The sequence below is a fragment of the Photorhabdus africana genome (assembly GCF_035181445.1).
Lineage (GTDB): Bacteria > Pseudomonadota > Gammaproteobacteria > Enterobacterales > Enterobacteriaceae > Photorhabdus > Photorhabdus laumondii.
Genome location: NZ_JAXBVE010000036.1, coordinates 1 through 44925 on the forward strand (window position 1 = coordinate 1; position 44925 = coordinate 44925).

A 44925-nucleotide genomic window follows, 5' to 3' on the forward strand; every position below is an offset into this window, starting at 1 on the left:
TTTTTTATTGGAAATCGTCGCGGGCTTAATTGCTTATACATTCCAACCTAAAAAACCGAGCCTGAATTTACGGGATTGTGATATCGCTATTTTTAAACGAAGCTGAGGTTAATATAACAATTCTAATCAACCCGAACCCGCTTCTATAGCATACATCTCCAGCAAATAAGCCTTATTCGGCATAAAAATAGATCAACAAGTTCAGTTTGCCAGCAAACAGACCATTTTTGTTATTTTCTGCTTTGACAAAGCAAAAGCATATCGTTAATATGCACCCCGTTGTGAAGGAGTTCCTCCATAGTTCAGTCGGTAGAACGGCGGACTGTTAATCCGTATGTCACTGGTTCAAGTCCAGTTGGAGGAGCCAAATTATGAAAATCCCGCTTAATGCGGGATTTTTGCTATTCTGACTTCTCTACTTAATTCTCCCAACTATTTACTCACAACATCAGCACGGTAGTTCTATTCAACTTACGTTAATGGAATAAAATTCCAGCAAATCTCAAGTAATTAGCATAAAAATATAACAACAAGTGCATTTTGCCAGCAAACAAACTTTTTTTGTTGTTTTCTACTTTGACAAAGCCGAAGCATATCACTAACATACGCCCCGTTGTGAAGGAGTTCCTCCATAGTTCAGTCGGTAGAACGGCGGACTGTTAATCCGTATGTCACTGGTTCAAGTCCAGTTGGAGGAGCCAACTTCATTTCTTTTTTACCCTCATATTTTATTTTTTCCTTTGTGATAAGAAAATCCACCTCTGACTACCCTAACCTAGTTGATTTGGCTGAGTTTTTTTCTAAAAATTATATTCATTAATAGCTATTCAACCATTTTAGCTTTATCATCCATTCCCGGCCTGGATATGCTGAACTCAGCATCTTCGTTCCCATCATATATACTGGAGCCGGTTTCTCATGACCACTGAATCATACACAATAAAAATCCGCCGCCCTGATGACTGGCACATCCATTTTCGTGATGGTGAAATGCTAAAAACTGTCGTTCCCTACACCAGTCATTACTTTGGCCGAGCTATCGTCATGCCTAATCTGCTTACGCCGATTACAGAAGTGGTCAGTGCCAAGGCTTATAGAGACAGAATACTGGCAGCTATTCCCGAAGGAGATAATTTCCAGCCTCTTATGACCTGCTATCTTACTGACACGACTGAAAGCTCTCAGATAGAAATTGGTTATAAAGAAGGCATTTTTACCGCTTGTAAGCTCTACCCTGCCAATGCCACAACCAATTCAAGTCACGGCGTCTCTGATATAAAGAATATTTATCCACTATTAGCCGTGATGGAAAAACTGGGGATGCCTCTGCTCGTCCACGGTGAAGTGACTGCTTCTCATATTGATATTTTTGATCGAGAAGCCCGCTTTATTGAACAAGTCATGGAGCCACTACGTAATCAATTCCCAGCACTGAAAGTTGTGTTTGAACACATAACTACCAAAGAAGCTGCACAATATGTGCTGGAAGGTAATAACAATCTGGCAGCAACATTAACTCCACAGCATCTCATGTTCAATCGCAACCATATGCTGGTTGGTGGGATTCGGCCACACCTATACTGTCTGCCTGTGCTGAAACGCAATGTGCATCAAGAGGCTTTACGGGCAGCCGTCGCCAGTGGCTGTGATCGCTTCTTTCTAGGAACAGACTCAGCACCACATGCACAACACAAGAAAGAATCCTCCTGCGGTTGTGCCGGCGTCTTTAACGCACCATCAGCGTTACCTGCTTATGCAACAGTGTTTGAGGAGATGAATGCATTACCGCATTTTGAAGCTTTTTGTTCATTTAATGGCCCTAAATTTTACGGGCTACCTGTCAATGAAGGCTTTATCGAACTAACTCGCAAACCTTCTACCGTAATTGAACACATTGATTGCAATAATGAAAAACTTATTCCATTTTTGGCTGGCGAAGATGCTCGCTGGGATGTGAAAGTAGCAGACTGATATAACATGGGGATGGTCATCATCCCCATTAATTTACATAGTTATACCCTATGGATTTCAAGATGGATCGCGACGGCAAGGGAGAAAATCCCCGGGGGCATAGCGAACTATGTGGCCGGGGTGAGCGAATGCAGCCAACAAAGAGGCAGCTTGAAAGATAACGGGTATATCAATACACCAACAAACTGCTTCATAATTCCTAACAAAAAACCTTCTTACTTTCATTAAAAAGCATATACTAACTAATGACTCATTCAAGAATGAGGTAGTTTGCTCTTAGTCAATGATATTAATAAATAATGCAGTGATCTGATTAGGAGGTTTTATGGGCAGTAAAGATGAAGTTATTCAAACGCATCCTGTTGTAGGTTGGGATGTCAGTACCGTCGATACATATGATGCAGTGATGCTACGCCTTCACTATTTGTCCTCCCAAGATCAAACACCAGAACATGTTATGGTAGATCGAACCTTATGGTTGACAACTGACATTGCAAAGCAGTTGATATACATCCTCCAGGCAGGAATTGAAAAGATCGAATCTTCAGAATACAGCGATCTAAACCATACAAAGCATTAATAATCTTAAACCCGGACACCCGTATAAATGGGTGTCCGGTTAGGAGACCCATCGATTCATCTCAAAGATTTTGTCTGGAATACCATATCACTATATAATAATTTCGGATTAAGCTAACTTAACCATCAAATTTGCCGAGTTGACTACTGATAGATGGGGCGTTTATTGTGAGTTTGGCCAAACAGGAACAGGGATGTGCAATAATGAAAATCTTAATTGTTGAAGAGTGCTATTTTACCCGTTCAGGTATCAGAGAGTTTTTAAAGAAAAATGATAATGTCGAACATCTTGAAATTGTTGACTCACCTTCAATTAATGAGGCTATAGACATCGTAACTCATTTTGCTCCTGATATCGTTTTAGCTAATTTGACACATTATTGTCATCATGCCAGTTACTGCTCCGATTTACAGAAATTTATTACTCTTATAGATAACACGCGTATATATATATACCTTAATAGCGCCTATCCTTATTGTGACCATTATATTACATTGAAGGATAGTTCTTTTATTCTGTCAAAGAGAAATCTTACCTATCTGCTTAATAAGATTAGCAAAACTACATTACAAGAAATTCAGAGACATAAAACAACAGTTGACCAATGTTGTTCTATGTTCAGTCCTCAAGAGCACAAAGTTATCGATTACTGGATGCAAGAAATCCCTAATTACCAGATATCAAAAAAGTTAAAAATCAGTAGTAGCACAGTCTATTCCCATAAAAGACACATTACTGAAAAAATAAATGTACGCAATAGAATTGAACTCTGCTTTATTTACAATGTATTTAAATATCTCTATTAACTAAATCAAATAAACTGGCACATTGATCTCTGTGCCAGCGATTAATCATGTTATTCAACAGACTGTAGTGAAGTACTGTTCAACCCATCCTGTAGACGATGTCGGGATTTATTAAATATTTTTGCTCCATTTTCACGACCGGCACGGCGAGTACGCTGCTCGGTTTCCGGTAACCTGACTTCTTCTCTGCATATTTCACTACAACAGCCTTCAAATTTAGTTGCACACTCTGGACACTGAATAAATAGCAAGTGGCAACCTTCATTTTTACAATTAGTATGACTGTCGCAAGACACGCCACATTGATGGCAATGAGCAATCACATCATCTGAAATACGCTCTCCCATCCGCTCATCAAAGACAAAATTTTTACCCATAAAACGTACCGGTAATCCCTGTTCTCTCGCTTTACGGGCATATTCGATAATACCGCCCTCTACGTGATAGACGTTTTTAAAACCATTGTGCAACATATAGGCACTGGCTTTTTCACAGCGAATACCACCGGTGCAATACATTACAATATTTTTATCCTTATTATCCTGCAACATTTCCGCAGCCATTGGCAACTGTTCACGGAATGTATCAGAAGGAATTTCAATTGCATTTTCAAAATGCCCGACTTCATATTCATAGTGATTGCGCATATCAACAAATAGCGTATCAGGATCATCCAGCATCTGGTTGACCTGCTCAGCTTTAAGGTACGCGCCGGTTTTTGATGGATCAAAAGTTTCATCTTCAATCCCATCAGCCACTACGCGGTCACGTACTTTCATACGCAAAACCCAGAAAGATTTCCCATCATCATCAAGCGCAATATTCAGCCTCAAATTATCCAATGCAGGATCAACGCTATACAACAAAGCTTTAAATGCTTCTAAATTATCAGTTGGTAAACTTATCTGAGCATTGATCCCTTCTTTCGCAATATAAACCCGGCCAAATACTGAGAGGTCGGTAAATTGTTGATACAAGCTGTTACGAAAAGCCAGAGGATCTAAGATATTAAAATATTTGTAAAAAGAGATGGTAATACGAGGTTGGGTCTCCGCCAACATACGTGCTTTCAGCTCTTTATTAGAAATGCGGTTGTGTAACACTGACATGGTGTACTTTCCTGAATTTCAAGTCATAAAATAGGGATGTATAAGTGATAGCCTCCGCTATCAAACGTAATATACCTGATATCTTTCAAGTTGCCTCTTTGTTGGCTGCACTCGCTCACCCCGGTCACACAGTTACCTATGCTCCCGGGGATTCACTCCCTTGCCATCGCGATCCATCTTGAAATCTATAGGGTATATGATAACGAAAATGATTTTCAACGAGTAGTCATTTGTAACTCTCTATCAAGGCTGGAACCAATCATCAGCGCTTTCCCAGGTCTCTTGTAGAATCTCTTCAACGGCTTTCCTGTCATCGGGAGTGCCACCACGAACAGATAGCCCATCATGACTTGCCAACTTCACATTGGTTTTAATATCAGGCCAGCGACGTTTAAGACGGTTATCCAGTTCTACAGCAAGCGCAGGGATAGCACCTTTTGGCAGTTTTTTAGATTTATCGATCGTGACTTCTACATGCATAATTTTCCCCTCCACAAACAATACTGTTCATATAAACAGTAATATTATCTACATGAATTGTAAATAGCACTGTAAAACTATTTTAATTTTTATTTATCAATAAATTATGAGCTATCATTCTTTACCAATGACAAAAGCTAAGTGCACCAAAATCGAGATCATAAACATTTCATGCTTGAAAACTTCGATATCCCGTCAAAAAGTGTCACAATAAGGAAATTGTTTTGTCCATCTTACTTGGAACTATAAAAACCTGAGAATCCATGATACAAGCACCTTCTTTTCAACGTTCACTACTGCATCCTCGTTATTGGCCTACTTGGTTTGGTATCAGTCTGCTTTACTTACTGGTTCTACTCCCCTACCCCATTATTTACTGGATAGGCATTCGTCTGGGCAGATTTTCTATGCGCTTTCTGAAAAAACGTGCCAAAGTTGCCGAAAGAAATCTTGAGCTATGTTTTCCTGATATGCCACAAGAAGAGCGCAACGCGCTATTAATAAAAAACTTCGAATCCGTCGGAATGGGAATATTTGAAACGGGTATGGCCTGGTTTTGGCCTGACTGGCGGATAGAACGCTGGTTTAAAGTAACTGGGCGAGAAAACATTCAGAAAATTCAAACTACTGGGCAAGGAATTATTGTTATTGGTATCCATTTCCTGACACTGGAACTCGGTGCCCGCATTCTCGGTTTGCTCAATCCTGGCATTGGCGTCTACCGACCAAATGATAATCCAGTTATGGATTGGCTACAAACATGGGGACGACTGCGCTCCAACAAATATATGTTGGATAGAAAAGATGTCAAAGGCATGATCGGCTGTCTGAAAAATGGCGAAGTTGTCTGGTACGCCCCCGATCATGATTACGGCCCACGAAAAAGCGTATTTGCACCACTATTTGCTGTAGAACACGCTGCAACCACTACAGGCACGTCGATACTTGTACGCCTCGCTGATCCGGCAATGATCCCATTTACTCCCCGTCGTCTGCCTGATGGAAAAGGCTATGAACTGATTATTCAACCGGCAGTAGCAGGATTTCCAAAAGATGATGAAGTGAAAGCGGCTGCTTTCATGAACAGAGTTGTCGAACAGGAAATTTTACAGGCGCCTGATCAATATATGTGGTTACATCGTCGCTTTAAAACCCGGCCTAAGGGTATGCCTTCTCTCTACGGACAAGCTGATAAAGTCCATTAAATTTATTCATGGCTGTTTCTTTATCCAGGAAACAGCCATAATCACTTTCGTATGCAACCCAATAATTGACTATCTTATTTCAATGCTGATGCCATATTTTTTAATCTAATTTATTTCCAAGGCGGATTCGACTAATAAATACTAAGTTGACAATCAGGTTACTTTACTTTTTTTATCTTTCACTATCACCGTTAATATCTAGCCTTTGAAAAGATGTTTTATACATTATAGTTATTACTTAATTTATTATTTTAAAATATTTTTCCCATAAAAAGACATCGAATATAAATAGAAGTAAGTCAATAGGTCTTATCTCATTGTAACCAATCAATGATGAGAAATGAGATTGATGTCGGATTTTGCTCCGAAAAATGGAATATAAAGTAAGAGATATCTTACTTGTTAATAAAATTGACCGAAAAATATGTTAAAAATATATTAACAAAACAGGACATCATTTAATAAAAACGGGGCTTTTTTGTTTGCTCTAAACCTAAATTTGAAAGAGCTTGTTAAAAGCTTTATTTGTCACACACACACTGCACTCTTAGAGTGTAGTCTTATAGGAAAACTTAGATGCAATCCTCCATTAACAATACGAAAACCAGAACTTTCTTTGGGCATCCTTATCCATTAAGTTCTTTGTTCTTCACAGAAATGTGGGAACGTTTCTCTTACTACGGCATTCGTCCACTGCTGATCTTATTCATGGCTGCAACCATCTATGATGGTGGTATGGGTATTCCTCGTGAACAGGCCGCTGCCATTGTCGGTATCTTTGCAGGTAGTGTTTATCTGACCGCACTACCCGGTGGTTGGCTGGCGGACAACTGGTTAGGTCAACGTCAAGCAGTCTGGTATGGCTCAATCATTATTGCACTAGGGCACTTGTCTATCGCTCTTTCCGCTTTCTTCAGTCATCACCTGTTTTTTATCGGTTTACTACTGATCGTATTAGGAACAGGGCTATTTAAAACCTGTATCACCGTGATGGTCGGCACACTGTATAAAAAAGATGATCCACGCCGTGATGGTGGTTTTTCCCTATTCTACATGGGAATTAATCTCGGCTCCTTTATCTCTCCATTAATCACCGGCTTATTAATTCAAGACTATGGCTGGCATTGGGGTTTTGGTATTGGTGGGCTAGGCATGCTAGTTGCTCTACTGATATTCCGCTTCTATGCGGTTCCCCTGATGCGCCGTTATGACAAAGAAGGTGGGCTGGATTCAAACTGGGATCGCCCTACAGTCAAACGTAAAAATGTCGGCAAATGGGTTTTTACCGCTATTCTCGCTATGATGGCAACCATTGTCCTACTTACCCTCGGTATCATTCCATTTAATCCAGTGGCTGTAGCCAGCACGATGGTTTATGTCATCTCATCCTGTGTAACACTTTACTTTATCTATCTATTCCTGTTTGCTGGTTTGAGTGGTAGTGACCGTTCCCGCCTGCTAGTTTGTTTTATTCTGTTAGTATCTGCTGCCTTCTTTTGGTCTGCATTCGAGCAAAAACCAACCTCATTTAACCTGTTTGCCAATGATTATACTAACCGTTTAGTGATGGGATTTGAGATCCCAACAGTATGGTTCCAATCAATCAACGCACTATTCATTGTCCTACTGGCCCCCGTATTCAGCTGGCTCTGGCCTGCGTTGGCCAAAAGTAATATTAACCCAAGCAGTATCAGTAAATTCATTATTGGTATTCTGTTCGGTGCCGGTGGTTTTGGTCTGATGATCCTGGCGGCCCAGAATGTATTAGCAACAGGTGAAACTGTTTCTCCACTCTGGCTGGTCGCAAGTATTCTGTTGCTGACACTCGGTGAGCTGTGCCTTAGCCCCATTGGTCTCGCGACGATGACGCTACTGGCCCCATCGCGAATGCGTGGTCAGGTCATGGGCTTGTGGTTTTGTGCAAGTGCCTTGGGTAATCTAGCTGCCGGTTTGATTGGCGGACATGTGCGCGCTGACCAACTGGACAACCTACCTGATCTGTTCTCCCGTGTATCTCTGGCTCTGATTATTTGTGCAGTGGTATTGATGGTGTTAATTGTCCCTATTCGCCGCCTGCTCAATAGTGCTGATAAATCAGAAGCGAAAGCTCAATAATATTTATACCCGTTATCTTTCAAGTTGCCTCTTTGTTGGCTGCACTCACTCACCCCGGTCACATAGTTCTCTATGCTCCCGGGGATTAGCTCCCTTGCCGTCTCGATGCATCTTGAAATCCATAGGGTATATAGGCAGGCTTGCTAGCTTTAGGATTCACTTCACTGTCGAACTGCTTTAAGTCACGGTTATTCCCGATCAAAAAAGTTACTTCTGGTCATACCGTTATTCTCTTTAATACGCGCAGTACGCTCAAGATCCTGACGGATTTTCTCATTGACACGATCATTAAACTCTCGGCTCTTCCGATTAAGTTCATCTTCTTTCATCTGTCTTGCCAGTTCCCGCTTCTCCACCGCATTATTATCCGTAATGAGTTTATCCACATCCCAATGCTTAGATTGAAGATTTTCCCGTTTCTTCAAATAGTCCGCAGATGGCTTATTATCAGCAGGAATATCACTTTTGTAGTCAAAATTTGAGGCAAATGCCTGGAAAGAAATTGCAGATAAAATGACAAAAATGTAACGCGATCCTTTACTCATCATATTGATCCCTTTTCAAAACCATAACTCAGAATAATTATTAAATAATTATCACCAATAAGAATCAACAACATTTATGTCTAACAAACCAGTTTCAATATCAGGTTTACACTCTATTTAAATTATGTGCTTTCTACTGACCTGATAAAGCATTACCCGCCGGGATTCGCGGGTCAATAGTCATTAGAGGTTCATCGGGAATATACACAATTAAATCGTATTTCCTTGCCGATAAGCCAGAGAAACCGCCAAAGATTGCACTAAACACAAAGTAGCAGACTGAGAACGGAATGCCTCCACCTGTGCTTCTTTAACCACAAAACAAACATCACTAAAGCTGGCAAGCGGGCTAATCTGGCTATCTGTAATCACAATCTGTTTTGCCCCGGCTTTTGCCGCCCGTTCACTGACCATCAGCGTCTCTTCTGCATAAGGGGTAAAACTGATTGAAACAACAACATCTTCTTCCCCAATTAAATTAATCTGTTCCCTGAACATTCCCCCCAAACCATCCACGAGTAAAGGACGACATTCCAGATGATTCAATGCATAAGAAAGATAAACCGCCACACTAAAAGAACGACGCAGCCCAATAATGTAAATATTCTTAGCTTGAGCCAATAACTCTACCGCGTTCCTTAAATCTTCAGGGGCTGTTCTGGCAGCTAACTGTTGCATAGCCTGCACATTTGAACGAGCAAATTCCTGCAAAATATGCTGAGGGTCTTCAGGCGGTTCCTGTTCGCCATCCAGTTCTCTAAATAATCTGGCCCGGTCTGTATAACTGGCGGTTTCTTCCACCATATGCATACGAAATAGCTGTTTCATTTCATTAAAACCACTGAAACCAAATGCATTCGCGAAACGAATTAATGTTGATGGAGGAACATCAGCTTCTCTGGCAATCACAGCAACAGTATCAAAAGCGACACTATTCGTATTATCCAGCACATATCGAGCTACTTGTTGCAGGCGTTTACTCAATCCACTATAGCGTGAACGGACTTGTTCTTGAAATTCATTCAGATTCGATGCGACAGACATAAATCCCCCATAAAATTTATCGCCAGCAATTGTAATCGTTTTACCGTATAAGCTGAATCATATTTCATTTTTATAGTTAAAAATGAAACACATAATCCATTCATTGTAATGATTTATTATGACTAATATATTGATTAACACCTAATTAGTCACCTAATTATCGGTCATTCATAAAAACTTTACTCCGATCACACTAATTGCCTTTTGTTCCAAATCATATTGAAAATAAAACATATATTTCATATATCTATTATCAACGTTTCCGATTCAGTACTAACATCAAATCCGCAAAAGAGGCTCAGAATGGAACAGGTACAGAATTATGTTAATGGGCAGCTTATTCCCAGTCATAGCACCCGTTTTTCGCCGGTTTTCAATCCAGCAACGGGAAAACAGATACGTCAGGTAGCACTAAGCACAGACCATGAAGTTGAACAAGCAATTGAAGCCGCTCATCAGGCTTACAGGGAATGGTCTAAAGTTTCACCACTGAAACGTGCTCGTGTTATGTTCCAGTTCAAAACATTACTGGAAGCTAATATAGATAAACTGGCACGATTGATTTCAGAAGAACACGGAAAAATCTATTCAGATGCCATTGGTGAATTAACTCGCGGTCTGGAAGTCGTTGAGTTTGCCTGTGGCATTCCTCATCTACAAAAAGGTGAACATTCCGCTAATACCGGAACAGGTATAGATAGCCATTCATTAATGCAGCCTTTAGGCGTTTGTGTTGGCATTACCCCTTTCAACTTCCCGGCCATGGTTCCTATGTGGATGTTTCCTATCGCATTAGCGACAGGGAATACTTTCGTATTGAAACCTTCAGAAAAAGATCCCTCTCTCGCGCTTGAATTAGCATCACTACTTAAACAATCCGGTTTACCCGATGGCGTATTTAATGTTGTCAACGGCGATAAAGAAGCCGTCGATATATTACTAACAGATCCACGCGTGCAAGCTGTCAGCTTTGTGGGTTCAACGCCCGTCGCTGAATATATCTACACTACCGCCTCAACTCATGGGAAACGCTGTCAGGCGCTGGGAGGCGCAAAAAATCACTGTATTCTGATGCCAGATGCCGACCTCGATATGGCGAGCAGTGCTATTACAGGTGCGGCTTTTGGCGCAGCCGGTGAACGTTGTATGGCACTGTCTGTTGTATTGGCGGTTGGGGATGAAACGGCAGATGCGTTAATTGAAAAATTACGTCAACAGATCAACAAAATATCTGTCGGTCCCGGTATTGTCGCAACGAAAGAAAACGATATGGGTCCCGTTATCTCCGCCCAACACCAAGCTAAAATCTGTGATTACATCGATAGTGGCGAAAAACAGGGGGCCAGCTTGTTAATTGATGGCCGTCAACTCAAAGTTCCGGGTTATGAAAATGGCTATTTTATTGGCCCGACGCTGTTCGATAATGTCACGCCAGAGATGAAAATCTATCAAGAAGAGATCTTCGGCCCTGTTCTGTCAATTGTCCGTGTAGCCGATTATGCCACCGCGCTAACATTAATTAACTGCCATCAATATGGTAATGGTACCGCGATATTCACCCGCGACGGAGAAACAGCTCGCCAGTTTAGCGAAGATGTACAAACAGGTATGGTAGGCATCAATATCCCCATTCCGGTACCAGTGGCCTTCCACAGCTTCGGGGGCTGGAAACGCTCAATTTTTGGCCCACTTAACGTTCACGGTAATGATGGCGTTCGCTTCTACACCCGCATGAAAACCGTTACCAGCCGCTGGCCAGCAAGTATCAGGTTAGAACATCATTCCAGCAGTTTTGTGATGCCAACAATGGAATAAAATGGAGTTCTGTAACATGAACAAATCAACAATGACAACGGCTCAAGCATTGGTGAAATTCCTGAACCAGCAATATGTGGAAGCAGACGGAGAGCAATACCCATTCATCAGAGGAATCTTTACCATTTTTGGTCACGGTAATGTTGTTGGATTGGGGCAAGCACTGGAGCAAGATCCTGGTCATTTGACCGTTTACCAAGGATGCAATGAGCAAGGTATGGCCCATATCGCCACAGGTTTTGCTAAACAGAAAAAGCGCAAACAGATTTTTGCCGTAACCTCCTCTGTTGGCCCTGGCTCCGCCAATATGGTCACCGCTGCGGCAACTGCCACAGCTAATCGCATTCCTCTGCTGTTATTACCCGGTGATCTCTTCGCCTGCCGTCAGCCTGATCCCGTCTTACAACAGGTTGAACAGTTCCACGACCATACTATCAGCACCAATGACTGCTTCCGCCCTGTTTCTCGTTATTGGGATCGTATCTCCAGACCAGAACAGCTAATGAGCGCTATGATTAATGCGATGCGAGTTCTGACCGATCCCGCCGATACCGGTGCCGTCACAATCTGTTTGCCACAAGATGTTCAAGGTGAGATTTGGGATTTTCCTGACTATTTCTTCCAAAAACGAATTCACCGCATTGAACGCCGCCCTGCTTCTGTCGCCATGATTAACGATGCGGTGGCACTCATAAACCGCAAGAAAAAACCTTTACTTATCTGCGGTGGTGGAGTGCGCTATTCAGAAGCTCATAACGCTTTTCGTCAATTCGCAGAACACTTCAATATTCCTTTTGCTGAAACACAGGCAGGTAAAAGCGCCGTCATTGCCGACCATCCCCTTAATTGTGGTGGCTTAGGCACAACCGGCTGTCTTGCTGCCAACTTGATCGCCAAAGAGGCCGATTTGATTATTGGCGTTGGCAGCCGATTTACTGATTTTACCACTGCATCCAAATCGCTATTTCAGCATCCAGAAGTTGAATTTCTCACTATCAATGTAGCGGAATTCGACGCCTGCAAACTGGATGCAATCCCCGTTGTATCAGACGCCCAAGCAGGGTTAAACGCTATTGCAGGACAACTTATTCAATTGAATTATCGCAGTGGTTATCAAGATGAGATTCATCAGGCACGGGAAACATGGCGAAAAGAGTTAAATCGTCTGTTCGACATTGAATATCAGGCAGATTTCACACCAGAAATTCCCGGTCATCTTGATGATAAATTGGAAGAGTACAGCCAAACATTACAAACCCGCCTGACACAAACCAGCGTATTGGGATTATTAGACAAATATCTTGAGCCCGAAGCGATTATTGTTGGTGCATCAGGTTCCCTTCCTGGCGATTTACAGCGATTATGGCAACCCAAACAACCGGATACCTATCATCTTGAGTATGGCTATTCCTGTATGGGCTATGAGATAGCCGCTGCTATTGGCGCTAAACTAGCCTGCCCCAACCAACCGGTTTATGCCATAGTCGGTGATGGCGCTTATATGATGCTTCATTCAGAGCTGCAAACCGCAGTACAGGAAAATATCAAAATCACCGTGTTGTTATTTGATAACGCGGGATTTGGCTGCATCAATAATCTACAAATGAGCCAAGGGATGGGCAGTTTCGGAACAGAAAATCGCTACCGGAACCCAGAAAATGGCAACATGGATGGCAAACTGATTAAAGTCGATTTCGCCAAAAATGCAGAAAGCTACGGCTGCAAAAGTTACCGAGTCCATGATGAACAGCAACTGCTTTATGCATTACAAGAAGCCCAAAAACAGACGGTGCCGGTACTCATAGATATCAAAGTGCTGCCTAAAACGATGACACATGATTATGAATCATGGTGGCGAGTAGGCACAGCACAAGTAGCGGAAAACCCAGCTATAGAGTCTGCCGCAAAGAAAATAAAGGAGATGGTTGCAACCAAAGTACGTCAGTACTAGAAGTTAATGGCCTGTTATTTTACAGGCCATTTTCCCTTTCCTCACCGTTTTCAATGCCATTTTTGGAATTTTTATTCTGGAAATAAGTGACTCTTTTTCTTTCATCAATCTCTATAACTCAGCGTAACCATATACTTAGTCGAATGTATATTATAATTTGTTTTTAAAGGACAAATGTTCCAATCCATCCAGTATTAATCTTACTTTACGTGATCTAATTAACATAAATTTAATATTATCATTAACAAAATGCTACGCCGCACTCAAAAATATAATTTCCAAATATTGATAAATTGAAATAAATGTTTTATTTGATATATTTTAAAGTATCTCATAAGCAGATATTTAGGTATCAAGGAGCATCCATGTTCAACATTGCATTATTTGGCGCTGGGCGAATTGGGCAAGTACACGCAGTGAATATCTCTCATCATAAAGAAACTTCTCTTTATTCGGTTGTCGATCCCCATCAGAAAAGTGCTGAACTTTTAGTACAGCAATACCAAACAAAAAGACAAACTACTGAACAGGCAATGTCTGACCCTCAAATAGATGGTGTTCTTATTGCCTCAGCAACAGATACTCATGCAGACTTAATTGAACTCGCAGCAAAACATCATAAAAAAATCTTCTGTGAAAAACCGGTTCATCTTGATATCGAACGTATTCGTCATTGCCTTAAAACCGTTAAACAATATCAGGTGCCCTTATTTGTTGGCTTTAACCGTCGTTATGATCCGCAATTCCGCCGAGTAAAAACCCTGTTTGATGCTGGCACGATAGGAAAAGCTGAATCTCTGCTGATTATTTCCCGCGATCCCTCTCCTCCCTCCGCTGAATACGTCAAAGTTTCTGGTGGTATGTTCCGGGATATGACAATACATGACTTCGATATGGCGCGTTTTATTATCGGTGAGGAACCCTGCTCGATCTACGCCCAAGGCAGTAATCTGGTTGATCCAGCAATTGGGCAAGCGGGTGATATTGACACCGCCTTTATCGTTATGAAATTCCCATCAGGGGCAATGGCAACCATTACCAATAGCCGCCGCTCCGGGTACGGCTATGACCAACGGATTGAATTGCATGGTGAAAAAGGGCTGCTTAGCGCCGGCAACATCAAAGAAAACAGCGTTGAACTCTGGGAAAACAGTGGTTGTTTAACAGCCAAGCCAGAGCATTTCTTCCTGCAACGTTACCGGGAGGCCTACATTGCTGAATGGGACCATTTTGTCGATGTCATGGCTGGTCGTGCCACACCAGAATGCAGTGGCACTGATGGCGAACAGGCACTTTATCTGGCCGATAAAGCGCTCGAATCCCTACATTCAGGTAAAGAAATCAGATTATAAAACAGCCCTACATTTCTAACTGACTCACATTTATTTTCACCCTAAAAACGGGAAAGGCCGCTTTCCCGTCAGCATATTGCTGCCTGAAAATAGTCAATCAGGCTTGGAGGATAGTATGTTAGCTTTTCTCTCATTTATTGGTTTTACCTTATTAGTGGCTGGCTTCGCTTATTACAAAACCCATAATGCTCGTCTGACAGAATCCACTGAAGGCTATTTTCTTGGCGGACGATCTCTCACAGGTGTTTATATTGGTAGCTCTATGTTATTGATGAACCTGTCCACAGAGCATTTAATCGGTTTAAATGGATTAGCATTCCGAACTGGCTTTATCGTTATGGCTTGGGAAGTGATAGCCGCGGTGACAATCGTTCTATTCGCTATTTATTTCCTGCCTAAATATCTGAAACTCGGTATTTCAACCATCCCGGAATATCTTGAACGCCGATTTGATAAAAATACGCTACTTATTACCTCAATTCTTTTCCTGGCTATGTATATCATTTCACTACTCCCCATTGTGCTGTATACCGGCGCGATTGCATTGGAAAGTCTATTTCAGGTTTCCAATGTATTCAGTATTGATAAAACTACGGCATTATGGATTATGGTTTGGGGCGTTGGTGGATTAGGTGCGGTTTATGCCATCTTTGGTGGTATTAAAGCCATTGCCGCCGCAGATACCATTAACGGCATTGGCTTAATCGTTGGTGGGTTAATGGTAACCATTTTTGCTCTGCTCTATGTCGGCAATGGCAATGCCTGGCAAGGATTAGTTGAAGTTTATCAATCTAATCCTGATAAATTTAACTCCATCGGCAGTGAAGATTCTCTGGTTCCTTTCTCTACACTATTTACCGGCTTAATTGTTTCCAATATGTTTTTTTGGTGTACCAATCAATCCATTGTCCAGAAGGCTCTTGGTGCAAAAAATCTCGCCGAAGGACAAAAAGGCGTCATGTTGTGTGCTTTACTTAAACTCATCATGCCGTCTATTATTATTTTGCCAGGCATTATTGCTTTCCATATTTTCAAAGGACAAATAGATAATCCAGATAACGCTTACCCAGAATTAGTCCATTTAATTCTACCGGAAGTATTGGTTGGTTTCTTCGCCGCGGTGGTGGTCGGTGCGGTATTTTCCACATTCAGCGGCGGACTTAATTCATCTGTAACACTGTTTATCGTCAATATTTACAAACCGCGAATCAACCAAAATGCCACCGAAACTCAAACAGTCGCTATGAGTAAATATTTGGGGATCGGGTTAGCGTTAATCACTATGATCGTCGCACCGTTAGTCGCTAATGCACCGGATGGTCTGTTCTATCTCATTCAACAATTACAAGGAATTTTTAACGCGCCAATTCTCAGTGTGGTATTAGTTGGTCTGATGACTAAACGAGTGCCGCCTATTGCCGCTAAACTTGGCCTATTATTCGGGATGTCTGCCTATATTATCTGTAATTTTATTTTAAAAATTGACCTGCACTTTTTTCATCTGGTTGGTATTTTATTTGTTCTCAATGTTATTTTCATGTTGGCTATTGGCTACTTTTTTCCAGCTAAGCCATTTGCAGATGTTTATACCGAACAGGTAAATATTACACCTTGGTCTATGGTGAAACCAGTTGCATGGTTAATTACACTATGTTCCATCTCTATATACGTATTTCTTGCACATAACGTTCCCAAAGTAATCATGATCATTTATTACCTTTCTGCTGTATTAATACTATCTTATGCGCTATACCAGATAGGTAAAATGCTATTCAAAAAACTTGCAATAAATAGTACACCAAAAAGAACAGGTAAATAAAATAAATAACTGACTTTATTACTCCAATATTGCTATCAGAATAACTCACTGCCAGGATTTCCCTGCATCCCATATTTGAAAGAGGAAATCCTGGAGATTTGCTAACCAACACACACTCCATATATACCAAGCCATAAATGAAACAAAAATTCTAATATTCTATTTTTTCTGTTCTTACCTCTGAATGGTACCTAACTTATTAGAAAATTAACCTTATATAACGAGATGTTACCTAAAAACCCTTATCAGATCACAACTTGGAATTAATGTTTTCATTTAAGTTGAAAATGAAACAAATATTTCCTATAACAGATGTATGACAACAACCAAGGCTAACTGGCAAACACTAAAGAATTGACTGCAACAATAAACGACCTATCCGCTTCCTTCTATTCGGAGAAACAACTATATGGAAGAGATTCGTATCGGCCTAATCGGTACTGGTTACATCGGACGTACACATGCCATTGCTTACGCACAAGCACCTACGGTTTTCCCTCTGGCAGGCAAATTAGTTTGTGAAATGGTCGCCGAAGTTTCTGCTGAACTCGCCGCAAAACGGTCTGAACAATTAGGTTTCCGGCGCTTTACTGATAATTGGCGCAAATTAGTATCAGATCCCGATATTCATGTTGTTGATATCTGCTCACCAAATTTTCTTCATAAAGAGATGGCTCTCGAAGCGATCAAACATGGCAAGCATGTTTATTGTGAAAAACCACTGGCACTAAATTCAACTGATGCAAAATTAATGGTCGAAGCCGCCAAAAAAGCCGGCGTGAAAACATTAGTCGGTTTTAACTATATGAAAAACCCCACCGCACAACTGGCTAAAGAGATCATTTCGAATGGTGAAATCGGTGAAGTCATTCACTTCTACGGCACTCATAACGAAGATTATATGGCTGATCCACGCATCCCTATTCACTGGCACTGCTTCAAAGATAAAGCTGGATTAGGTGCATTAGGCGATCTTGCCGCCCATATCATCAATATGGCGCAGTACCTGGTTGGTGATATCCAAACTGTTTGCGCAGACATGGAGACTATCATCAAACAACGCCCGGAAAAAACCGGCTCTAGCATGATGGTTACCGTAGAAAACGAAGATCAAGCACACGCTATGGTGCGTTTCAACAGCGGAGCAATGGGTACTATTGAAACCTCCCGTATTGCCTGCGGTCGAAAAATGGGTTTGAGCTACACCATTACAGGAACAAAAGGTGCTTTGAGCTTCACACAAGAAAGAATGGCCGAACTAAAACTTTACCGTCACGATGAACCGGCAAACCGCCAAGGCTTTAAAACTATTCTTATTGGACCGGAACATCCTGACTATGCACCATTCTGTCTCGGTGCAGGTCACGGCATCGGCTTCAATGATCAAAAAACAGTGGAAATCAGAGACTTGATCAATGGCATCGCCAGCAATAAAGAGATATGGCCGGATTTCACCGAAGGTTGGAAAGTCTCACGTATTCTGGATGCCATTGCTCGTTCTTATCAACAGCAACGTTGGGTGAATGTCACTGAAATCAATTAATTATTTTTATCAATTTTCCACTATCGGAGCTCATCATAGCAACACTTGATGCTTGTACTTATAAGGAATTATTCAATGGAGCAGAAAAAAAAATTTGACGTCATCTGCATGGGACGAATCGCTGTTGACCTTTACGGTCAACAAATCGGAGCACGTCTGGAAGACATGGGAAGTTTTGCAAAATATCTTGGCGGTTCTTCCGGTAATGTCGCCTATGGTACCGCTCGTCAGGGGCTCAAATCTTCCATGCTAGCCAGAGTCGGTGATGAACATATGGGACGTTTCCTTAGGGAAGAGTTGCAAAGTGTTGGCTGTGATACCAGCCATCTAACCATTGATAAAGAACGCCTTACGGCACTGGTGCTGCTAGGAATCAAAGATAAAACCACGTTTCCCCTGATCTTCTATCGTGATAACTGCGCCGATATGGCAATTACCCGTGATGATTTCAGTGAAGAATACATTGCATCAGCCCGTTGTTTGGCAATCACTGGAACACATCTTTCTCATCCCAACACTCGCGATGCGGTGCTGACGGCCCTCAACTACGCCCGCCGTAATCGTGTAAAAACCGTCATGGATATTGATTACCGCCCGGTACTTTGGGGATTAACTTCTCTGGGAGATGGTGAAACACGTTATATCGCATCGGAACAGGTAACAGCTCAGTTACAGGAAGTATTATCACTATTTGACCTCATTGTTGGCACAGAAGAAGAGTTCCATATTGCCGGTGGTTCCACAGAGACTATCGAAGCACTGCGCAACATTCGTAAACTCACGTCAGCTACATTGGTTTGCAAACGGGGATCACTGGGATGCTCTGTTTTTACCGCTGAAATCCCTAATGATCTGAATGATAGCATTACCATACAGGGCGTCCGTGTCGATGTGCTTAACGTACTCGGTGCCGGGGATGCTTTTATGTCCGGCCTGTTACGCGGCTATCTTAATAACGAAGGTTGGGAAAAAGCCTGCACCTACGCTAATGCTTGTGGCGCGTTAGTCGTTTCTCGTCATGGCTGCGCACCGGCAATGCCAGATAAAACAGAGCTTGATAACTATCTATCACGCGCCAATCAAATACTACGCCCTGATTTGGATGAAACACTTAATCACCTTCACCGTATCAGCGCTCGTAAAAATCAATGGGACGAACTGTGCGTAATGGCATTTGATCATCGTATTCAATTTATTGAATTAGCCCGACAAGCAAACGCCAGTATCAAGCGGATTTCATCATTAAAACAACTTCTATTGCGCGCCAGCCGAGAAGTTGCCGCAGAAGCAGGGTTACAAGGAAAAATAGGCCTGTTATGTGACAGCACGTTTGGTCAGGATGTTTTAAACGAAATTACCGGTCAAGGTTGGTGGATCGGCCGCCCAATTGAGCTACCCGGCTCCCGCCCGCTTTGTCTGGAACATGGCAACATAGGTTCCCAACTTATTGATTGGCCACTGGAACACATCGTCAAATGTCTGGTGTTTTTCCATCCAGAAGATGCTCACCCACTCCGCCTGGAGCAAGAGAAAAAAATTCGGGAAATTTATGCCGCATGCTGTAAATCTGGTCACGAACTTTTACTGGAAGTGATTCTACCTGCGGGAATGAAACACTCTGATGAGTTCTATATTCGCGCACTTAGACGCTTTTATAACCTTGGCGTTAAACCGGATTGGTGGAAACTCCCACCTCTCAGTTCCGAAAGTTGGGACAACATTAACTCTCTCATCCAGCAACGAGACCCCTATTGCCGTGGCGTCGTTATTCTTGGTCTTGATGCTCCACAAGAAGAGCTGGAAATAGGTTTTAATGCCGCAGCCGGCAAATCTATCGTCAAAGGTTTTGCTGTCGGAAGAACCCTATTTGGTCAACCATCCCTAAAATGGCTAAAAAACGAGATTGATGATAACTGTTTGATCCAGAAAATAAAAACCAACTATCACAACCTGATTAGCTTATGGCGTCAGCGCGGATAGCAACATTAAGATACCCTATGGATTTCAAGATGCATCGCGACGGCAAGGGAGTGAATCCCTGGGAGCATAGCAAACTATGTGACCGGGGTGAGTGAGTGCAGCCAACAAAGAGGCAACTTGAAAGATGACGGGTATAAAATTATTTTATTCAACTAGGAGCACCATCATGGCAGTTCAACTTGGTATCAACCCTCTGACCTGGACTAATGATGACTTACCCACCCTCGGCGCAGACACACCACTGGAAACCTGCTTAACAGAAGGCCGACAAGCAGGTTTTACCGGTTTTGAATTGGGCAACAAATTCCCTCGTCAAGCTAGCGTATTAGGCCCCATTCTTGCTGCCCACGATCTCGTACTGGTCTCTGGCTGGTACTCTGGCGAATTACTCACCCGTTCGGTAGCAGAAGAGATTAAAGCGGTACAATCTCACCTGACCCTGCTACGCGAATTGGGGGCTAATGTCATGGTCTTTGCGGAAGTGACAAACTGCATTCACGGCGATCAAAATAAACCAGTCCATCTTCGTCCTCAATTTCCAGCTAACCGCTGGCAAGAATACGGTGAAAAATTGACTGAATTTGCCCGTTACACCCAAGAACAGGGGGTTCAGATTGCTTATCACCACCATATGGGAACGGTTATTGAAACTAAGGAAGATGTTGATCATCTGATGGAAAATACCGGAGATGAAGTTGGATTGTTGCTGGATACCGGCCATTTGACCTTTGCTGGCGCTGATCCACTGGCTATCGCAGAACGCTGGGCAAAACGCATTAATCATGTTCACTGTAAAGACATCCGTCCTGATGTGCTCGACGATATAAAAAATCGTAAAACCAGTTTCCTTGATGCCGTGCTGAGTGGTGTATTCACCGTACCGGGAGATGGTTGTGTTGATTATCCGGCAATTTTTCAAGTGTTGAAAAAGCAGAACTATAAAGGCTGGCTGGTAGTTGAAGCAGAACAAGATCCTGCTATTGCTCACCCATTCACCTACGCAACAATGGGTTATAACAATTTACATCAACTAGCCAGAGATGCAGGATTGTTTTAATTAATCACAACCTGATTCATGCAAAAATAGTACCGAGGGTAGATAATATGTCCAAATTATTATCAAAATATCATGCACCGGATCAAAACAAACGAACTCAACATATCACGCCGGAATCAGCAAACTGGAAGTATGTCCATTTTGATGTTTATGAGTTGGCTTCGGGTGAAAAAATCACCTTACCCGCATCAGAAAATGAAACCTGTCTGGTTTTGGTGGCAGGAAAAGCCACCGTGACTACGCCACATCAACGGTTTGAGCATATTGGTGATCGCATGCAGCCATTTGAACGCAAAAAACCTTATGCTGTTTACATCACTGCGGGGGAATCTGTTGAAATTATTGCCGATACCGCTCTTGAACTCGCGGTATGCCAAGCACCGGGTAAAGGAAGCTCCCCAACTCGACTGATTACGCCACAGGATATTGATGCAGAACAACGTGGCAATGGTTACAACCGACGCTATGTTCACAACATCCTACCGGATAATAAACCTGCTGATAGCTTGTTGGTGGTTGAAGTCTTTACCGATGAAGGCTGCACCAGCTCCTACCCTAGCCATAAACACGATACCGACAATGCACCACAGGAAACCTATTTGGAAGAAACCTATTACCATCGTCTGAACCCATCTCAAGGATTCTGCATGCAACGAGTCTATACCGATGACCGTTCACTGGATGAATCAATGGCTGTTTACAATAAAGATGTGGTAATGGTGCCCAAAGGCTACCACCCAGTGGCAACCATTGCCGGTTACGACAACTATTATCTCAACGTAATGGCCGGACCAACTCGTAAATGGCTATTTACCTGGGAAAAAGACCACCAATGGGTTAATAGTGAAGAATATGCACAAAAGCACAACAATTGATGCATATCGAGAAGAAAAAAGGTTGCTTTTTTAGCGCACTCAATCAAGTGCGCTGCTGCCTGTGCGGCAGTGAACAGTCGTAAACACCAAGTCGTTTGATTCGAGACTTTCTAAGCTGCCTGTGCGGCAGTGAACGCCGATTGAGAGTGATACGACATTGAGAGAACTTTCTAAGCTGCCTGTGCGGCAGTGAACCAAGAAATGGGAGGATGGGAATCAATCGAAATTTTCTAAGCTGCCTGTACGGCAGTGAACAGAAAAAGGGTGAAACAATCACCGTTCAGACTTTTCTAAGCTGCCTGTACGGCAGTGAACAGTGAAGATAAAAGCCGTTGGGAAATCTTACCTTTCTAAGCTGCCTGTACGGCAGTGAACTTCTACAATGCATGAAACGGATATCAGCCATATTTCTAAGCTGCCTGTACGGCAGTGAACTCATAGTCTGTGTGAATGGTGCGCTCGTGGATTTTCTAAGCTGCCTGTGCGGCAGTGAACCCAGAGTTTTAAATGTGCGTCGAATGTCTCTATTTCTAAGCTGCCTGTGCGGCAGTGAACTAAGTCAGCAATCAATAGAATCGATAGAAAGTTTTCTAAGCTGCCTGTGCGGCAGTGAACTTCATCGAGCGGCCATTTTCTTTGGCTCTTTCTTTCTAAGCTGCCTGTGCGGCAGTGAACGCTTATGTCACTGTAGACGGCATTAGTATCATTTTCTAAGCTGCCTGTGCGGCAGTGAACTTCAATAGGCGAACAAGTGCAGGGAAAGAAGATTTCTAAGCTGCCTGTGCGGCAGTGAACGACTTCTTATGGCCTTGAGTTTCTCCGATTGATTTCTAAGCTGCCTGTGCGGCAGTGAACTTGCTCGCGGCTCCAGGTCTTCAATTGTGATCTTTCTAAGCTGCCTGTGCGGCAGTGAACCTTTCGGGATCGAATTTTTCACCTGAACGATATTTCTAAGCTGCCTGTGCGGCAGTGAACAAAAGCATCTCGTCAAAGCCGTGCAACAAGCATTTCTAAGCTGCCTGTGCGGCAGTGAACATAATTCAATGCCAAAGTAATCAACCTTGATTTTTCTAAGCTGCCTGTGCGGCAGTGAACTTTGTTTATAACAAAGAACTTGCTTTGTCAGTTTTCTAAGCTGCCTGTGCGGCAGTGAACGTGAATCAAGCGCCGGATGTCGAGTGGCCTGATTTCTAAGCTGCCTGTGCGGCAGTGAACACATACAGTTAAAAATATTAAATAATATCAATTTTCTAAGCTGCCTGTGCGGCAGTGAACTTAGCATTTCAAGCGTCGCTGATCTGTTCGCTTTCTAAGCTGCCTGTGCGGCAGTGAACTCATTGACCGGGAGTTATATCTGCCCCGTCAGTTTCTAAGCTGCCTGTGCGGCAGTGAACTAATGAGCACATAAAGCATTTTTATAATCGGCTTTCTAAGCTGCCTGTGCGGCAGTGAATCAGAATGCGGGCTTTGGATTTGATGCTATCTATTTCTAAGCTGCCTGTGCGGCAGTGAACATAGGCTTCTTTACCAGCTTCTTTCATTGTTTTTTCTAAGCTGCCTGTGCGGCAGTGAACTTCACGGGCGACGGTGGTGATGGTCTCTTCAATTTCTAAGCTGCCTGTGCGGCAGTGAACGTCATTGTGTTGTGGGCTGTACCGCGCGTGATTTTCTAAGCTGCCTGTGCGGCAGTGAACTTGCTAATTATGACCCGCGTATGACCCGCGAATTTCTAAGCTGCCTGTGCGGCAGTGAACGAGTAATGAGATATGGTGATTGTGGTTTTGATTTTCTAAGCTGCCTGTGCGGCAGTGAACCCGATGACTTTACTCATCGTGTTTTTATTCTTTTTCTAAGCTGCCTGTGCGGCAGTGAACTGCGATCATCACATTTTGGCTCTTCTTTTGCCTTTCTAAGCTGCCTGTGCGGCAGTGAACGATTGCTGGATGATCTATCCAGAAGAATTAGATTTCTAAGCTGCCTGTGCGGCAGTGAACGGGGCGATTTCATTACAAATATGGCGGTAATTTTTCTAAGCTGCCTGTGCGGCAGTGAACACGTTAAATTCCTGGCGAAAGTCTGCGGACCTTTCTAAGCTGCCTGTGCGGCAGTGAACACTGATTTCGACACGTGGAACGGCAAAGAGTGTTTCTAAGCTGCCTGTGCGGCAGTGAACAGTTAGATACTACCTTTAATTTACTGATTATTAAAGAACATAATGATAAAAAGCAGAAAAACCCTTTTTATTAGCAGCGGCTAATCCCTTAAATAAATCAATAAGTTATAATTAGCCGCGAAAAAAGGGTCAAAACCAAGGGATGGTAGCTGATGAACTTAATCCATAAGAACTGAAAACTCCTTGTGTTGATTTATCTTCTATTGGTCCTTGTTTGACAAACAACAGAAAACTTTGACCTGATGACAAACTTTTGAGAAACAAGAACGGTAAATGAGTACGTTGTTCTTTGCTGATAGAAATGCGTTGTAAGGCTTGTTCCTCCGTTAACCACCCTTTTTTAATTGAACGACGACGAAGCCGCTCCGCACTGCTTTTAACCTGCACTCGGCTGACACAACGGTACTTAGTTTCTTGAGGGATTGGCTGGATATCAATCACCTCAGTATAATCCCGGAGTCCTTTTAACCAAGATAATGCTTGCAAGTCATTCAGCGCTTCGCTTGAACCGTGCATTCTCAGCGTATTCCCCAACGTTTTCCCCGAACGAGGAAAACTGACACCAATCTGTCCATTACCTACTTGCCCCAAGGCCCGATGCAGTTTAGCAAATAATGCTTCCATAAGGTCTTGCTGACTAAATTCAGGATCGGGAAGAACGCGGATTTCAAAGTAATAATCCATTGTGTCCCCTTATTCACCTTTTTCACCAAAAACACCGCCACGAATTAGCGTCGCCATAACATAGTGTTGTTGCTCTACTTCTGGCGCTTTTCCTTTAACGACCCAGTTATCTAACAAAGTATAAAAATCCATTTTCACTTTAGGCTGACGATAAGCCTTACCACGACTGGTGACAGAACCATAGGGTTCAACCGCTATTGGGCCAAGACCCAATTCCGTAGCATCTGGATACCACGTGTCAATAGTGCGGAGCGCATTACCCACTTTTTGCGAATGCAATGCAGCGATTTCATTGACCTGATACAACACTTTGCTTTTTTTACTGTTACTGTCGAGAACCAACTCTTGAGAAGGGAAAATTTCCTGCCCATGCCCTAAACGAACAAAAGCCTCAACATTGAATAATGTTGATCTATCGCCTGCCAATCCTTCCTCAATTTCGGCGGCAAGTTCAGCTAAATCACCTTCTACCTTACCAAATTCACGTAAGCTAAAATCTTCGCAATCAAACTCCCACCATTTGCCACTCTTACCACTTACGCGAACCTTAATTTCTTCTGCTCCAACTCGGTTACGCCACAAAAACCGTCCATTAGCCAAGTTTTCTGCATAACGTGCTGCAAGCGTTTTGAAACCATGTTCAGCAATATAACCGTTGATCACGTTTGCCAGTTCAGCTTGATAATCCTGATCATTACATACTGATGGTGTTGAAAGATTGCCTAAGACCCGTAATGTAAAACTGACTTTTAGGGTATCAGTATCAAAAGGCAATGCGGCAACATCAACACGTTGCAGGTTTGCTTTTTGAATCTCCGCATCCAGTTTGGCTGGATCGCTGGTTAATGCGTTTTTCAAGCGGTTAGAAATCGTCCCCCGGACAGCTTTTTCCTGAATAGCAATAGGTCTCCATTCACCATCAATGTGTTTCCAGTTTCCAGCAAACATTAAAGCATCAGAGTTAGAAAGTTTACGTTCAAACGCCAGTACAGAAGCCGTTTTAATAGTTGATTTAGACATGTAGATATCCTTCTTTAAATTAATCAGTCGATTATTCTTACTTTCTTATTGGGTTTGGATTGACGGGAAACAGTCTGCTGATTACAGCATCGGTAAATACCCTCTTGGTAATGATGACACCAGAGTAGCTGGCGAATATCATAAATACGGTGCAGACTCCGCCACTCTCCTACCCCATAAATTGCTTCAACAAAACAAAATGGAGTATTAGGATCACGGGTTTTATCTACTTTCCCGGCGGAATATAATGGTGATATCGCTTGATAACCCGTCATCAAGGGGACTAAATATCCCGAAGCAGGTTTAGGAATATATTCCCAATACGCAGGATCACCAATTTCAGGTTGCTTATCATCCTGAGTAGGAATAGCTCGCATTTTAATAGCGGAAAAATCAAGCCAAGCATCAATCATCTCTGCTTGAGGGTTATCCTGTTTTAATTCTTCGTAGTGTTTAGCTAACAATTCAGAGCGATCTAGCAAGGCAAAACCCGGTAATAAACGCCGCATTAACTTATGGGTTTCCTGTTCTTGTTGTGGAAAAGCAATAACATTTACTTTAGTAATTTCAGTAATAGTACCACCAGCTAGTCGCTGAGTTGGACATATTTCTAGTAAATATTGTTCCAATTCGTTAGCTTCTGTATCGCCAGCAATTTCACCAGAACATTCTATTAATAAAGAAACTGTCATATGCATACGACCTTCTTCATTAAAAGAAGCAGTCTTTTCTTCTCTGGTTAATGGATTGCGGGTTAAAGCAAAGACTTTATCCCTAATAGGATCAGACTGATGGGCATGCAGTTGGTGGTTATGACAAATAACGCCACAATTTTCCAAGTTTAAATTATGACTTTGTTGCAACTTACGTGAAAGCGCATGAGTAAAGCCAAGAAAATGAGTGATTGCAGGAAAACCATAGGTTAAGCCTGCAATTGCATTCGCGTTTTCTACTTTAATATGGCGCAAAACAATCAAATAACTCATAACGGTACCTCTGGCAATTCATCCTCAAATTCACGTAACCGTTTTTTAAACACAAAGGCCCATTCACGACGTTCAACATACTTAACTTTTAACCGAGGGTGTCTTAAGCCTTCGTTCAACCAGTGACCAAAATCATAGGCAATCTCTTTTTTCCAGTCCCCTCCATCACGCTCAAATTCGAATATTTCATCCAATTGGCAACGATAAGGATCAAGCCAAAGCTGTTGAGAACGCTTTAATTTGCACTTATCATCTGCGCTCCAACCTTTAGAGCTAACCAAATTCTGTACACCAGCAACATAGTTAAACAAAATATCAATAATTTCATCAACATATTCCTGACGTCTCCGTCTGATTTCCACGTTACTTTCAAGGTCTTGAACTTTTAATAAATACCACTGCATCTTCCAGACAGTGCTACGAGCCAACGTATCGAATTCACTACGCGAATGGAAAATAGATGTATGCTTCATTGGGGGCTTGGGAATAGGAATATCTTGCCAGTTAGGAACATAGCAAGGTAAAAGCCAAACCCGCCCACTGCTTACACTGTTAAGGTAAGAAATATTTTGTGGTTTAGTGCCACCAAAATTCTGTACCACAATATCCGCGTAACTCACCCTAGTTTCAGGATGCCAACGTTCTTCTTTCTTAGCTTTATTAATTTCTTTAGATGACTCACCAAAACGGGATTCAGCAATACGCTGATACATAGCATGAGCTAATGATGAGGAAAAGAGCGGACTTAATAAGTGATACTCACCAGTGCTAACTGGGAAATAGAGCTGCTTTGCCAGCTTATGCGAAGAGAGCGTATCATCTGACAAAGCTTGCCGAAATCCCTTCACCCAATTTTCAAACTGTTGCTCGTTTTTCGCCAATTCAGCTAACGCCGAATAATCTCCCCGATGCATAGACGCCACTAGTGAGTCTCCTTGATATTCAGTTTGCAGTAGTTTTGCAATATCAAGAGCGGCCGCATTGCCAACAGCATCTATCGCAGGTTTATGCAAAGTTACAGTGGAAAGATATTCACTACTTTCCTTGCTGTTTAAGGATGATGCAAAAATACTGCTACCTTTTGCATCACTATGGGTAAATTTCAGAGCATGTGTCACCAAATTGATTTGCTTTGCCCGGTTAGCGGCATCATCCAACCAATTTCTGATCTCGTAACGTTCTTCCAGATCTTTGCGTTGTTCAGCAACCTCTTGTTGGACAAATTCAATATCTTCTGCTAAGTCTAGCTTTGCTAGTTTCTTTTCTACCTCTTTATCAAAAGATTCCAACTTTTGCTGTTTACGACTTTCAATATAATCGACAATAAATCGGCTTAATCCACTCGCATTCATAACCTCTTATTCACCTTACTCAAAATGTTATCAAAATGCGCCAAACACCCCTAAAAATGGGCGATAACGCCACGCTTCTCTGTCTTTTTCCTGAGATATATCTCATCCAAAACACTGACTGACACCTTTTAACTCCATAATACATATGGCAGTCAACACTCAGAATTAGAATCAATCATCGTGTACTCACTCACGTACACGATGAACCTACCTCTTAATACCTATATTTGTTTTACCGGCTGCTGGCTGATTGTAATGCTCACAGTTATCGTCCTCTGGCCTTGAGTGACATCAATCAACTGAAAATTAACATCATTTCCAGCGGGCAAGCAAAAAAGGAGTACAAGAAACACACTCAGTACATTCTTCACTATATACATGTAAGTCGATTTTCTCTTCACCGCTATTCTCCGCATAATTAGACGCCTAAATAAGATGTTCCATTATCTTATTCTCAGCCACGCAGAAAATCAACGACCTATTTCGTTTCTATTATGAAAATTTCATCCTGAAAAAATAGATGATTAAAGATTACCATACTTAACCTAAAAAATCTTTCATAACTTCATATAGAATTTAACCTCTCAAACATTTATCATGCGAGCTACGAGCACTGCTGGATAAGCAGCTTAGAAATATTTAGTTTCAACTATCCTAAACTGCCGCACAGGCAGCGGTGCCCTCAACTGGGGGCACCAAACACCCCTAAAAATGGATGGTAACGCCATGCTTCTCCGTCATCTTTCTTCCTAAGACGAATCTCACCAAAATGTTGGCTTACATTTTTTAACTCCATTTCATTTGTATCAGCCAAATTCTGGTAAATCGTCTCAGTATCAAGTTCAATCCAGGCACTCACGCCTGGTGCAAACTCTAATTCTGGCACATAGTCAAACGCGTCGCTTTCTTTTATCCCAGCCTGACCGCTGTCCAGAGCCACAAACTTCGCTTCTTCACCCTCTTCTTCAAGCCACAAATAATGTAGTTCATCAGGTTCTGATTGACGAAATGGTTTATGGCGTTGCAATTCTGCACACCATGAAGCCTGTTCTCGCCACCAAAGAGCTGAGCAGTAACCGTGTTTATTATCAGAGACACCTTGAAGCTCTTCCCATAAACGTTGATGCTCAAGATCGACCAAATTTTCAAACGGTGAACTATCTCCAGCATTATCGCGTTCCTTTATTCTCGGCAATGCACTGATTAGTTCATATTGATAAGGTTCCAGTAATTCATGTAAATCATGACTAGCAAAAAGATAATCTTTCGACTCAAACCCTGGGCGACAATAAACCGGATGTTCTAAACTAGTCGCTTTAAGTGCGTTATAGTTTTTCGCCAGAATATGCAGATTAGGCTCCCGTGGTTCTTTTCGTCGATGACGTTGAATACGTCCGGCAAGTTGTATCAATGAACGCATTGAGCTGGGTTCAGCTATACTCCAATCGTAATCATGATCCCGACCAACTTCAGCTACAGAAGTTGCCGCTACTACAAAAATATGATCCCTTTCCGATGTCTCTTCTAATGCTTTGCGAATTTCCGCTACTTGCCACAACTCTTCTTCATCGTATCGTGTTAACGTTGAATCCAGCCGACGTTCAAGATGAGAACGTATCGCTAAAGGATGCTGGCTATGATAGACACAATAATGGATACGCACATTTTCAGGGGATGGCATTTGTAATAACCGCTGTGCAACAGCAACTAGTGGATTAATATTTGCCATACGGATTAAACCAATAGAGACGGTTTTACCCGATGAGTGGGTTTGATGATGTTCTTCATGCAACTTCAATATAGAGCGATTCATCACTTCGGCGATAGTATTAATAACATCATTAATCTTACGACTTTCAGAAATAATCGGTACAAGTTCAGCTTTACGCAATGGCACTATTTTTTTAAGCCTGCCAATACGCTTATTAACGAAAATATTATGCTGTTCCTGAAACTGATATGCATCGATCACATCTTGTTGCGTCGTTTCATATTCATCAAACCAAGCACAACAGATATTCACCGGAGCACCAGGTTGACCACATGCTAATTGATAATCTTGGCGTCCGGCACGATAAGCATTGAACAATGCCTGAATCAACGCAGGCGGTAATGTGGCAGATGAAAGCAATACCCGCGAACCTAATAACCCTGCCCAGTTCACTAATCGGCATAAAGCCGACAAATCGTTAATATCAAAATCATCCGGCTCATCCAACACCAAATCAGAAGTGAGTAATCTCAACATGGGTGCAATTTGCTTCCCACCACGAATACCCTCAGTAGCCGGAATTAAATGGTCGATGGTCGCTACCAGCACAGGTGCGCTAAGCAGCTTATTAAGTTTATTATCTTTACGTAGCCAATGACTCAAACGCCCATCATCTAAGCTGCCGTCATAACTAACATATTGATGCTCTGCAAATAACTCTTCCGTGGATATACTACCCACATCAGGTTCAAGCGCTTTTTGGCGGAGTTGATGTAATTCTTTCACTGCCTGAGAACCAATAAGCACTGCCAGATCGTCTTCTTCCAAATGCAATCTTTTACGTAATGCATCACCGGTTTGTAACGTTAACGTTCTTAACCCCAAAGCGATAGAAAAACGGCATCCCTGCTTTTCATCAGCTAGCCCATACATAATCCGTGCATTGGCAAAGGTTTTACCGCAACCCGTGGAAGCCATGTTAACACCAAAAAAGCCCTGTTCTGCTGGACGTTCGCGTAAAGCACATGCAACATCGAACGCCTGATCCTGCCAACGGTATTTTTCATCTTTACTGCGTTGTTTAAATCCTTTATGCCGGGTAATCGCAGGCAGCGTTTTACGAATATGTGGCAAACTTCTCCCCAATAGCAAAGCATTCTGCCCAACACCAATATTGTGTTCATCTAATCGCTGCTTGCACTTACCGGTTGTTCTATCAGTATTGGCAAATACCCCATAGTTAACATCCTGCCAACCCAAAGTTGCTGGCAACGATGAATAATGATGATCGGCCAGCATTAAAACTAGCCGAGACATATGACTGGTGAAACGCTGGTTCAGATTGCCATATTGCGATAATGACGTTGATTGCAGCGCTCTTCGCGCAAATTTTTGCGCTTTCTGACGCCAAGTCTGACTACGGATAGGTGTACCATTTGGAAATATCCAGACATCACGTTTATCCTGATCACTCCAGACCTTATTATCCATGTTGATTGAGTTCCATGACGGTTCTAAGTGGTTAATCAGCCAACTATCAATATCTTTTAATTGTGGTCTGCGTACATATCGATCGTCATAACTAGGATAAACAGGAAGACGATGATGAGAGAGGATTAGCCAAGCGACAGTGGTTGCCAATGGCGGTAAGTCAACAAAAGGGTTTGCATAGGAATCGATACCATCCTTAACCAAGCGGGAAAGAATCTTATCCTCATCACCGGACTCAATCTGACTCAACGAAGTCAGCCACCCCTTATCATTTTGCTCATCAACAAATGCCCGAAATAACCGCAGAGATACCCATTCATGTCGATACGGTTGAAACCGCCCATCGCCTTGTAAACCTTGCTGGAATAACGTATTAGCTTTACCAAAATCATGAAATAACCCAGCAATCGCTGCCAATAAGCTGATGGCTTCTACACTATGCCAATGATTTTCATCCTGACTTTTCAGCACATCACGTTGTGTCGTATTCGTGGGTACAACCCCCTGTGAGTTAAAGCGTCGCAAATTCCCGACTATCCATAACAGCTCAGTTTGACCACCACTTTTTATCCAATGGCAAGCCACCGCCGTATTACGACGTGCCGTTTTACGCAATAGCTTACGCAAAGTATTTAAACCTTCCAGGGTGATAGCCGTTTGCCAAGTTCTATCACCTTTACGTTCAGCAAATTGATCCAAAATTCGGCGGGTTTCTGTTAGCGCGCGTTTATTACATTGAGAGACTAAAAGAATATTCATCGTGCCACCTGACTCAGTTGCTGAGCCGTTGTTTGCAAGGCATCAATCATAGTGTCCAATGCCTCAGCTTTCTGAAATCCACTAATACAGCGTTGGCGAAATTCCTGTTCATCTTCTCCAGCCATTGCCGCAATAAATGCTTGTGGCAATACCAACGCATCTTTAATCAGATCAGCAACATCAAAAACCAAACCACCACGACGGGTTTTACCATGTAACACCGCAAGACCATGTGGTAAACCAATGACCCAAGTTGCAACAGCGGCTAATCCGTAGGCCAGATAATTACCATGATCAAGAAAACGGTTTGCCAAATCGACACCACCGCCGCGTTTTGCCCGGACAAAATCGCCATAACTCACTGCATTTGCCGCCAGTCTGTATAACGCTTTAGTCATCACAGCTTCTTGGGCCATTAAATCTTTATTATCACGACAATTTGCAAGATTCTGCTCATAACGTGTGAGTAATGACAATAAACTCTCACGATTAAGCATAAAAGAGTTGTCTCGCAACATTCGACTACTTAGCCAATGTTCACGAATTTGTGCAATACGAATTCTTTGAAAAGCAATCGCTGCCGCTAATCGTTTTTCATCATCAAACCAGAAACTCACCCAATCTTGTAAATACTCCGTAGGGCGATATTCACTTTGTGGTGTCAGCCAAGATACATCAACTTCAACCTCATTAGCCGCAAATAGCGGTGTACCTCCACCACCACAAAAACCAACTAAAACACCCGCCTTAGCAAATTCACGCATTGCTGCCTGAGTAATAGAAGTACCCGTTCCCAACATAATAACGGTGGTATTTGCAATTGGGATATTCCAATACAGGGATTGCTTTCCTTCATCAGTGACATACTCAACACGGCCACCATTCACTAATACTCGACAATATTGCAGGTAATAAATATTCGAGCGTTTGGAATGCAAAATAGTTTTAAGATCACTCGGAGAAAAGTTGTTATCCATAATTTAAGAATTACCTAAATAATTAATTTCATTTATGGTAAATATTATGCATAAATTTTACACAAGTAAAACATCACAGATGTAAATCAAAAGAATTTACACTTCTTTACTAATTAACAGCATAGTGCCTTTCCTAAACAGGAATAATTATACTCTAAGCTATCTGTGTGGCAGCACACTCGATAGTTTAGGAGAATAAGGAAAACTTTCTATTTTTAAACTGCCTGTACGGCAGTGCACGGTAGAATAAAAGTACTCTGTAATGTTGATATTTTCTAAGCTGCCTGTACGGCAGTGCACATAATGAAATAATCGATGATGAGATTTTGTTATTTCTAAGCTGCCTGTACGGCAGTGCACTCATGCCGATCGCAATCAAAGCCTCACCGGCTTTTCTAAGCTGCCTGTACGGCAGTGCACCAGGATGATTTTAACGAACTGCGGCGGCAGTGTTTCTAAGCTGCCTGTACGGCAGTGCACTGAACGTAACGGAGTTCAGAAAGAACCCGATATTTCTAAGCTGCCTGTACGGCAGTGCACAAACAATTTCACAACGATATACATCCCACATTATTCTAAGCTGCCTGTACGGCAGTGCACTTAAAGGACTTCTCAGCAACGTCGAACGCAAGATTCTAAGCTGCCTGTACGGCAGTGCACATTACTACGTCTGGCAATCTGCCGCTACTAGAATTCTAAGCTGCCTGTACGGCAGTGCACGCTGATTGACTCACAAAGTGATAATTCTCAGATTTCTAAGCTGCCTGTACGGCAGTGCACTTCCGAAGCCGATTGATTATGAGCTAAAAATATTTCTAAGCTGCCTGTACGGCAGTGCACCTTTAACTTATCAAAATAAGCCGACTCCAACTTTTCTAAGCTGCCTGTACGGCAGTGCACGACATGAAGCTGACATATTTCTATACATTGCTTTTCTAAGCTGCCTGTACGGCAGTGCACTCGCTGTAAAAGGTGCAGAAAGCGCAAAGAAATTTCTAAGCTGCCTGTACGGCAGTGCACTTAAAGGCGGGTGACAGTGCGCTTTATCACATTTTCTAAGCTGCCTGTACGGCAGTGCACCTGATGCTTATTTGGAACCGGATAGTAAAGACTTTCTAAGCTGCCTGTACGGCAGTGCACTTATCACCAATCAACTGTGCATCGATATAACTTTTCTAAGCTGCCTGTACGGCAGTGCACGTATCTCTGCGGACATCTGGTGGACGCTGCAATTTCTAAGCTGCCTGTACGGCAGTGCACTTAGCAACACTTGATGATATCAACGTCCCTGTTTTCTAAGCTGCCTGTACGGCAGTGCACTGTTACATATTAACTTTAACCTGTTGATTTTTAAATAGCATAACTACTAAAAAGTGAAAAACCCTTTTTATAAGAGATAATTAATTTATCCATAAAATCAACAAATTACAACCCCCTTCAAAAAAAGGGTAAAAATAAGGTAGCAGCAAAAATACCATCACATACTTAAGTCGTCTGTCCTAATACTACAACCGTAGATATTGTGTGATAATGCGCCAAGTTCTCATGCCAACATAGCGAACGATTTGATGCAAACACCGTTGACCCAGTGGACACAGGAGCTGCATACATTACATGCCCGTTTAGCTCCCTTGTTCAAGCGCTCCGAACCCCGACAGCGCAGTCTGGCCTACCTTAAAGGACTTCTCAGCAACGTCGAACGCAAGAACGGCTGGCAACTGGCTGAGTGGATGGGGGAAACCTCTCCTGACGGTACAGCATCTGCTTGAACGTGCCTTGTGGGATGCCGAGGCGGCCCGCGATATCTTGCGTGACTACGTTGTCGGCCACCTGCGGGATGACAACAGCGTGCTGATTGTCGATGAGACCAGATTCATCAAGAAGGGACAGTATTCCGCCGGCGTACAGCGCCAGTACAGCGGCACCGCCGGACGGGTGGAGAACAGCCAGATTGGCGTTTTCCTGTGCTATGCCGGCGGTGGGGGCAGTGCCTTCATTGACCGGGAGTTATATCTGCCCCGTCAGTGGATTGATGACCCGTCAAGGCGCGAGGCGGCGGGTATCCCCACGGAAGTGAAGTTTGCCACGAAACCCCAGTTGGCCTGCCAGATGCTTGAGCGGGCACTGGATGCCGGTGTCCCCTGTGGCTGGGTAGCGGGCGACAGTGTCTATGGCGGTGACCGCCGCCTGCGGGTCTGGCTGGAGTCGCGCCAACAGCCCTTTGTACTGGGCGTCGCCCGGAATGAGCCGCTGTGGTGGAAAGGGCCGGTGTTCATGAGTGCGCAGGCCATCGCCCAATCGCTAACGCCGCAAGCCTGGAAGTGCCGGTCTGCGGGAACCGGCGCCAAAGGCGAACGTCGATACGACTGGGCGTTTACCCCACTTTGGCGCGTGCAATTCACGCGGGAAGAACGGCGTTTCGGTCACTACCTGCTCGTGCGTCGCAGTCGTGATGAGAAACGGGAATTAGCCTACTACGTGGTGTATGCGCCGCGAAAGAAGGCGAAGCTCAAGACGCTGGCGCAGGTGGCGGGCCGGCGTTGGGAGATAGAGACGGGCTTCGAAGCCACCAAGGGGGAGTGCGGTCTGGCGCAATACGAAGTGCGCCGCTGGCAGGGCTGGTATCGTCACATCACGCTGTCCTTGTTAGCCCACGCGGTGCTGGTAGCCTTGCGGGTGCAGGAGAAAAAAAACGGTGCCGGGGCTGATTGCATTGAGCGTCCCGGAGTTGCGCAGGCTACTGTCACGACTGATGTGGAAAGCCCAGGAGGTCGTTGAACATATTCTGCATTGGTCTATCTGGAGGCGAAGGCACCAGTACCGTGCTCAGCAGTGTCACTATCGTCGTAGAGGTGAGAGTCCATCCACAGGATAAGTACGGCTGTAGTACTAGGATGCAGACTGGCATTGCCCAGTAGCCGTTACGGAGAAAAAGATGCCGGGCCCCAGTATCTGGGGGACCCCCTAGCGCCTGTTCCGCCGTGGAGCCCATGCCTTTCAGCTTGTCGGTCAGCGCACCGATCAAGTGAAATATCGGCAACTGCTCACCGTAAGATCGCGCTCGCTGAATGGCGACAAAAACAGCCAGAATACACCACTCATCTGCGGTTAGCCGCTGGATCGCCTTGTGTTTTAGTAATGGCAAAGTGCTCTCAGCTATCAGGTTTTCGATAAACTTGATTGCATTGACCAAGGGCAATTCATTGATAATAAAAAGCTTAGTACGATATTAAAACTCGCTCAGGACAAAAAGATATGTTAAATATCTATTCAATATTACTAGACTGATATCCGCCTATTTAAATGGATCTTCTTCATATTGAAGAAGATAATTGTAATAGCCTATTCGAAACAACTCATGATCTTTTTTGATTATATCTGGTGCTTCAAAATTGAGATTTTTTAGTACACACTCTGAGAATTCAATACATGCCGTCCCATTTGCTGTAATTAAATTTCTATCAACAACCACTTGTTTTAAAATGAAATTTTCATCACTCTTATATTTATTATAACCTCTCCATAAACATGGAGAATTTCCAGTATGTTTATAATCATTTAATATTCCATTCCTTGCCAAAAAATCAACAGCTCCACAAATTGCAGCAACAACAACTCCATCATTGAGATAAATGGAAATAAGTTTATTTAGTTTACTTGATTCTATATTCGATGATGACTCTAATTTCCATGAATTTCCTCCGATCAAGACAAAAAGATCAACGTAGGAGGGAAGAGTTTCAATGGAATTATCAATCATGGTGGTGAAACCACCTATTGATTTACAGGTGCCTTTTTCTAGAGAAACAGTCTCTACTGTCCACTCTTTGCTTGCATTCAGCCTACTAGCAAGAAAGGCACCTTCCCAATCTGCATAGTTATCCAGTAAGAAAAAAAAAGCTTTTTTCATCCGCAACGTCCTTTTGTATTTAGACTTCAAATCTATCATTCTTCCTGTGGTGTGGCGATCTTCTATCAACCACAGGGGAAATGTTATGAGGACTCTGCTGCATGACAGCTCAGAAATCAGGATATTTCACGTTGCAAGAAACCAATCGTCTCAAAACTATTCAGGATGTAATTGATGGTCGCATGAAGACCAGTCGTGCCGCTGAGCATCTTGGCATCTCACCTCGCCAATGTCGTCGCTGATATTTTCATGGAAGAGTGGTATGCGCAAACAAGCGCCGGAACCAGTCCGGTTCAGACACCTGGTCATTCGGTGTTTTTTCGGCAAACGGATCAACCCCCTTGGGTATGTCAGGATACATCATAAACTGATGCCGACACGCGTCACTGTGAACCATGAGATTACCCGCTGACATCTCCTCAACGTAGTTCAATCGCAATGATTGACACGCCGGACAGCTTATTCCCTTCGGCATGGACACACTGGCAGGAGTGCATTGATTAATGGATTACAGACTGCATGAGCAGTGCATAGCGATTGAGTAATTGATTAAAACGGGTATCAATTTGCTGGCGCAATGCCGGGGAGGCCGTGCCACTTTTTTGTTGTTCGGCCAATTGGCGCAGCAATTCTTCCAATGGCGGTGTCCTCATCAACGGTTGCTGAATGCCAAATACCATCGATTTTAATTCAGAGCCGGTCAGATAACGACCGCGTTTTTCGTCCAGCGCATCAAGTTGGGCAGCCAATTGTTGCAGACGCAATTGGGCCAGATGGTAATTTTCCAATTCAGGGACAGGCAACGCCGTGGCTTCACGTTGCTGTTGCCACTGTTTCCCCATCTCCTGCACCGTTTGGCTGGCTGGCCACAATGTTCGCAGTTGGTGTAATAACTGCGCCCCGTATTCCCATCGCCACAACGCAGGCAACGCATCCAAACTGGCCAGCCTCTCCCGACTGGCTGCCAGCGTTTCATCTTGCAACCGGCTCAACAGTACCGCGTTGTTCGGATGGCGTAACTCCGCAAGCTGCGTTGGGGACAACGTACCCGGCAAAGGTTGCGTGGTCGCCCGCAGTGCCTGCACCAACAGCGGTGCTTGTCGCATTTCATTCACCCCCCAGACGCCGGTCACTGCCAACGCGCACAACGCAACACCCGCGACAAAACCGTGCCAAGCTTTCCAACGGGGTACAGCCCGGACCACATTGCTCTGGGGGGAGACACCAGAGACCGTTTCACGCACGACATATATCCGTTGTGGCCGAAGGTGTTCCGTGGGCGTCAAAATAGCATTGCCTCCAGGTTGTACGGAGGAGATCGAGACAACAGGCATCATCCCCGTTTCCGGCCTCAGACGCTCTAAGCGCCGGGCGCTGTTGTGAAACCACTCGCGGAGGCTATCGAGTTGACTCATATGTTTCAGTTCCAGACGTTGAAGCACTTCACACAGATGCTCAAGAACCTTTTCCACACGATAAATCAGCGGCAGGTCAATATAGGCGAAAACAGCGGTACGTAACACCTGCTGTAAACGTGCAACCAGCCCGGCAAATATCTCAACCCTGACAGGGGTAGATTGAGGCCAGAATTGAGACCACTGATGAGCCACTAACCCCTCAATCAGAGTCAACCCTTCATGAATACCCGCTAATCCGGCACGATGTGCCCGGGCCAATGTGTACCAGGCAGCACTTTGCAGTTCTACCCCGTTGACCTGAAATAACGTCAAACAAAGCTGCTCAACTCTGGCCCAATCAACGTCAGGCCGTGCCGGATGACTCAGTTTACTCATTTCGTCTTTCAGCGCACTGAATTCAGGTTGTGTCCGGGGATCATCCCCGGTATAGACAATATTTTCAGTCATCACTGTATTTTCATCCAAGTTTGTTGCTGAAATCAGCGTCATTAACGCGGTGGGACAACAGAAAGCGTCAGCGAAATAGGCAGTCTGCCGCAGATTAATCTATCCGCCCTTGTTGGCGCAGATGGCGGATCAAGACTTTCCCTTCCGGGACAAATTCGGTGTTAAAATGCACCCACCCCACCCCTTTCAGTTCAGCGTGGATTTCATAACGCAAATGTGCCGGTTCAATCTCCGGCAATAACGTGACACCGACCTGCTTCAAGCGGGGCTCATAAGTCAACAGCGTATGTTCAATCGTCGAGATCAAACGCTGTGACGACGCGGGTAGCCCTTGCAGGATAGTGCTGAGATCAGGCAGGCCATAATCCGGCAGATGGATCAACGAATCCGCCCGGCAATTGAGGATACACTGCATATTGTCCAGTACCGACAAAATCACCTGGTTCTCTTCGCTGACCTGATGCAAATCCAACCCGCCGCTAAAGTTGCCGAAAAGGCATTCATGCAGGGAAGGCTTGTTGATTTTCTTTTTCATTCAATTCACTCCTTTTCAGGCAACAGCGTCAGGCCGCTGGCATTCAACTCAATCGTGCGGGGCTTATCCGGTAACAACGCATTGCGCCTGATGATGGTACGCCAGGTCGCCCCGGCTAAATCAGGGCGTCTGAACAGGCCCACCACCGCGACATATTTCGTTTGCGCCGCCATCGGCATATTAAGAGCGGCATGTCCCCCGGGTTTGACCACCACCTCCCCGCTCGCCAGACAATCGGCACCGAACACCCGGTCACCATTCTCCAGCACATCTGCATAATCCGCCTTTTCCAACGTTTTGTTATCCCGCAATTGATAAACCCGGACCAGCGTCGGGACGGACAGAGCAACATGTTCCCCACTATCCGTGTTAACCGCTGCCCGGGGCGTAAAATCCAGCCGCAATGTTTTCACCTGCCGATGAAAAAGGGCGTGCGTAACAGATACCGTGCCATCCGTTACGGTCTGAGTCAGACCGCAACCGGTCAGCAGTAAGGTTATTGCCGCTATCATCGGCACAGCTTTATATAAAGGCATAGTTAACATCGTGTCCTCCTGTGTTTTGATAACTGTCCGGCGGTATCCCCTGATAATCCCCCAGATCCACCGTCATTTTGTCAGGGACCGCCCCCCGATTATCTCCAGCTTTCAGCCCTAACACCCCGGTCAGCCCCAGTTGAACAGGCTGCTCGCCCAACACCGGCACCGGTAATATTCGGGTCTGAAGGGTCAATTGCAGCCGGGCCCGGTACCGCCAGCCCAGATAAACGCGCAGCAACACCCATAAATCCGTCTGCAATTGCCCGCCCGGCAGCCAGCCCCGCGCTTCCTCCGGGCAATCCGTGTACAGCGCCAACAATAACTGGCTGTTGATATCCGTGCCGATCCTGCCCAGCACGGTACGTTGCGCCAGGGAAATCGGCTGCGAGTCTGAAAAACCAGCCGGTTGCATCAGCGGGATCTGCCGCGGGCAAGAGGGTGTCACCACGACACGGGTCTGCGGCGCCAGCAATGTCACCAGCGCCGATACGCCTTCCGCCGTCCGGGTCGGCAGACGCATCACACTGAGCAACGCCAGAAAACGGGAGGCCGGCGTGGTAATCTGCTGCTGACTGCCCGGGATACCCAAGCCAATCAACCCCAGCAAACACTGCGATGTTGGGTCACTGCCCCCGGCAGCAAACGTCGCCGGGTAGGAATATTTACGCCAGATACGGTAAAACTGGGTGAATATCCGGTGATTAAACATATCCAAAAAGGCTTCAACCGCATCATGCCCTTCCCGGTGTTGAGCGATATCATTCAGGTAAGCGGTCGGCAACGGGGAATCCACACCGTACAGCCCCATAAATGTGGTTCTGACCGTCGGTGGACGATCCGGATGATGACGGTCCGTTTCTATCGTTTTCAGTTCACCGATAGGGAAGCCCATCCCCGGATGGGGCCGGAAACGTATTACGTCATCGGCGGGATTATCCGTACTGCCCAGGGGTAGCCGATCCGGGGCCGTGCGCTCAATGGCCTGACAGAACTGATAGAAATTGAGCGTCGAAATATCGGCTTTCAGTACGGACATTAGCCGGGAATGTATTGACTGTGTTTCTCTTGCCATAACAAACGTTCCCCTGTGGGTTGTAAGATCAGCGTCAGCCGGTTAAACAGATGGATATCGGTGTACAAGGCAAAGAAGCGACTGAGCATCTCGCCGAACAGACAGATATCGCCAGCCCCTGAAAAACCCTTGCTGTCCAGCGTGACTTCAATGTGCACCCCCCGTTGCAGGCACCCCTGTTCAAACCGCTCAATGAGCGCATGTTTCACCGCCACGATGGCCGCCAGACGGCGCGCGTTCATATCATCGTCGGTCCAGTCGTACAGGGCCAGCGTCCCGCGCAACACTTCTGGGTTATCCATCAAACTAAGGAAATTGGAGCCGAGATGACTGAGTACCCGCCAATGAAAGCGATCCCGATTTGGCGGATAACACGGCAATGTCGGTTCACACAAATTACGCACGGTCAGCCCCGTCAAAGGGGGAGAAACCGCCGTATCCAGCAGCGTCTCCTGCAATGCCCGACGAGACAGTTGCCCATTGGTGCCGGTCATCGTCAGTGACAGATTTTCTTCTTCCTGGGATCCCCCATTATCGACCGCTTCCCCGCCCAGAATCAGCCAAGTGTCGTACAAACCTGACGGCCCCTGTTTCACCCGAGTATGGTAGTAACGCTCCGGCGCGTCATGGCGCAACATACCGCCTTTGTGGCGGAAACTACTGAAGGGCACATACGCATGGTGCTCGCTGCGTTTCGAGGACACCACCGCATCCACCGAATAAATCTCGGTATGCCCGTCCTGAAGGCGCATCGGGTGCAGCAAATACTCCGTTTTCAACGGTGACAGCGGCAACGGATCGGATTCCAGCGGAAACAGATTAATCACCGGGGCACAATGCAAACGGATATGCTCCGCAGAAAACGGCCACTCATTCGGCCAGCTTTCACGCAGCACCACATCCAGCTCAAACCACGGTGTTCTGTCGGGAATAGTCAGCTTTTCCAGCCCACAAAGCGTGACAAACATGAATTTCTCGCGGAAGGTGAAATACTCCAGCAGCAACTGATAACCACTGAACGCACTGTCCCCTTTCGGCCACAGCCTTTCCTCATCGCCAAATCCCCACGGCGAGAATCCCCCGTCAAACGGCTGGCGGTCAGGCTGGCCGGGCAGGCGCAAATAAAGCTGTTGCGTCTGAAGGGTCAATGCCCGATGTAACGCACAGGCCAGCGGGCTGTCCGCGCTCAGATACAGGGGCAAACGGCTCAAATCAATCTGGCGCCAGTCCACCAAAGTTCCACACTCAAAATGCAAACGAATGACAGCACGGCCATCCGGTTCAGCCTTAAGGCCGGCGTCAGTCAGCGCCATCGGCAGCAACTGAACCGCCTGGGTGGTGGTATAGCGACACCGGGTCTGTTGTGGGCCGATCGGTTGCGAAAGCACCTCAAAGCCCTTTTTCACCTGCACCGGATTCTTCAGCTGTTGCAACTGTGCCCAATCCGCGCCCAGTTCCACAATGGACAGTGAAGGGATCGTGCGCAGATAATGCGGCCACAGCAAACTGACCAGCCCTTCCGTCAACTCCGGCAAGTCATCATCCAGCTTCTCGCGCAGGCGGCCCATCAGAAAGGCAAAGCCTTCAAACAGCCGCTCCACATAGGGGTCACGTATGCCGACTCTGTCCAGATTGAGCATCGCCGCCCGGTCAGGATAGGCTTTGGCAAACTCTTTGCCCGCTTCACGCAGGTAGCGCATTTCTGCCTCGTAGTAGCGCAGGATTAAATCATCCATCGGATTGTCCTCAAGTCAGTCATAAAACGGTTCAGAATAAATACCGTAGAGAGGGTAAAACGGGTCGAACAGGGATAAGATTGCCCTGCCGTGTTCCAGGGCGATCAGCGACACAACACCGCGGCCCTGACGGGATCAATTGCCACCAATCCGGCCAGCAAAGTCTCCCGGCGTTGTGCCGTCAGCGCTTTATCCTGTTCGCTACGCTGCGCTTTCATCCGCAGCAACTTAAGTCGCCGGGCTTTCACCTCAAACATCAGCGCCGGTTCCCAATCACTCAGACCCAATCGGTCGTCGGTGTCCAGCTGCGCGAGCAGATGCAACGCCATCTCATTTTTGCCGTACTGCTCTGCCACCCGCGCCATCAACAAGCGCAGGAGCCAGCGGGAACGCACCCCCATGATCCCCGGCAATTGCCCCAGCCAACGCAACGCAGCCTCAATACCTTCACTGTCCGCCAGTTGTAACGCCTCCGCTTCCAGTGCCAGAATGTCATTTTCACCCGGTGCCGGAGAGGCGGCCGGTAACCCGTGATCCAGGGCCGCCACCCCGTCCCGCGCTATCCACTGACCGGTCACCTCATCAGCAAACGGTGTCCCGTCGTTATAGGCCAAATTCTCCAGCCCCGGCAGGCGCCCAAGCAGGATGCTCAGATCCTGTTTCACAATATCCCCCCAACTTTCATCAGGATGGCCCAATTTGCTTAACGCCTGACAGAGATACCACTGTAAATCGAGCCAAAAGTGGTTAACCCCTTCCGCAAACATCCCGTCAACCTGCGTCAACAACTCACGCCAACTTTGTTGCCGGTAGAGCCGTTTCAATTGCGCCCGGTATTCAGTACGAGGCGGCGCCAAACGGGTCAGTCCGGTGGCATCCTGTGGCGGTAACTGATGGACGGTATCCCAACGCAGACTTTTCATCAGGCGATGACTGGATAACCACCCTTGCGGTTGATCACGCAGATAACGCGCCAGTTCACGCGCCTGTTCCAGCAAATCACGCCCGGACTGCACGGGCCGCACGATGGAGGATGGCCCGTCACCGTTCGCCGACGCGGTCTGTGCGACAGTTTGCGGCACCACAGCGTCAACACCGCCCGATTGGGCCAGACGGTTTTCCAGTAGTCCCGCCAGCCCGGCGAGGGTTGGACGAGTCGCCTCGTCCCAGCCAGCAAACACGTGTTCCAGTAACGCCAGCGCGGCCAGCACGCGTTCAACATCGGCGCGATTCACTGCCGGGTGACGGGATAAACTGGCCTGAATTTTGTTCCCGGTCAGCCACACCAGCGCGGCCTGACGGCGGCCCGCCCGAAGGGGTAGCAAGGTTTCGCCGAAACGATCCGCCAGCGCGGCTAACAACGTCAGCCCCTCAGCCAGACCGTTTTCACCCTCCTGATGCAGACGCGCCCAGACGTAATAGGTCACCACGCGAACATCTTTACAGTGGGTCATCAGCAATTTTTCCGCCAGTTGACAGATAAGGGCCGTATCAATGCCACTGAGTTTATTCACCTCCTCCCGCATACGCTGAAAATCATCGTGATGAACCGGATCCTCCCCGGTCGGCGCCTCCGCGCTAATGGGCAACAACCACGTCGTCCACCGTTCGGTCTGCTCTCGGGCGAGGGCCAACACATCACACTCACCCAGACAGGTTGTTATCAATCGTTGCAACATGATCCCTCCGTCAGGTCATCGTCATCGACCGCCGACATTTTTGTGTCATCCCCCGGTGTCGTGTCAAAAATCGCTTTCGGCAACGTAAATCCCCGCAGTTTCAGCAACGCCAGCGGCCCGCGGCCCATTTCCGTGCGTAATATCCAGGTCACCGGTAAACCGTCCGGCATCATCCATGTCAGCCGGTAA

The 44925-nt window shown here is 45.0% G+C and carries 34 protein-coding genes, 2 tRNA genes, 2 pseudogenes and 2 CRISPR repeat arrays; of the genes and pseudogenes, 20 read left to right on the forward strand and 18 right to left on the reverse strand.

The genetic code is table 11. From position 1 onward, the window contains the following. The 6 genes and pseudogenes from SLS51_RS24715 to SLS51_RS17700 all read left to right on the forward strand — a co-directional run. A pseudogene (locus tag SLS51_RS24715) lies at positions 1 to 106 on the forward strand (IS982 family transposase); the annotation flags it as partial. Positions 107 to 291: 185 nt separating this feature from the next. After that, positions 292 to 367: transfer RNA gene (locus SLS51_RS17680), tRNA-Asn, on the forward strand. Between the two features lie 258 nt (positions 368 to 625). Beyond that, a tRNA-Asn gene (locus SLS51_RS17685) sits at positions 626 to 701 on the forward strand. 217 nt (positions 702 to 918) lie between these two features. Next, complete coding sequence (pyrC, locus tag SLS51_RS17690) at positions 919 to 1971, forward strand: dihydroorotase (RefSeq protein ID WP_323839956.1); 1053 nt, start codon at positions 919 to 921, stop codon at positions 1969 to 1971. Positions 1972 to 2296: 325 nt separating this feature from the next. Further along, positions 2297 to 2551 carry a biofilm formation regulator BssS gene (bssS, locus tag SLS51_RS17695; RefSeq protein WP_011146095.1) on the forward strand — a complete coding sequence of 85 codons (255 nt, stop codon included), beginning with the start codon at positions 2297 to 2299 and terminating at the stop codon, positions 2549 to 2551. Positions 2552 to 2754: 203 nt separating this feature from the next. Beyond that, positions 2755 to 3357 carry a response regulator transcription factor gene (locus tag SLS51_RS17700; protein ID WP_323839986.1) on the forward strand — a complete coding sequence of 201 codons (603 nt, stop codon included), beginning with the start codon at positions 2755 to 2757 and terminating at the stop codon, positions 3355 to 3357. 50 nt (positions 3358 to 3407) lie between these two features. Here SLS51_RS17700 and trhO read toward each other — a convergent pair whose 3' ends face one another. After that, entirely contained in the window at positions 3408 to 4466 is a 1059-nt protein-coding gene (trhO, locus tag SLS51_RS17705; RefSeq protein WP_323839957.1) for an oxygen-dependent tRNA uridine(34) hydroxylase TrhO, read from the reverse strand. A 44-nt stretch (positions 4467 to 4510) separates the two neighbouring features. Here trhO and SLS51_RS17710 point away from each other — a divergent pair, with 44 nt between their 5' ends. Continuing rightward, positions 4511 to 4648 carry a hypothetical protein gene (locus SLS51_RS17710; RefSeq protein WP_323839958.1) on the forward strand — a complete coding sequence of 46 codons (138 nt, stop codon included), beginning with the start codon at positions 4511 to 4513 and terminating at the stop codon, positions 4646 to 4648. Positions 4649 to 4709: 61 nt separating this feature from the next. Here the strand turns inward: SLS51_RS17710 and SLS51_RS17715 are convergent, their stop codons facing one another. Further along, the gene (locus SLS51_RS17715; protein ID WP_323839959.1) at positions 4710 to 4946 is read right to left on the reverse strand and encodes a DinI family protein; all 237 of its coding nucleotides are present in this window, start codon (positions 4944 to 4946) and stop codon (positions 4710 to 4712) included. 263 nt (positions 4947 to 5209) lie between these two features. On the opposite strand from SLS51_RS17715, the gene SLS51_RS17720 reads away from it, so the two are divergent. Together SLS51_RS17720 and SLS51_RS17725 are read left to right on the forward strand one after the other, a co-directional pair. Then, entirely contained in the window at positions 5210 to 6151 is a 942-nt protein-coding gene (locus SLS51_RS17720; protein ID WP_323839960.1) for a Kdo(2)-lipid IV(A) acyltransferase, read from the forward strand. A 576-nt stretch (positions 6152 to 6727) separates the two neighbouring features. After that, positions 6728 to 8266 (forward strand): peptide MFS transporter, encoded by a 1539-nt coding sequence (locus SLS51_RS17725; RefSeq protein ID WP_323839961.1) that lies wholly within the window; start codon positions 6728 to 6730, stop codon positions 8264 to 8266. 188 nt (positions 8267 to 8454) lie between these two features. Here SLS51_RS17725 and SLS51_RS17730 read toward each other — a convergent pair whose 3' ends face one another. Then, positions 8455 to 8814 (reverse strand): hypothetical protein, encoded by a 360-nt coding sequence (locus SLS51_RS17730; protein ID WP_058589470.1) that lies wholly within the window; start codon positions 8812 to 8814, stop codon positions 8455 to 8457. 207 nt (positions 8815 to 9021) lie between these two features. Beyond that, on the reverse strand, positions 9022 to 9855 hold the full coding sequence (locus SLS51_RS17735) for a MurR/RpiR family transcriptional regulator (protein WP_323839962.1): 834 nt from the start codon (positions 9853 to 9855) through the stop codon (positions 9022 to 9024). 303 nt (positions 9856 to 10158) lie between these two features. On the opposite strand from SLS51_RS17735, the gene SLS51_RS17740 reads away from it, so the two are divergent. The 8 genes from SLS51_RS17740 (at position 10159) to iolB (ending at position 22247) form a co-directional block, all read left to right on the forward strand. Beyond that, entirely contained in the window at positions 10159 to 11670 is a 1512-nt protein-coding gene (locus SLS51_RS17740; RefSeq protein ID WP_323839963.1) for a CoA-acylating methylmalonate-semialdehyde dehydrogenase, read from the forward strand. A gap of 16 nt (positions 11671 to 11686) precedes the next feature. Further along, positions 11687 to 13621: a 3D-(3,5/4)-trihydroxycyclohexane-1,2-dione acylhydrolase (decyclizing) gene (gene iolD / locus SLS51_RS17745; protein ID WP_323839964.1), complete on the forward strand. Its 1935-nt coding sequence runs from the start codon at positions 11687 to 11689 to the stop codon at positions 13619 to 13621. 365 nt (positions 13622 to 13986) lie between these two features. Continuing rightward, positions 13987 to 14973 carry an inositol 2-dehydrogenase gene (gene iolG, locus SLS51_RS17750; protein WP_323839965.1) on the forward strand — a complete coding sequence of 329 codons (987 nt, stop codon included), beginning with the start codon at positions 13987 to 13989 and terminating at the stop codon, positions 14971 to 14973. 115 nt (positions 14974 to 15088) lie between these two features. Next, positions 15089 to 16792, forward strand: coding sequence for a solute:sodium symporter family transporter (locus SLS51_RS17755; RefSeq protein ID WP_323839966.1), 1704 nt, complete (start codon positions 15089 to 15091; stop codon positions 16790 to 16792). Between the two features lie 409 nt (positions 16793 to 17201). Continuing rightward, positions 17202 to 18335 carry a Gfo/Idh/MocA family protein gene (locus SLS51_RS17760; RefSeq protein WP_323839967.1) on the forward strand — a complete coding sequence of 378 codons (1134 nt, stop codon included), beginning with the start codon at positions 17202 to 17204 and terminating at the stop codon, positions 18333 to 18335. A 75-nt stretch (positions 18336 to 18410) separates the two neighbouring features. After that, positions 18411 to 20315: a bifunctional 5-dehydro-2-deoxygluconokinase/5-dehydro-2-deoxyphosphogluconate aldolase gene (locus tag SLS51_RS17765; RefSeq protein ID WP_323839968.1), complete on the forward strand. Its 1905-nt coding sequence runs from the start codon at positions 18411 to 18413 to the stop codon at positions 20313 to 20315. Positions 20316 to 20481: 166 nt separating this feature from the next. Continuing rightward, positions 20482 to 21372 (forward strand): myo-inosose-2 dehydratase, encoded by an 891-nt coding sequence (gene iolE / locus SLS51_RS17770; protein ID WP_323839969.1) that lies wholly within the window; start codon positions 20482 to 20484, stop codon positions 21370 to 21372. Positions 21373 to 21419: 47 nt separating this feature from the next. Further along, a complete protein-coding gene (gene iolB / locus SLS51_RS17775; protein WP_323839970.1) occupies positions 21420 to 22247 on the forward strand; it encodes a 5-deoxy-glucuronate isomerase in 828 nt (275 codons plus the stop codon). Positions 22248 to 22294: 47 nt separating this feature from the next. Continuing rightward, a CRISPR array of direct repeats spans positions 22295 to 24420; the repeat unit is 28 nt; unit sequence TTTCTAAGCTGCCTGTGCGGCAGTGAAC. Between the two features lie 129 nt (positions 24421 to 24549). Here iolB and cas6f read toward each other — a convergent pair. The 6 genes from cas6f to cas1f all read right to left on the reverse strand — a co-directional run bounded on the left by cas6f (position 24550) and on the right by cas1f (position 33400). Next, positions 24550 to 25104, reverse strand: a complete 555-nt coding sequence (gene cas6f, locus SLS51_RS17780) for a type I-F CRISPR-associated endoribonuclease Cas6/Csy4 (protein WP_323839971.1) — start codon at positions 25102 to 25104, stop codon at positions 24550 to 24552. Between the two features lie 9 nt (positions 25105 to 25113). Then, on the reverse strand, positions 25114 to 26124 hold the full coding sequence (gene csy3 / locus SLS51_RS17785; protein ID WP_323839972.1) for a type I-F CRISPR-associated protein Csy3: 1011 nt from the start codon (positions 26122 to 26124) through the stop codon (positions 25114 to 25116). Positions 26125 to 26147: 23 nt separating this feature from the next. Beyond that, complete coding sequence (gene csy2 / locus SLS51_RS17790; protein ID WP_323839973.1) at positions 26148 to 27110, reverse strand: type I-F CRISPR-associated protein Csy2; 963 nt, start codon at positions 27108 to 27110, stop codon at positions 26148 to 26150. Then, on the reverse strand, positions 27107 to 28462 hold the full coding sequence (gene csy1, locus SLS51_RS17795) for a type I-F CRISPR-associated protein Csy1 (RefSeq protein ID WP_323839974.1): 1356 nt from the start codon (positions 28460 to 28462) through the stop codon (positions 27107 to 27109). The genes csy2 and csy1 overlap by 4 nt, the downstream gene beginning before the upstream one ends. Before the next feature lie 682 nt (positions 28463 to 29144). Then, positions 29145 to 32423, reverse strand: coding sequence for a type I-F CRISPR-associated helicase Cas3f (cas3f, locus tag SLS51_RS17800; protein WP_323839975.1), 3279 nt, complete (start codon positions 32421 to 32423; stop codon positions 29145 to 29147). Beyond that, complete coding sequence (gene cas1f / locus SLS51_RS17805) at positions 32420 to 33400, reverse strand: type I-F CRISPR-associated endonuclease Cas1f (RefSeq protein WP_323839976.1); 981 nt, start codon at positions 33398 to 33400, stop codon at positions 32420 to 32422. The genes cas3f and cas1f overlap by 4 nt, the downstream gene beginning before the upstream one ends. 212 nt (positions 33401 to 33612) lie before the next feature. Next, positions 33613 to 34720: a CRISPR direct-repeat array (repeat unit 28 nt; unit sequence TTTCTAAGCTGCCTGTACGGCAGTGCAC). 248 nt (positions 34721 to 34968) lie between these two features. Here cas1f and SLS51_RS17810 point away from each other — a divergent pair. Both SLS51_RS17810 and SLS51_RS17815 read left to right on the forward strand, forming a co-directional pair. Then, positions 34969 to 36178 (forward strand): annotated as a pseudogene (locus SLS51_RS17810) (IS701 family transposase). Then, the gene (locus SLS51_RS17815; protein WP_323839977.1) at positions 36175 to 36318 is read left to right on the forward strand and encodes a hypothetical protein; all 144 of its coding nucleotides are present in this window, start codon (positions 36175 to 36177) and stop codon (positions 36316 to 36318) included. The pseudogene SLS51_RS17810 and the gene SLS51_RS17815 overlap by 4 nt, the downstream one beginning before the upstream one ends. Positions 36319 to 36695: 377 nt before the next feature. On the opposite strand, the gene SLS51_RS17820 is transcribed toward SLS51_RS17815, so the two are convergent. Further along, positions 36696 to 37310, reverse strand: a complete 615-nt coding sequence (locus SLS51_RS17820; protein ID WP_323839978.1) for a DJ-1/PfpI family protein — start codon at positions 37308 to 37310, stop codon at positions 36696 to 36698. 101 nt (positions 37311 to 37411) lie between these two features. On the opposite strand from SLS51_RS17820, the gene SLS51_RS17825 reads away from it, so the two are divergent. Further along, positions 37412 to 37552 (forward strand): hypothetical protein, encoded by a 141-nt coding sequence (locus SLS51_RS17825; RefSeq protein WP_323839988.1) that lies wholly within the window; start codon positions 37412 to 37414, stop codon positions 37550 to 37552. A 5-nt stretch (positions 37553 to 37557) separates the two neighbouring features. Here SLS51_RS17825 and SLS51_RS17830 read toward each other — a convergent pair whose 3' ends face one another. The 7 genes from SLS51_RS17830 to tssA form a co-directional block, all read right to left on the reverse strand. Then, positions 37558 to 37785 (reverse strand): hypothetical protein, encoded by a 228-nt coding sequence (locus tag SLS51_RS17830; RefSeq protein ID WP_323839979.1) that lies wholly within the window; start codon positions 37783 to 37785, stop codon positions 37558 to 37560. A 25-nt stretch (positions 37786 to 37810) separates the two neighbouring features. Then, positions 37811 to 39175 (reverse strand): VasL domain-containing protein, encoded by a 1365-nt coding sequence (locus tag SLS51_RS17835; RefSeq protein WP_323839987.1) that lies wholly within the window; start codon positions 39173 to 39175, stop codon positions 37811 to 37813. A 94-nt stretch (positions 39176 to 39269) separates the two neighbouring features. After that, a complete protein-coding gene (gene tssE / locus SLS51_RS17840; protein WP_323839980.1) occupies positions 39270 to 39710 on the reverse strand; it encodes a type VI secretion system baseplate subunit TssE in 441 nt (146 codons plus the stop codon). A gap of 5 nt (positions 39711 to 39715) precedes the next feature. After that, complete coding sequence (tssJ, locus tag SLS51_RS17845; protein ID WP_323839981.1) at positions 39716 to 40255, reverse strand: type VI secretion system lipoprotein TssJ; 540 nt, start codon at positions 40253 to 40255, stop codon at positions 39716 to 39718. Then, a complete protein-coding gene (tssG, locus tag SLS51_RS17850; protein ID WP_323839982.1) occupies positions 40233 to 41321 on the reverse strand; it encodes a type VI secretion system baseplate subunit TssG in 1089 nt (362 codons plus the stop codon). Before tssG ends, tssJ begins: the two co-directional genes overlap by 23 nt. Next, positions 41285 to 43057, reverse strand: coding sequence for a type VI secretion system baseplate subunit TssF (gene tssF, locus SLS51_RS17855; RefSeq protein ID WP_323839983.1), 1773 nt, complete (start codon positions 43055 to 43057; stop codon positions 41285 to 41287). Before tssF ends, tssG begins: the two co-directional genes overlap by 37 nt. Before the next feature lie 104 nt (positions 43058 to 43161). Beyond that, positions 43162 to 44736 (reverse strand): type VI secretion system protein TssA, encoded by a 1575-nt coding sequence (tssA, locus tag SLS51_RS17860; RefSeq protein WP_323839984.1) that lies wholly within the window; start codon positions 44734 to 44736, stop codon positions 43162 to 43164. Between the last annotated feature and the right edge of the window lie 189 nt (positions 44737 to 44925).

Bases quoted from the DNA above. Each gene is read 5' to 3' on its own strand.
- SLS51_RS17725 (WP_323839961.1), top strand. From the start codon at position 6,728: ATGCAATCCTCCATTAACAATACGAAAACCAGAACTTTCTTTGGGCAT.
- SLS51_RS17735 (WP_323839962.1), bottom strand. From the start codon at position 9,855: ATGTCTGTCGCATCGAATCTGAATGAATTTCAAGAACAAGTCCGTTCA.
- tssF (WP_323839983.1), bottom strand. From the start codon at position 43,057: ATGGATGATTTAATCCTGCGCTACTACGAGGCAGAAATGCGCTACCTG.
- iolB (WP_323839970.1), top strand. From the start codon at position 21,420: ATGTCCAAATTATTATCAAAATATCATGCACCGGATCAAAACAAACGA.
- SLS51_RS17730 (WP_058589470.1), bottom strand. From the start codon at position 8,814: ATGATGAGTAAAGGATCGCGTTACATTTTTGTCATTTTATCTGCAATT.
- csy2 (WP_323839973.1), bottom strand. From the start codon at position 27,110: ATGAGTTATTTGATTGTTTTGCGCCATATTAAAGTAGAAAACGCGAAT.
- tssA (WP_323839984.1), bottom strand. From the start codon at position 44,736: ATGTTGCAACGATTGATAACAACCTGTCTGGGTGAGTGTGATGTGTTG.
- csy1 (WP_323839974.1), bottom strand. From the start codon at position 28,462: ATGAATGCGAGTGGATTAAGCCGATTTATTGTCGATTATATTGAAAGT.
- tssE (WP_323839980.1), bottom strand. From the start codon at position 39,710: ATGAAAAAGAAAATCAACAAGCCTTCCCTGCATGAATGCCTTTTCGGC.
- SLS51_RS17765 (WP_323839968.1), top strand. From the start codon at position 18,411: ATGGAGCAGAAAAAAAAATTTGACGTCATCTGCATGGGACGAATCGCT.
- SLS51_RS17720 (WP_323839960.1), top strand. From the start codon at position 5,210: ATGATACAAGCACCTTCTTTTCAACGTTCACTACTGCATCCTCGTTAT.
- bssS (WP_011146095.1), top strand. From the start codon at position 2,297: ATGGGCAGTAAAGATGAAGTTATTCAAACGCATCCTGTTGTAGGTTGG.
- iolG (WP_323839965.1), top strand. From the start codon at position 13,987: ATGTTCAACATTGCATTATTTGGCGCTGGGCGAATTGGGCAAGTACAC.
- SLS51_RS17760 (WP_323839967.1), top strand. From the start codon at position 17,202: ATGGAAGAGATTCGTATCGGCCTAATCGGTACTGGTTACATCGGACGT.
- cas3f (WP_323839975.1), bottom strand. From the start codon at position 32,423: ATGAATATTCTTTTAGTCTCTCAATGTAATAAACGCGCGCTAACAGAA.
- SLS51_RS17740 (WP_323839963.1), top strand. From the start codon at position 10,159: ATGGAACAGGTACAGAATTATGTTAATGGGCAGCTTATTCCCAGTCAT.
- trhO (WP_323839957.1), bottom strand. From the start codon at position 4,466: ATGTCAGTGTTACACAACCGCATTTCTAATAAAGAGCTGAAAGCACGT.
- tssG (WP_323839982.1), bottom strand. From the start codon at position 41,321: ATGGCAAGAGAAACACAGTCAATACATTCCCGGCTAATGTCCGTACTG.
- pyrC (WP_323839956.1), top strand. From the start codon at position 919: ATGACCACTGAATCATACACAATAAAAATCCGCCGCCCTGATGACTGG.
- SLS51_RS17755 (WP_323839966.1), top strand. From the start codon at position 15,089: ATGTTAGCTTTTCTCTCATTTATTGGTTTTACCTTATTAGTGGCTGGC.
- tssJ (WP_323839981.1), bottom strand. From the start codon at position 40,255: ATGTTAACTATGCCTTTATATAAAGCTGTGCCGATGATAGCGGCAATA.
- cas6f (WP_323839971.1), bottom strand. From the start codon at position 25,104: ATGGATTATTACTTTGAAATCCGCGTTCTTCCCGATCCTGAATTTAGT.
- SLS51_RS17715 (WP_323839959.1), bottom strand. From the start codon at position 4,946: ATGCATGTAGAAGTCACGATCGATAAATCTAAAAAACTGCCAAAAGGT.
- csy3 (WP_323839972.1), bottom strand. From the start codon at position 26,124: ATGTCTAAATCAACTATTAAAACGGCTTCTGTACTGGCGTTTGAACGT.
- SLS51_RS17830 (WP_323839979.1), bottom strand. From the start codon at position 37,785: ATGCCGAAGGGAATAAGCTGTCCGGCGTGTCAATCATTGCGATTGAAC.
- SLS51_RS17820 (WP_323839978.1), bottom strand. From the start codon at position 37,310: ATGAAAAAAGCTTTTTTTTTCTTACTGGATAACTATGCAGATTGGGAA.
- iolD (WP_323839964.1), top strand. From the start codon at position 11,687: ATGAACAAATCAACAATGACAACGGCTCAAGCATTGGTGAAATTCCTG.
- cas1f (WP_323839976.1), bottom strand. From the start codon at position 33,400: ATGGATAACAACTTTTCTCCGAGTGATCTTAAAACTATTTTGCATTCC.
- SLS51_RS17825 (WP_323839988.1), top strand. From the start codon at position 37,412: ATGACAGCTCAGAAATCAGGATATTTCACGTTGCAAGAAACCAATCGT.
- SLS51_RS17700 (WP_323839986.1), top strand. From the start codon at position 2,755: ATGAAAATCTTAATTGTTGAAGAGTGCTATTTTACCCGTTCAGGTATC.
- iolE (WP_323839969.1), top strand. From the start codon at position 20,482: ATGGCAGTTCAACTTGGTATCAACCCTCTGACCTGGACTAATGATGAC.
- SLS51_RS17835 (WP_323839987.1), bottom strand. From the start codon at position 39,175: ATGACTGAAAATATTGTCTATACCGGGGATGATCCCCGGACACAACCT.